Source organism: Pandoraea eparura (assembly GCF_902459725.1).
GTDB classification, from domain to species: domain Bacteria; phylum Pseudomonadota; class Gammaproteobacteria; order Burkholderiales; family Burkholderiaceae; genus Pandoraea; species Pandoraea eparura.
In genome coordinates this window covers 629041-685946 of sequence record NZ_CABPSH010000001.1, presented here as the reverse complement: position 1 = coordinate 685946, position 56906 = coordinate 629041, and the positions used below count along the sequence as shown (strand labels likewise).

Here is a 56906-nt window from a genome sequence, read left to right as displayed (position 1 = left end):
GCGCAGATCCATCCGCTGGGCGCGTTGACGGTTGGACTCGCCGGCCGTGAACTCACCGAAATGGCGCAGTTGACGCAAGCGGGCTGCATCGGACTGTCGCAGGCCAATGCCTCAATGGCCGATAACCGCACGTTGTTGCGCGCGCTGCAATACGCGGGCACGTTCGGGCTGACGGTTTGGTTGCGCGCGCAGGATGCGGCGCTGGCGGCCGGCGGCGTAGCGGCCAGCGGTGCCGTCGCGTCGCGCCTCGGACTGGCGGGCATTCCCGTGGCCGCCGAGACCATCGCGCTGCACACCATTCTCGAACTCGTGCGTGTGACGGGCACGCGTGTGCATCTGTGCCGCCTGTCATCGGCCGCGGGGCTGGCGCTCGTGCGCGCGGCCAAGGCCGAAGGGTTGCCGGTGACGTGTGACGTTGCGGCGCATCACCTGCACCTGAGCGATATGGACATCGGTTATTTCGATGCCCAGTACCGGCTCGATCCGCCGCTGCGCGGGCAACGCGACCGCGAGGCGATTCGCGAGGCCGCCCGCGACGGCACGATCGATGCGATCTGCTCGGACCATACGCCGCTGGCGGCGGACGCGCGTCTCGTCCCGTTTGCCGAAGCCGAGCCGGGCGCCAGCGGCGTGGAGTTGCTTTTGTCGCTGGTGCTGAAGTGGGCTGACGAGTCGCGCGTGCCGCTGGTCGATGCGCTGGCGCGTGTGACGCACGGCCCGGGGCAGCGGCTGGCGACCGTGGCTCCAGGGGCCGGCCGGCTTGCGCCGGGACAACCGGCAGACATTTGCGTGGTCGCGCCGTCGGCGCACTGGACGGTGGCCGGGCAGCATTTGCGCAGTGCTGGCCACAACACCCCGTTTCTGGGATACGAACTGCCGGGTCGTGTGCGTCTCACGCTGGTGGGTGGCCACGTGGCGCACGAAACCCCCGCCGTCTAGGATGCGATTGTCGTGCTGTTAATCAAAAAAATTCGTCTCGGCTTGCACCTCACGCGCGGTCTGCTGACCGCGCTGCTGTTTTTCCCGTTTCTGTCGGAAGCCGCGAAGCATCGCCGCATTCGTGCATGGTCGCAGACGCTGTTGAAGCTGTGCGGCATGCGTCTCGAAGTGGAGCAGCGCGCGCCGTTGCCCGACAGTGGCGTGATGCTGCTGTGCAATCACGTGTCGTGGATCGACATCTTCGCGATCAACGCCTGGCAGCCGGTGCGATTCGTCGCGAAGGCAGAGATCCGCCATTGGCCATTGGTCGGCTGGCTGTGCGTGCAGACGCGTACGATCTTCCTGCAGCGCGAGCGCCGTGCCGATGCGCGGCGCATCATGCATTACCTGTCCGATTGTCTGCGTGACGGCGACATCATCACCGTCTTTCCCGAAGGCACGACCACGGACGGGCGGAGCCTGTTGCCCTTCCACGCCAATCTGCTGCAAGCCCCGGTGGCCACGGCCAGGCCCGTACAACCGTTGTGCCTGTTTTACGCCGATGCCGAAAGCGGACGCCATACGATGGCGCCGGCCTATATCGGCGAGACGAGTCTGATCGAGTCCATCGACATGATTCTGCGCGCGCCGCCCATGACGGTGCGACTGTCGGTGGGCGAACCGCAGCATCCGCAGGACGGCCAGCACCGTCGCGACTTCGCACTCGGCGCGCAGAAGGCCGTTGGCGATGCCCTGCAAGGCTTTCTGCCCGAAGCGGTGTTGCCACAGAGTGGCTCGGTCGGCTCGCGTGACTCGGTAGTGGGTGACGAAGACGGCGATGCCGTGCGGGCCGTTCAAGCGTGACGCGCGTCGCGTCGGTACAAAAAAACGGCGCTTGCTGAACTGAGTTGCCCCCAAGGGTTGGGCATCAATCCAACCCTTGGGGGGCAGTTCATGTGGGGAGCCGTATTCGTTGATTTCGTTGGTTGCCTTGGCCGGGAGGATGACCTAGGCGACGCCCAAGTGACGTGATGGCCCGTATGACGAAACCCCCACGGGATCAATTGCCTTTGCGCTTCGCCCCTTTCTCGGCGCGTTCGCGCTTCTCGACCTTGCGCGCTTTCGCCGATGTCCCGGTCTTCTCAACCTTTCTGATTTTTCCGAGCTTGCGGGCGGCGACTTTGCCAACCCTATCGACCTTCACGGTCTTCACGGCCTTCTCCGCCTTCTCGGATTTAGCTGCTTTCGCGGCCTTGGGCGCGTCATCGGCCTCGCGGGTCTTCTTGACCTTGTTGCTTGTCTTGTCGTCCGCGAAGGCAAACGGATCGCGAATCTGGGGGCAGTCGACCTGGATCAGCTCGCGCGCCGCGGGCGAAATGGCGAGCTTCACCGCCGTCAATTGCCCGCCCCAGACACAACCCGTATCGAGCGCGAGCAGATTGTCGCGCATGACCAGTCCCAGCGCGGACCAGTGACCGAACGCCACCGTGACGCCGGCCGTGCGACGCCCGGGCGTGTCGAACCAGGGCTTCAACTCGTCCGTGGCCGCGTTGGCGCCTTCCTTGATTTTGAAGTCGATGCGTCCGTCCGCCGTGCAAAAGCGCATACGCGTCAGCGCGTTGATCGTGAGACGCTGGCGGTCTTCGTCGCTCAGGTCGTCGTGCCATCGATCCGGCTGATTGCCGAACATCCGCGAGAGGAACACCTTCCACGCCGGGCCACGCAATTGCTGCTCCACGTCGCGCGCGAGCGTGACGACTTGCGCGGCGTCCCATTGCGGCAGCACACCGGCATGCACCATCAGGTGCCCATGCGCGAAGTGTGCGAGCGGGCGATGGCGAACCCAGTCGATGAGCGCATCGCGGTCGGGGGCGTTGAGAATATCGTCGAGTGTGTCGCTGCCGTGGGCCTGGCGCACACCGGCGGCCACGGCCAGCAGATGAAGATCGTGATTGCCGAGCACGGCCGTGACGCGATCGCCCAGCGCGATGACCTGACGCAACGTATCGAGCGAGCGGGGGCCGCGATTGACGAGATCGCCGGCCAGCCAGAGATCCGCGTCCTGCGGCAGGCGCGCGAGCAGTTGTTCAAACGACGTCTGGCAACCTTGCAGGTCGCCGATGGCATAGATGTCACGCATTGCGTAGGAGGCGCTGTCTCGTCTGGTTGTCCCGATCCGGGGGAGGGCGTGTGAGGCGGCTGCGCGCTGCGATGCGTCGTCCCCCTCGAGGGCGGTCACTTCTTGAAGATCAGCCAGCGAGGTGCCTTGAAGCGAACGATGCGCAGGTACAGCCAGACATACGTCACCATAAAGGCGACGCAGCACACCGCGAGCACCAGACTGTGTCGCCAGAATACCGTGGCCGGGATCACTGCCAGCAAGCATAGCAGCCAGAGGTACGGTGACGTCAAGGAGTTGCGTTGCGTCAGCGCACTCGCCGTGCGGGCGCCGACGGCCCAACGCATCAGCCGTTTGTATACGAGCATGTGCAGATGCACGCCATCGGGAATGCCGGGCGACATGCCGCGCACGAAGCGCTTGCGATAGATCGAGAAACAGACCTCGAAGGCGGGGTAAATGACCATCAGTGCCGGGTACCACGGCGACACCTGCGGGTTGCGCATGACCAGCAACACGGCGATTTCGGCCAGCATGAAGCCGATGAAGTACGCGCCGCCATCGCCGAGGAAAATCAGTCCGCCGGGAAAGTTGAAGATGAAGAACCCGAGGATTGCGCCCACCATGATCATCGAGGTGGTGAGCACGACGGGGTCTTGCACCTGGAACCCGACGTAGCCGAGCGAGGCGAACATGATCATGGCGACCATGGCCGCGAGCCCATTGAACCCGTCGATGATGTTGACGGCATTGGCCATGCCGGCCACGCACAGCACGGTGAGCGGCACCGACACGGCGGCGAGCATCAGCGCGCGGTCTGCCGCGCCGATGTCGATGCGCGTGATGTGGATGTCGAGCAGGAGCCACGCCAGCAGTGCCGCGAACATCGTGCAGAGGAGGCGCACGGTCGGGGTCACCTTCTTGGTCAGATCTTCGATGAAACCGGAGAGGAACGCGGGCAGGCCGCAGGCAACGAGCAGGAGAATGTTGCGCGAGACGACGGGATACGAGAAGCCGAGCGCCGTGGCGGCCACGATCAGGCCGGCCAGGATGCCGACACCGCCGATGCGCGGCACCGGACGCACGTGAAACTTCTGCACCCCGGCGACATCGCTATCGCCGGAGAAGCGGGCGTGAACGTGCGCATAGCGAACGATCAGGAGCGTCGCGACGAACGACACGACCAGGGCGATGGCAAGACTCAGCATGATGCGGGGAGGGATCCGAGAATCCGAAAATACTCTGCAATGACGACGTGTTCGTCGAATTCGCGCGCTACTTTAGCACGCCCGGCATTGCCCATCCGGGTGAGTTGGCTCGCCGGCATTCGCGCCATGTCCCGCAGGCAGGCGGTCAGCGCGACGGCGTCGCGTGCGGGCACGAGCCGGCCCGTCACACCGTCGTCGATCACGTCCCGGCAACCCGGCACGTCGCTCGCGACGAGCGGGCGGCCCATCGCACTGGCTTCGAGCAACGTGCGCGATAGGCCCTCCCGGTACGATGGCAGAACCACGCAATGCGCATTCGCAACGATCGGCCGGACGTCGTCGGTGGTGCCGAGATACTCGACGACACCTTCGCGCTGCCACGCGTCGACCTCGCTGCGCGTGATGGCCGTGGGGTTCTCGACGTCGGTCGCACCGAGCATCTGAAATGTCACGTGCGGCATCTCGTTGCGCAGGGCGCGTGCGGCCTCGACGTACTCCAGCACGCCCTTGTCGCGCAGCAGACGGGCGATGAGGAGAAAGCGCATCGGCGCGGGCGCAGCGTCGGCGGGCGCATTCGATGGCGGCCACGGCGCCTTGGCGAAGTGCGCGAGGTCGACCCCCTCGCCCGGCAGCAAACGTGTCTTGCCGATGGCCACAAGTCCACCTTCGACAAACGCGCGATGGTCTTCGGCGTTGAGAAACCAATTCTCCAGCGTATGGCGAAACGCGACACGGTAGAGTTGTCGCGCCAAACGAGTGGTCAGCGATTCGCGAATGAAGACGTATCCCAGGCCCGTGGTCATCGACACCGACGGAACGCAGGCAAGGTGTGCGGCGATGGATCCGTAGATGTTTGGTTTGATCGTGTAATGGAAGATCACCGCCGGGCGGACTTGCCGGTAAAGACGATAGAGCCGCCACATCAGCCCGAGATCCTGAAGTGGATTTTGTCCCTTGGCGGCCATCGGGATGCGATGGACGACGCAGCCCATTTCCGCGAGCTGCGTGGCGAAGGCATCGTCGGGCGCTGCCACGTGCACCGGATGGCCAGCCGCCAGCAGGGCAGCGATGGGCCCACGCCGAAAGTTATAGATTGACCAGAATGTGTTGGAGCAGAGCAGGACAGGGGACGTCATTGACAGTGTCGTGGCGTATTCAGAACCGGGGTCGTCGCGTTTCGCGCAGACGGGCATAGACCTCGATCCAGCGCGTCACAACCGCATCGAGGGAGTAATGGGCGACGATGCGCTCGCGGTTGGCCGCGCCGGTGGCATGGCGCGCGCTCGCGTCGGCGCGCAGATGATGGATCAGGGCGGTGCCGAGCGCCTGTGCGTCGCCTACCGGCACCAACGTATTACCCGGGACCGTGCCGAGCAGTTCACGCACGCCGCCGCAGTCGGTCGACACCACGGGCAAGCCGCTGGCCATTGCCTCACCAATCACGAGCGGCAATCCTTCCCAGGCGGACGACATCGCATACACGTCCGCCGCGCCCATCCATTGCGCGATATCGTTGCTGCGCCCTAGCAGCGTGATGGCATGGGCCAGCCCGCGTGCTTCCACGAGCGCCTGCACCGAGGCTCGCAACGGCCCGTCTCCAGCAATATACAGGCGCGCTTCTGGCACCGCGCCGAGCACGTGAGAGAACGCGTCGATCAGCGTCGGGTAGTCCTTCGCTTCGACCATCCGGCCCGCCGCAAAGACGATGGGCGTCGCCGTCGACGGCAGCGCGCGAACCGCAGCGCGCCACTGCAATCGTTGCCGTGCATCGGGATGGTAGCGATCCGTGTCGATACCGTTGGGCATGCTCACGATGCGTCCCGCCGGCGCCGCGCGTTGCGCAACGAACGCGGCAACAGCGTCGTCGCTGACGTTCGTCGTCAAATCCGTCCAGCGGTCCGTGACCCGATAAGCCAGCATCCGCAGACGTCCGCCTTCATTGCGACTGTGCGCGCTCGTCACCAGCACCGGCACTGGCGCGAACCACCGGGCCACGCGTGCAAGCAGGTTCGCATGAACCATGTGGGCGTGCACGACCTCCGGCTGCCACGCGCGCAGGTGCGCGACGAGCCGCCGCAACGCCCATGCGAGCGACCAGGGTGTCTTGCCCGCCTTCAGCTCGATGAGTGTGAGTCGTGGCGATGTCGGCAAGGCGACGGCACAGGTGCCCGTGAGCGAGATGAGCGCAACGTCATGGCCGCGCGCGAGGAATCCGCGCGCGAGATCAGCGACCTGCGTCTCCGCACCGCCCAATTGCAAACCGGTGACGAACAGGGCGATCCTCATCGCGCACGCTCCAGTGTCGACGCGCGCTCGGCCCACAGCGCTTCCCAACGCGCCGCGATGGCATCTGCCCCGAAGTCTTTCGCATGAGCGTAGCCTGCCAGACCGAGTCTGCGTCGTAGCGATGCATTGCCGATCAACCGGCGCAGTGCGCCAGCCAAGCCGTCGATATCGCCGTCGTCGACGACCAGACTGTCGACCTCGTCATGCAATAGCGCGCGCGGTCCGGCATCGGCAGCGTAGGCCACGACGGGCACCGCATACGCCTTCGCTTCGAGCAACACGAGTCCGAAACTCTCACGTCGCGACGGCAGGCAGTAGATCGCCGCCCGTGCATAGTGCTGCGCAACATCGGCCACGGCCGGCAGCACCTGTACGCTGTTCGCAACCCCGGCCTGGTCGGCTTGCGTGAGCAGCGCGTCGCGCAACGGGCCGTCGCCCACGATGCGCACCTGCCAGCCCGGCGCGTCGCAGGCGATACGTGCCCAGGCATCGATCAGGCGGTCGAAACCCTTTTCCGGGACCAGACGTCCGACGGCGAGAATGCCCTGCTCGCTGCGGGGCTCGGGAGGCACGTCCGGGATCGGGAGGCCCAGCGGATTGGGCAGCGTGACGAACCGCGCATGGGCGTGAGGATGATGCGTTCGCCATGCGTCGCGGTCGGCGTCGGTGAGCACGACGACGGCGTCGTAGCGGCGTGCCGCGAGCGCCCGTGCCCATCGGCGCGCGCGTCGGCCGAGGTCGCTGGCGTAGGTGCTGTGCTCCCAGGCGATGCGTCGCAACGGCAAACCGAGCGTGGCCGGCACGGTATAGAGCGCGAGCATCGGGTCGACGTCGATCATCACATCGATGGCGTGCTCGCGAACATACCGCCGCACCTGCCGAACGATGGCAATGTAGTGATGCTTGAACGCCACGCGCTCGGCGAACATCGCGTGATGCGCGACAGCGGGCGCCAACGGGAAGACGGGGGTGTGGCCCCACAACGACAGCACGTGCACGCGATGCCCGCGCGCCGCGAGCGCATTCGCCAGCGTCGCTGTGGCGCGTTCGGCGCCGGCAAAGGCCGCCAGCGTGCCCGTGAACAGGCAAACGGTGCGGGCGGCGTGGCCGTTCGGGGAATGAGGCAGCGTCATCGCGTCAGTCCCGTCGAAGCAACCAGACGCCGAGCACCAGCGCGGCGGCATACCCGGCGCCATAGCCGAGTGCCCCGGCGAGCGCGCCGAGATGCGGCGCGAGGCCGCGTACCACTACGAAGGCCACCACCACTGCACACAGCCACTTCGCGATGACCCAGCGTCCGGCGCCGCGACGAATCAGCGTGAGGTTCAGGGCGGCGTCGGCGAACACGAGAATTCCCATGAGCGCCGAGACGCGCAGAATCTGCGCCGACTCCGCGAATCCCGCCCCATAGATCAGGTGTACGATCCACGGGGCCAGCAGCGCGATCGGAACCGCCAGGCAAGCGCCGGCGGCGACCATCAACCACACGGCACGCACGGTGTTGCGTCTCGCCGTGGCGTTGTCGAACGTCTGGAAGATCAGTTGCGGCGCCAGCGAATTCGCGATGATCGGCGCCACGAGCACGAAGTTCTCCGTGATCTGCATGGCGGCGGCATACGCGCCCAGTTCCGCCAGCGGGATGAGCGGCTTGAGCACGAGCTGGTCGATGCGCTTGAACAGGATCATGAGCATCAGACCCCCCCAGAATGTCATACCGCTCGAGAGCAGGTCGACCAGCAGCGCACGCTGCCAGATCACCGGCGTCTTCGGCGAATGCTTCAGGTAATAGCGAACCAGCAGCGCGGCGGCCACGACGGCCTCGACCGCATAGACGAGCGCGAACGCCGCAACGCCCGCATGCATCACGAACAGCAGGGCGACGAGCGCGAGCTTGACCCCCAGCCCACAGAGGTTGGCCGCGACGCTCGGCCGGTTGAACGTGCGCGCCTGCAACCAGGCAATGACGATGCCCGCAGGCTCGCGGAACCAGAGCGCCACGCCGAGCCAGAGCGCGACGGCGACCAGTTCGGACTCGGCAAAGCCGATGACGTAGATGGCCAGCGCCGTATAGGCGACGGCCGCCGCGGCCAGGCGCAGCACGAAGGCATGGGCGATGACCGTGCGTTGCTCGGCCTCGGGCTTGCCGACCAGACGCGGCACCACGACCTCGCTGCCGCACAGCAGCGTGAGCGACGCGGCGAGGAACACGAGCGATTGCGCGTATTGAAACAGGCCGAACTGCGCTGCGCCGAGACTGCGTGCCAGAAGACCGGAGACGGCGATGCCGCCGGCGATCTGCGCGCCGCGCTCGGTCAGCATCCAGAGGATGTTGCGAATGATGGTGCGATAGGGCATGTGGCGCTCGCGCGGCTCACTCGTTCTCAAGTCAAGATAAGCAAAACCGGCCTCGCGAGGCCGGTGCTGGGGGACTTTACACGCTTGTCGCGAAGCACGGCCACCGACGGTAGGCGATCTCTGACAAGGGTTGGGGGAAATGCCGCAGTGCGGCGAAGTCCCGTATAATTTTAACGTAATGCAGCCGTTCCCGGCCGGGCTTCCTGCCGGGAATTCACGTTGGCTGCGCGGCCGGTGCTGGCTTCCCGGTCGGCGCCCTTCGCCACTTCCGCTACGCATGGGGTTCGCTCAGGCAATACGCCCGGCCCCTGGCGTCGGGTAACGTCTTCCTCCCTCGTTTCCGAGAGATCTATTCCCATGACGCAAACCACGCAAGTTTCGCCTGCGATTTTCAAGGCCTATGACATTCGCGGCATCGTCGGCAAGACCCTGGATGCCAACGTCGCGCACCTGATCGGACGCGCGTTCGGCACGGCAGTGCGTCGCGAAGGCGGCAATGCCGTCGTGGTCGGCCGCGACGGCCGCCTGTCCGGCCCCGAACTGGTCGGCGCGCTCTCCGACGGCCTGCGCGCCGCTGGTGTCGATGTGGTCGATATCGGCGTCGTCGTCACGCCGATGGTGTATTTCGCGACGAACGTCACGCTGCATGGCCGTGTTGTCGACTCCGGCATCATGGTCACGGGCAGCCACAACCCGCCCGACTACAACGGTTTCAAGATGGTGCTGCGCGGCCGGGCGATCTACGGTGACGCGATTCAAGGCCTCGCGACGCTGATCGAAAAACAGGACTTCGAAACGGGGCAGGGCACGTACACGGCCGACGAGATCGGCGAGTCGTACCGCGCACGCATCGCGGGTGACGTGCATCTGGCACGTCCGATGAAGATCGCGGTGGACTGCGGCAACGGTGTGGCGGGCGCGTACGCCCCGGCGCTGTTCCAGATGCTCGGCTGCGATGTCATCGAGCTGTTCTGCGAAGTCGACGGCACGTTCCCGAACCATCACCCGGATCCCGCGCATCCGGAGAACCTCCAGGATCTGATCCGGACGCTGCAGACGACCGATGCCGAGATCGGCCTCGCGTTCGACGGCGACGGCGACCGTCTCGGTGTCGTTACCAAGGACGGTCAGATCATCTATCCGGATCGCCAGTTGATGCTCTTCGCCGCCGAGGTGCTGAGCCGCCATCCGGGCGAGAAGATCATCTACGACGTGAAGTGCACCCGCAACCTCGCGGATTGGGTGCAAAAGCACGGCGGCGAGCCGCTGATGTGGAAGACGGGGCACTCGCTGGTCAAGGCCAAGCTCAAGGAAACGGGGGCACCGCTCGCGGGCGAGATGAGCGGCCACGTGTTCTTCAAGGACCGCTGGTACGGTTTCGACGACGGCCTGTACACGGGCGCACGCCTGCTGGAGATCCTCTCGAAGACGGCTGATCCGAGCGCGGTGCTCAATGCGCTGCCCAACTCGATTTCGACGCCCGAGCTGCAGATCCCGCTGGCCGAAGGCGAGAACTTTGCGTTGATCGACAAGCTGCGTGAGACCGCCAGGTTCGACGGGGCGCGGGACATCGTCAAGATCGACGGCGTGCGCGTCGAATATGCGGATGGCTTCGGTCTGGCCCGTTCGTCGAACACCACGCCGGTCGTTGTGCTGCGCTTCGAGGCCGATAGCGATACGGCTATCGCGCGCATTCAGGACGACTTCCGCCGCGCCATCCTCGCCGTGAAACCCGACGCCAAGCTGCCGTTCTGAGGTGACGCCTGGGCGCCCCAGCGCCGGGCCGCCGGCGCGGGACGCCCACAGGGATGTCTAATGGGCGTCGAAAGGACGTCGCAAGCTTCGCCGTACAGGGCGACGTAGGCGGTGCCGTAATAGACACCGTAAGGGGACCGCTTCGAGAACGGCGCAATCAAGGCTGTTCGACGGGCCGGGTCGGGGTAAAATCGCGGTTTTGCTCACGAGGCCCGGCCGAACCGCCGGGGCGTGCGGTTGCAGGTTCTGATCGTCAAAGTCTCGTCGCTCGGCGACGTCGTCCATAACATGCCCGTGGTGCAGGACATCCTGCGCCACACGCCCGACGCCCAGATCGACTGGGTGGTGGAAGAGGGCTTCGTTGACCTCGTCAAACTCGTTCGCGGGGTGCGCCGGGTCATCCCCTTCGCATTGCGCCGCTGGCGCAAGCAGCCGCTCGCCGCACGCACCTGGCAGGAAATCGGCGCGTTCCGCCGTGCCTTGCGCGAAACCCCTTACGACTATGTGATCGACACGCAGGGTCTGATCAAGACCGGCTGGATTGCGCGCACGGCGCGCGGCACCGTGTGGGGGTTGGGCAACCGGACCGAAGGGGCCAGCTACGAGTGGCCGGTGCGTTATCTCTACCGACATACCGTGCGCATCGAGCCCCATACGCATGTGGTCACGCGCTCGCGGATACTGGTGGCCGAAGCAATGGGCTTCAAGGTATCGGACGAGATCGACTTCGGCATCGCCACCGAGCGCGCGGATCACAGCCAGTGCCCGAGCCAGCCGTATGCAGTGTTCGTGCACGCCACGTCGCGCGACGACAAGACCTGGCCGGAAGCCAACTGGATTGCGCTGGGCCGCGATCTGGCGTCGCAAGGGTTGCGGATCGTATTGCCGTGGGGCAGTGCGGCCGAGCGTGAGGTGTCGTTGCGACTCGCCACCGCGTTGGGCGACGACGCCTGGGTGCCGCCGAAGATGAATCTGTCGCAGGTCGTCGGCCTCATCGATCGCGGGGCGATCACCGTGGGCGTGGATACCGGTCTGGTGCACATTGCCGCAGCGCTGAACCGCCCGACGATCGAGTTATACAATTTCAGCACCGCGTGGCGCACCGGCGGATTCTGGTCGCCGCGCATCGTCAATCTTGGCGACGCCGCACACAAACCAACGCTGGCGCAGGTCCGCGACGCCGTGCACCAGCTCGCACCGTCGTTGCTGCCTGTGCCGAGCGGCGCCGCCGCGCCACGGGAGGACCGAAGCGCATGAGCCAATTGAACGAAAACGGCCAGATCGTCACCGTGGCGTCCGGCGACTGGCAGGGCGGGCAACTGTCGGTGCCGCGCGAGACGCTGGTGGCCGATGTCGAGGCCGGCAAGGTACTGTATTTCCCGCATCTGGCCTTCGCGATCGACGCCGCAGAGCAGCGCCTGCTCGATCCGGCCATTGCCGATCCGAAGCGCAAGAACATCAGCCTCGATCCCAAGTCCGACGTGCTGGTTGGCGTGGCCGCCGACGACAGCACGCAGCGCGCCGTCCATGCGCTGGTCAAGCGTTACTACACGCAGGCGTGCAGCCTGATCGACGGCTTGCTGCCGGAGTATCGCGGCAAGCTGCGCGCGGCGCCTACGAGCCTGCGTCTGCATCAGGTTGAAACGCGCCAGACGTCGTGGCGCAAGGACGACAGCCGGCTGCACGTCGATGCTTTTCCGTCGCGCCCGAATTACGGCGAGCGCATCCTGCGTGTGTTCACCAACGTCAACCCGGCGGGCCAGCCGCGCGTCTGGCGCGTGGGCGAGCCGTTCGAAACCGTGGCCAAACGCTTTCTGCCGAAAGTGCCACCCCAATGGCCGGGCACCGCGTGGCTGCAGAACGCCGTGGGCATCACCAAGCGCGTGCGTAGCGGTTACGACCACATCATGCTGCATCTGCACGATGGCATGAAGGCCGACATGGACTATCAGCGCGCCGCCGATCAGCAGACCATGCCGTTCCCGCCGGGCAGCGTGTGGGTCTGCTTCTCGGATCAGACGTCGCACGCGGTGATGTCGGGCCAGTTCATGATGGAGCAGACCTTCTTCCTCCCCGCCGAAGCGATGGTGCACCCCGAGTGCTCGCCGCTGGCGGTCCTGCAACGCCTCACGCATCGCGCGCTCATCTGAATGTTGCTGCGTCTCGTCTATCGCGCGCTCTGGTGGATCGTCGCGCCGCTGGCTGTGGTGCGCCTGTGGTGGCGCGGCCGGTTCGAGCCCGGCTATCGCCGCCATATCGGTGAGCGTTTCGGGTTTTACGATGCACCGCCCTACACGGGCCGCCCGTTGATCTGGGTGCACGCGGTCTCCGTCGGGGAGACGCGCGCCGCGCAGCCGCTCATCGAAGCGCTGCTCGAGCGTTATCCGTCGCACGGCATCCTGCTCACGCACATGACCCCGACCGGGCGCGCGACGGGGCAGAGCCTGTTCGGCGATCGCGTGCTGCGCTGCTATCTGCCATATGACATGGTCGGGCCGATCCGGCGCTTTCTCAAGCAATGGCGACCGAGCGTCGGCGTGGTAATGGAGACCGAAGTCTGGCCGAACCTCATCTTCACGTGCCGTGAGCGCGGTGTGCCGCTGGTGCTGACCAATGCGCGCATGTCGGCGCGCTCGTTCCGGCGTGCCGCGCGCTTCGGCGATGCGGCCAAACCTGTCTTCGGCGGATTCAGCCGCGTGTTCGCGCAGAGCGATGCCGACGCCGAGCGTCTGCGCATGCTGGGAGCGAACGACGTCGACGTGATGGGCAATCTCAAGTTCGACATGACGCCACCGCCCGCACAGCTCGCGCTGGGCGCACGTTGGCGTGAACGTTTCGGCGAGCGCAAGGTGTGGCTCGCCGCGAGTACGCGCGATGGCGAGGAGTCGCTGGTGCTTCAGGCGCGCGCCATGCTGGCGGCGGCGTCGGACGTAGGGCGGCGCTCGTTGCTGGTGCTCGTGCCGCGTCACCCACAGCGTTTCGACGAAGTGGCTGACATGCTCGACAAGGTGCGGATCCGCTACGTGCGTCGCAGCGCATGGCCTGACGACGACACGCCGCTGCCCGCGGACGTCGATGTGGTCCTTGGTGATTCGATGGGCGAGATGGCGGCGTATTTTGCCGCGGCGGACGTGGCGTTCATTGGCGGCAGCCTGTTGCCGCTGGGGGGGCAGAACCTGATCGAAGCCTGTGCGGCGGGCACGCCTGTCGTCTTCGGGCCGCACATGTTCAACTTCACGCAGGCCAGTGAGAACGCCCTGACGGCCGGTGCCGCACGACGGGTGAGCGATGCGGGCGAACTCGCCACGGCGTTGGCCGAGCTGCTGCTCGACGACGACCGGCGGCTCGCCATGCGCACGGCAGCCATGCTGTTCGCGAAACAGCACCAGGGCGCGACCGCACGGACGGTCACGGCACTGGGCCGATGGCTCGACGCGGGCCTTGCTGCCCCGCAGGAGTGATTTTCCGCGAGGGCGCAGCCGTGGCTCAGTCGATCGGACTCAGTCGGTCGGACTCAGTAGGTCGGCATCGACGGGTCGACCTGGCGGGCCCAGGCATCGATCCCGCCGTCCAGATTGAACAGTTGGGTAAAGCCCTGTTGCTCCAGGAACATCGCGGCGCGTGCGCTGCGCATGCCGTGATGGCAGATGCACACGATCGGCGCTTCGGCGTCGAGTTCCGTCAGACGGGCGGGCACGTCGCCGAGCGGGACGTTCCGGCTCTGGGCGATGCGGCAGGTCTGTACTTCCCAATCCTCACGCACGTCGAGCAGCGTGGGTTGGCCGCGGTCCCCGTCCGCGAGCCACTGGGCCAATTGCGCCGGTGTAATGTTTTGCATGATGTTCGTGTGTCGTTTGGCTAGCGACCGGGCTCAGAACTTGAAGCTCGACGGCTTCGTCGCGACCAGATAGGCCACTTGCGTCTCGAACAGGTTTTCGCGGCGATATTCGGTCTCGGACACGCGCGTGATGAGCACGGCTTCCATGACTGGGCTGCCCCCGATGAACGCTGCCAGACGACCGCCAACCTTGAGTTGGTCGAGGAACGCCTGCGGCAGGTCGACCAGTGCACCCGAGATGGCGATCACGTCATAGGGTGCGGCGGCGCTCCAGCCGTGCGCACCGTCGGCGTTGACGACTTCCACGTTGGTCACGCCGTTGGCGCGCAGCGTTTGCTGGGCAGCCTGGGCGAGGTTGGCGTCGAATTCGATGCTCGTCACATGGTGCGCATTGTAGGCAAGCAGCGCGGCCATGTAGCCCGACCCCGTGCCGATCTCGAGCACGTTCTCGTGCTTCTTCGGTGCGAGGGCTTGCAGGATGCGCGCTTCCACGCGCGGAAACATCATGTGCTGGCTCTTGTCGGCGATCGCCGCGCCCGGCAGCGGCAGCTCGACGTCGGTGAACGCGAGTGCGCGCTGGGCCGTCGGCACGAATTCCTCGCGCTTGACGAGCTTGAGCAGATTGAGCACTTCTTGGTCGAGCACATCCCAAGGACGGATCTGCTGCTCGATCATGTTAAAGCGGGCCTGTTCGTAATTCATTTCGATTACCGTGGGTAGTAGGCAAACACAACCCGGCATTTTACCAGTTCCGGGCGATAGTCATGAAGACGCGTGAACTTTTGCCACAGTGGCGACGCCGGGACGGCTTGCCACGCGATGCAGATAGGCACCGCACATCGTCGCCATCTGATCGGCGATCTGGCTGGCGAGCGTCGTATAGCAGGTGCCTGCGGGCGCGCGATTCTCCAGAATTGCCTTGATGGGGCCGGTCATCGAGTTCAGGAACACGAACGCGACCGTCTCGGGATCGTTGAAATGCACGTTCTGCGCCGTTTTCAGCATGGCGACGACGGCCGCATGCATGCGCGTGGACGCGTCCGCAAACACCTCCCGCCCGTCGAGATCTTCCGAGAGCCGGTACAGTGCCTGGGCTTCTTCGATGTCCGTCATCTTGGCGCCGACGTAGGCCTTGGCGAGCGTCTGCGCCATCGTCTCGAGCGGCTGGGCGTGCGAGGCCAGGCAGGTCGCCTCCACCGTCTCGACGATCCGGTCGATGTGCCGCCCGAGCACTGCATAGAGCAGCACCTGCTTGTTCTGGAAGTACTGATACAAGGTACCGACCGACACGCCCGCCCGTTCGGCTACGCGCGTCGTCGTCAGTTGACGTCCGCCGTCGAGCAGCAAAACCTGAAGCGCCGCTTCGAAAATGGCGTCGATGGTGACGCGCGAACGTGCCTGCTGTGGCGTCTTACGGGGCGTTCCGGGGGCTTGGCTGGCCGGTTTCATATGCGAATGGAAAATCTGAAGGATTCTTCATAAACTGCATGCTAACAAATTTGCGTGCGGTCGGGCGCAGCACAACAGGTCAATCGACGGGAGCAGGGATGAAACGGGACGCCATCGAGAATACGGTGCGCGCGGATGCCGAACGCCATTTAGGGCGAGTGGCGTTGGTGACGGGCGCGACCCGGGGCATTGGGCAGGAAGTTGCACGTGGGCTTGCCGAGGCGGGCATGACGGTGCTGGTGGGCGCGCGCGAGCCGGCGAAGGGCGACGAAGTGGTCGAGCCGTTGCGCAAGGCGGGTTTTCAGGCGCAGACGCTGGTGATCGACCTGCTGCGGCCCGAGACGTTGCACGCGGCGGCCTACCGGATTGGTCGTGACTACGGTCGACTCGACGTGCTGGTGAACAACGCGGGGGTGACCGATCCGCGCGACGACACACCGGAGAAAGCGTCCATCGAAGCCGTTGAGCGCGTGTTCGCGACCAACTTCTTCGGTACCTTGCGCGTAACGCAAGCGATGCTGCCGTGGCTTGCGCGCTCGGCGGGGGCGCATATCGTCAACGTGTCGAGCGGCCTGGGCTCGCTGGCACACAACAACGATCCGGCATGGGAGCATGCGGCGTTCCGGCAGATCGGGTTCAACGCGTCGAAAGCCGCGTTGAACATGCTGACGGTGCAGCTCTCGCAAACCTTGCGCGAGACGTCGATCACGGTGAATTCGGTCGATCCGGGCGCGCCCGCCGACCTGACGGTCGATGCCAACGGCAGGCGCGCACGGCAAGGTGTGGCCGAAGGCGCGCGCAACGTGCTGATGCTGGCGCTCGGCGAGCGCGGGCCGGTGACGGGGGGCTTTTTCGACGGCGCGGGCCGTTTGCCGTGGTGAGCGTCATGCAGTGTCGTCCCCGCTGCGCGGCCTGCTGCATTGCGCCTTCCATCTCGACGCCCATTCCCGGCATGCCGAACGGCAAGCCCGCGAATACGCGCTGCGTGCAGTTGGATGACGAAGACCGTTGCCAGATCTTCGGCAGCCCGCTGCGTCCGGCGGTCTGCGGATCGTTGCAGCCCTCGGCCGAGATGTGTGGGATAGATCGTGCGCAGGCCATCGCCTGGCTGACTCAACTCGAAGTCATGACCGCGCCTGCGACGGCGTAGCTCGGCATAGTGCGGTGTAGTGCGGCGTGGTGCCGTGTCGCATGCGGATGCTATAGTCGCGCGTGTCGGGCGCGGGGCGCCCAGTTGTGGACGTTGTCATGCCGGGTAGTGCTCATCCAGATCAGCGAATTCGTCAGCAGTGCGACGCGCTTGTGCCGCAAGGCACCTCGCGCTTCCCGGGCCGCATTACGGATGGCCTCACGCGCCGCCGTTGGCTGGCGCTGAGCGGCGCGATGGCGCTTGCCGCGGGGCTGGCCGCCTGCGCGGGGTTGCCGTTCGGCAACGACTACACCTTCTCCGAAAGCCAGTTGCAGCGCGCGCTCGACCGCAAGTTTCCGTTCGAGCGCCGTGTGCTGGCCGTGCTCGATATCAACCTTTCGCATCCACGTCTGACCTTGTTGCCGGCGCGCAATCGTCTGGCGGTGTCGATTGACGCGACGGTGACACATCCGTTTGGTGGCGCGCCGCTTACCGGCACGCTCGCCATCGACAGTGCGCTCGCGTACGACCCGGCGACGATGTCCGTCGTGTTGCGCGATCCGGAGGTGGAGACGTTCACGATCGACGGTTTGCCTGAGCGCTGGTCGCGTCAACTGATCGCCGCCGGGGCATTGATCGCGACGCAACTGCTGCAGGGCGCGCCGCTCTATACGTTCAAGCCCGAGCAACTGAGCATCGGCGGCGTGGCGCGACAGCCGGGCGCGATCACCGTGCGCTCGCATGGCGTGAACGTCAAATTCGATGCTCGCTGACGCGGTCGTCCGCCGCCGAGCGCCGCATTGCGCTCGCGTCCCTTATCCCTCTATTCGCTAATCACGACTTCTCAGGAACTCATTGCATGGACTTGTTGCTGGCGTTCAAAGCCGTCATTCTCGGTGTGGTCGAAGGGTTGACCGAATTCCTGCCGATCTCGTCGACCGGTCACCTGATTCTGGCGGGCAGCCTGCTCGACTTCAACGACGACAAGGGTAAGGTCTTCGAGATCGTGATCCAGTTCGGCGCCATTCTTGCTGTGTGCTGGGAGTACCGCGAGAAAATCACACAGGTCGTGGCGGGCCTGGGCAGCGATGCCAAGGCGCGGCGCTTTACGGTGAATGTCATCCTCGCGTGCGTGCCCGCCGTCGTGCTCGGCCTGTGGCTGGGCAAATACATCAAGGCGGCGCTGTTCAATCCCGTGGTGGTGGCCACGGCGTTCATCGTCGGGGGTGTGCTTATCCTGCTCGTCGAGCGGCACAACCGTCGGAACACGGAAGCGGGCAAGCGGCCGCGGGTGAATTCGATGGACGACCTCTCGGTTACCGACGCCTTGAAGGTGGGGCTCGCGCAATGCTTTGCCCTCGTACCGGGCACGTCGCGCTCTGGGGCGACGATCATCGGCGGCATGATGTTTGGGTTGGAGCGCAAGGTGGCGACCGAGTTCTCGTTCTTCCTCGCCATCCCGATTCTGTTCGGCGCGACCGTCTACGAACTCTACAAGGCGCGAGCGACGCTGTCGGTCGACGATTTCAGCCTGTTCGGCATCGGTTTCGTTGCCGCCTTCATCAGCGCGTTCATTTGCGTGCGCTGGCTGCTGCGCTACATCGCGTCGCACGACTTCACGGCGTTCGCGTGGTATCGCATCGTGTTCGGCCTCGTGGTGCTGGCCACGAGCTACAGCGGCTGGGTCGTCTGGTCCAACTGAGCAAAGAAGGGGCACCGCGTGGTGCCCCTTGATGTCTCTCGCGAGGTCTCTCAGGCGCGTTTGCGGAACACGAGATCCCACACGCCGTGCCCGAGGCGCAGGCCGCGATTCTCGAACTTCGTTACCGGACGATAGTCGGGACGCGGCGCATAGCCATCCGCCGTGTTCTCGAGCGTGGGTTCGCCGCCGAGCACCTCGAGCATCTGCTCGGCATACTCCTGCCAATCCGTTGCACAGTGCAGATAGCCGCCCGGCTTCAGGCGCGAGGCGAGTAGCGCCACAAACGGCGGCTGCAGCAGGCGGCGCTTGTGATGGCGCTTCTTGTGCCACGGATCGGGGAAGAAGACATGTACGCCGTCGAGCGAGCCTTCGGGCAGCATGTGCTGAACGACTTCCACGGCATCGTGCGCAATGATGCGCACATTCGACAACGGCGTCTCGCCGATGCGCTTGAGCAGCGCGCCCACGCCCGGCTCATGCACTTCGACGCCGAGGAAATCGTCCGCTGGACGCAGCTTTGCGATGTACGCCGTGCCGTCACCCATGCCGAAGCCGATCTCGAGAATGCGAGGGGCATCGGCGCGCGCGAAGGCGGCGGGCCAATCGAGCGGTTCGGGCGCGTAGGGCAGCAAGAACTGTGGGCCGAGAACATCGAAGGCGCGCTTTTGCGCTTCCGAGCTGCGCCCGGCGCGCCGCACGAAACTGCGAATGCGGCGCGGGTGGGCCACATCGTTCGGGTCGACGTGTGTGTCGTCGTCGCCCGTGGCGTTGGATTGCGACGCGCCCAAGTCGGCGTCGTCGTGGGCCGGTTGCGCGTCGTCAGCCGGCGGTTGTCCGTGGTTCGTCATGGAAACAAAAAGCCGTCTGGGCGACGGCTTGTCGAGGAATGCTGCGGCGGGCGGCACATCCGGCATTGCGGCCTGAGTCGGCGCCCAACACGATGATTTTTCGAAAGTTTTTCCCGTGCCGTGGCGTCGGGAACGGGCTCAATTATCCCTCGGAACGCCCTCGACTGGCAAGTTGACGCCCCGCGCACGCCCGGCAAGCGGTCTGCCTGAGCGCCGGCGCGAAGCCCGCACGTTGGCCCTTGCCGCGCCGCTGCTCGCCGGGGATTCGCGCTGGATCGACGTTAGCGCGTCTTCGTGCGCGGCGGCTTGGCGGCCACGCGAGCCGCCGGCTTGTGGCCGAGCGCGCCGGTGGTCTCCATGTCTTCGAGCCACGAGAGGGCGTCCGCGTGGCGCAGGAAGTGCCGCAGATAGTCGGGCGAGATGTCGTGCATGAGCGAGAGCGCGCGGTGCACCAGATGGCTGGAGTTGAGCGGTCCGGCATTCTCGGGCACCTGGGCGAGCGACTGACGCAGATTGCCGTCGGTGCTCAGCTTCGACCACGTCTCGCGGAAGTATTCGAGGACATCGAGGTCTTCGAAGGCGTCGTCGGTGGCGATGACCGTCGGTGTAAGCGCTACGGGCGCGGGCGGCGTGACGGGGCGTGTCGGCGGTGCCGTGGCCCCGCTCACCGGCTGAACGGCGTCGGTGGCGCTTGCGTTGGCGCCAGCGCGGAGCGTCTGGCCAGGCGGCGTTGCGGCTTTGGCGGCGCGAGACGTGGTCGGCGGCGCGGGCCGTTCACGGGTTCCCACGCGTTGCGCAATGCTCGCCGTCAATTCCGCAAGCGGCGAGACGAGACGTTGTGTCGTCGGGGCGGCATTATCGGCGGATGCGGCGGATGCGGCGGATGCGGCGGGTTCAGCGGATGTGGCGGATGCGGTGGATGTAGCGGATGTAGCGGGTGTGGTGGATGTGGCGGAAGCAGCGGGTGCCGCAGATGCAGCGGATGTGGCGGTTGATGAGGCGGATTCGGCAGACACGGCAGATTCGGCCCCGGTCGCGCCAAGCGACTGTGCAAACGCGTTGACGAGTACCGTCAGACGTTCATCGAGCACGCGCCGCACGTCGCCACGAAAGGCACGGCTGCGCAGCGCCAACGCTTCGATGCGATGAAAGCGCCCCGGGTCGCGTTTGTCGGCCCCTTGCGCGCGCCACACGGCGAGCTGCTCGGACAACATGTCCGATACCTCGTGCGCCTGCGCGGCGGCGGCCTCGGTGTGCGTCTCGTCACGCATGGGGCTTGCCCGCGTTGCTGGCACTGCTGCGCGGCATCGGCGCGATTTCCACGCGGCGGTTCTTCGCGCGACCGGCTTCGTCGCGGTTCGACGTGACGGGCTGCTCCGAGCCGAACGCCGCAGAGAAGATCGATGACGGCGGCACGCCTGCGGCGATCAATTCGCGCGTGACGGTGAGCGCGCGCTGGGCCGACAACTCCCAATTGTCGGCAAATCGCCGGTTTGTCTCGCGCACCTGCTGATCGTCGGTGAAGCCGCTGACCATAAGAATCTCATCGCTCGCCCGCAGATAGGCGGCCAGCGGTGTGGCCAGGCTGCGCAGCACTTCGCGGCCCTGCGGCTGCAACTGGTCCGAGTTCAGCGCGAAGAGCACGTTCCCGCTGATGCCGATGCGACCGTTCACGAGCGTGACGCGTCCGCCCGCAAGGGGGCCGGCCAGCGCCTTCTCGAGGGTCTCGCGGCGTTGCGTTTCGGCCCGGCGCTCCTTCACCTCGCGATCGAGTTTGGCGGACAGTTCGATCTGCACGCCGATCACGCCGAGCATGATGAGCACGAACGCGCCGAGCATCACCGACATCAGGTCGCCGAAGACGGCCCATGTCGGCGCGGCGCCGCCGACCTCGCCGCTGTCGCCGATCTCCGCGTCGAAATCGTCTCTCATGCTGCCGCGCTACCCGGTTGTGAACGCGTCTGCGCCAGTTCCTGAAGGTTTTCGAGGATCTGCTTCTGCGACATCACGCTCAGTTCCACGACCTCGCGCGCTTGCGCAACGTAGTAGCCGAGTTGTTCGTCGCTGCGCGCCATCGACTTGTCGAGGGCGGCTTCGATGCGTTGCAGATGGTCGAGCAGTTGCGAGTTCGATTCGCCGAACGATTGCACCGCGGCCCCGAAGGCATCGCCGAGACTTGCGATTTCCACCGCGCTGCCCGTGACCTGCGCCGACGCGGCCGCGAGCTTCTCCGTTTGCGCGGCGATGGCGTCGCCCAGATTCGAGCCGGCACGTTCGAGCAGTTGTGCGGACGTCGTCACCAGGTCGTCGACGGCGGCGCGTTGCTCGTTGCCGGCGTGCTTGACGGTGTCGAGCAGCGTGCCCAGCGTGTCGAGCAGGCGCGAGCGCTCTTCGAGCATGGCGTTGTCGCGCACCATGCTGTCCGAGAGCTTCTGGCGAAGCTCGCCGATGATCTCGGCGGCGGCCTTCGGCGCCTCGGACGCGGTTTGCACCAGACGCGAAATTTCGGCAAGCGTGTCGCTGGCGTGGGCGCGCGTCTGTTCGGACATCTCCAGCGCGGTGCGCGCGAGTGTGTCGCAGATGGCCTGTTGCTGGCTGGCGTTGTTCGCACCGACCTGCTGCCATTCCGAGCGCAGCGTGGCGAGCGTGCCTTCGAGCGTTTGCGTCCACGCGGACAGGCGTTGCGTTTCGCGCTCGGCCGTGGCGTCGTGATGGGCCGCGTTGGCTTCGTGAAGCGCTTGCAGCAATGACGCGCTGTGGTCCGTGAAGACGCTGGTCGTCGCGGCCACGAGTTGCTGATTGCCATTGGCCAGCCGCTCGCTCGTGCGTGTGTGTTCCGCGATGGCGTCGCGCCACGTTTGCGCGACGTTGGCCGATGTCGAATCCATCTGCGCGGAGACGCTTTGCAGCAACTGCGCCGCGCGTGCCTCGAAGGTGTCCGCAAAGCGGGTAAGCGCGCTCGCCAGATCGCGGGCGAGTGCGTCGTTGGCGGACTGCTGCGCGGTGAGGGCCTGCTTCCACTCGCCGGACACGACGCTGGCCGTTTCAGCCACGCTGTGCATCGCGCCTTCCGTGCGCAAGCTGACGCCGTCGATCAAATGCGCCGAGCGTTGCTCGAAGGTCTCGGTGAAGCGTGCGAGCGCGGCGCCGAGTTCGGTGTTCAGGGCGGCATTGGCCTGCTGTTGCAGCGCGATCGATTGATCCCACGCCTGGGCGACGCGCTCGTGCGCACCGCTGACATTTCCGCTGGCGGCGTCGAGCTTGGCGGCTACGTCGCCGAGCAAGGCCGTGGAGCGCGCTTCGAACGTCTGGGCGAAGCGTTCCAGCGCGACACCGAGGTCTTGCGTCAGGGCGTTGTGCGAGCGCTGCTGTTGGGCCAGGGCTTGCTCCCATGCCTGCGCGACGGTGGTCTGTGCCGTGGCGATGCTGCCGGTCGCATTGTCGAGACGGGTGGCGACGTCGTCGACCAGTCGGGACGAACGCGTCTCGAACGTTTGCGTGAATTCGCCCAGTGCGGCGCGCAGATCGGTGGCAAGCGATGCGTTGGTGCGCAACTGGGCGTCGAGCGAATCCTTCCAGACGTTTGCCACGCGCGCGGTCGTGGCCTCGAAGCGATCGGACAGGCCGTCCATCCGATCCTGCATCGCGGTGGAAACGGTCTGATGCCACGACGCCGACTCACGCGCGAGGCTGGCCATCGTCGCCTCGACCTCGGGGCGGATGGCGGCACCGGCGGCATTGGCCGTCGTCGCCACGCTGTCCTTCAGATACTGCTGCATGGCGCTCGTGAGTTGCGCGTACGAGGCGTCGGTCTTGGCGTGCAGGGCGTCCTGATTCGCGACGAGCCGCTCGCCGAGCGTCTGACTCTGGCGCTCCATGGCGGCCATCATGTCCTGCAGACGGTCGACGAGGGCGGGCATGACCGCCGCTTGCTGCTGGAGCAACTGCAGCGTGGTTTCGCGCTGATGCTGCTGCGAGAAGCCGCGCAGCGTCGTGACGATGCGCGCGTCGAGCGATTGCACGACCTGGGCGCGTTGCTTGCGGGCGAGCGCGGCGAGCAGACCGAGCATCGCGGACGTGGCGACCCCGGCCACCGACGTGCCGAACGCAAAGCCAAGGCCTCGGACGGGCGACGCGAGCGAGGCGCGGATGGCTTCAAGGTCGGTGGCGCCTTCGAGCGCGAGCCCGGTGCCGCGCAACGTGGCGGCCATGCCGAGAAAGGTGCCGAGCATGCCGAGCAGCACGAGCAAGCCGACGAGGTACGGCGTGAGGGCGGGGCCGGGCAGGCCGACGCGTTCACCTTCGACGCGCAGACGCACAGCGGTGCGCAGGCCGGCCGGGAGTGTGTCGAGCCACGTCGGCAGCGATGCGGGGACCGCGTTCAGGCCGGAGACGGCGGTGGCGAGGGCATCCGTCGCTTGATGGAAGCGTTTGAGTTCGAGGGCGCCGAAGAGATAGACGGCGGCGATGAGCAGGGCGACGGCCAGCGCGAGCGGGTTGGTGCCGGCATAGCCGATGGCGATCCAGCCGACGACGGCCAGCCCTGCGACAAAGGCAACGAGATCAACGAGGTAACGGGTCATGTTGTCCGGGTTCACTAACGTTTTCGCCGGGGGTAACCGACGCGAGGGCGGCGATCAGCCCTTCGATCGGTTCGAGGCGTATATCCAGTTCCGCGAGCAGAATGCTCTGCATGTCCCGGTGAAAGATGTCGAGCCACGTGCCGGCGGGCGCGAGCGGCGGTGCGCCGGGCACACGCGGGGCGGCCATCGCGGCTTGTTCCGTATCGCGCAGCCGCACGAAGTGCCCTTCGAGCAGATTCGGCACGCCAGCGAGAAGTGTGCGCTCACGCGCGGCCATCACGCGTTCCATGACGGCGTCGACGCTGGCGAGGCGGGCGGCGTGCGGTGCGAGCCGCGCCAACTGGCCGCGCAGGCGGGTGCGCAGGGCGCTGATTGCCGTATCCATCGTCTGCTGCGACGTTGCGTAGCGTTGGCGATAGGCGGGAAACTCCGCGAAGGACGCTGCCCGTTGACGCTCGGCGGCGCTCAGGGCGCGGATCTGTCCGCCGGGCGCGGCGGACAGGCCGCAATCGCGGGCGATGGCGGCGGCGAGGTCGGCGCGCACGCGTGCCAGTTCGCTCGCCGGATCGTGCGCAGCAGTACGCGCGCCGGGCGTTGCGGCCGGCGGAGCGGATTTGAGGGCCGACGACAGGGCGATGGCGTCGGTCCAGCCCAGCCACTGACTCATGCGGTCCGAGAGCGACGGCGCGGCCTCAGGCGGGGCGAACGTGCTCAGACGGGCCAGCGAGCGTATGAGTGTCGGGGCGCTGATAACGGGACGCCGGGGCACTTGCACCATTTCACTGGGGGGTCGAAAACCCAGCAGTTTACACTGCGCGCGCGCCTCGCTCGTCCTTTGACGGTCCTTCGCCTGTCCTTTGCCCGCCCGTTGACGGTCTTTCCCCTGCCCGGCGCCTCAGAAGCCCCAGTAGCACACCACGTTCTGGCCGGCGCTGGCGTCGCTTACGGACGGGCTGAAGCCGTGCGCCCGACTGCGGGCGACGACGATTTTCGCCCGATGCACGTTGCTGCATCCGCCGACGTAGTCGAGCGTGCCGATCCAAAGCTTGCGTCCTGACGCGCCGGGGCGAAGTTGTGCCCACTTCTGGAGTTCGCGCTCGACGTCGGCGTCGTGCGTCGGCGCGTAGACCTCCTCGTGCGCAATGCCGTCGAGCAACGACGCGAAGGCGACACCGCCGGTGATGCCTTGTCGCGTTGCCGAGCCGGTGGCGTTCTGCATGACGAGGATCTTGTCGGGAAACGCTTCGCGAAGTTCTCGCACGAGATCGAGCGCGCCTTGCTGGCAAGCAGGGTCGCACGGGCCGTTGCGGGTACGCGTGCCATGCTCGATCAGTTCGAGATTGTCGAGATAGAAGCCGTCGACGCCCTGCGCAATCAACCGCGGCGCGACGTAAGCGACGATGAGCTTGCGGTACGCCGGGTCGGACGGGTTCATCCAGGTCTCATCGCGGTAGCCGTCGTAGCGGCCCAGATGCGCGCGGTGGTTGCTGCCGCAGGGGACGAAGCCGGCCGGGGCGTGGTGCCAATACGATCGAAAGCGCTCGCAGGCGCCGAGATTGAGATAGCTGATGACGCGGTTCTTGCCGCCGGCCTTGAGCGAGGCGATTTGTGCGGGCGTGACGTTGCCTTGATCGGGATCGGCGTCGATATCGATGAGCCGGAAGGTGTTCGCCATGCGTACGAGGTCGAGGCGGGCGATGTTGCCGTAGTAGCTGACCCACGGGGCGCCGATGCCGATATTGCGTCCGGTCGGTGCGCTGGCGGCTGCGCGGGGCGGTGGGGCTATTTGCGCGGACGCCACTGAGGCCGTGAGGGCAAGAAGGGCGAGAAGGGCGGAGAGGGCGCACAGAATGCACAGAACGCAGCGAAGCCATAACATCGCGGCTCGCCCACGATGTGGGACGCCGTGTAGACCGACCTGCCGGGCGTGAGTCGCCATGGAGGCGATGGACGCAAAAAAGCCGTCTGCAAGACGGCTGATCGATGAGTGCCGCGAACGCTGCTGAAGCATGCCGTGGAGCGGGCGACGGAAACAAAACACTGCACCCAACCCATTGATTTAAAAAAGATTTGTTCTGTTTTCCCAACGGGAACAGAAGTTATTATGTACCGCCCCGTCCTTCTTCGGCAAGTAAAGCTGTCTGCTCACATCTTATGACGGCCACCCACTGCCACCGAGGTTTGGCCATCGTGCGGCTCCAGAGAATGCTCGACCGTGTCCGATAAGCCGAGCCATGGTTCGTTGGTTCAGGAAAATCCCTCACTGAACAGTAGGAACATGCTGCAAGCAGATCCGTGCGAACGAACGATAGACGGCGCGTCGATCAGGTCAGCAGATAGCGGAGTCGCACCACGGTCGCGCCGGGCCTCAACTGCCATCCGTCCGGCAAGTCCATCGGTTCGACAATCCTGTGCAAGACGAGTAAGCGCGCCGCGACGTCCTGGGCGACGGCGAGGGCAGCGGCTTCCCAATGCTGGGCGCATTCGATCAGCAGAGCATTCTTTGAACTGTCCGGGTCGCTGAAGCCGGCATAGTCGCGCGTGCGCCGACCCCTTGGGTGTCTCTCGTCGCTGATGATCCAGTCGGGCACAGCGAGCTTGCGTGCGAGCGCAATCCCCTTGTCCAGCGGACCACACACTGACAGCGGCGCGGCACGTTCATGCATGGAGTGCAGGTCGAGCAGGAAGTCCAGCATCATCGCATCCGACCAGATCATGCCGATGGGATTGGCGATGTTCTTGCCGAAGGTGTCGGGCGCCGAGCCGTACACGGGTTCGAACAGCGAGGGGAATGTGCGCTCGGGGTTCAGCTTCGCCGACTGCGCCAGGCCAAGCCGAGGTCGGACAGGATGTCGATGTGCTGCTTGTCCGAGGCGGTGTTCGGATAGCGCGACGCCATCTCGGCCTGTAAATGGAGAAAAACCGTTTTTTTGGCGCGCGTTCAGCATGTTGTGCGGTGCTGGCAGTACGGCAGCAGCCGGCAAAGGACGCTGGGCAAGGTTTGGTGCAGTTTCGGAGGAGGGGCGAAAACCCTTTACTCTTCGTGGTGCAAAAATAGCTTTTCGATCGGATAGTGGTTCTTGACGAAGGGCGACTGGATCACGATGTAGCTGAAGTACTTCTCGATGTTGATGCTCTGCCGGAGCACGTCCTCGGCGATGCTGTGGTAATGCGCCACGCTGCGGGTGACGAACTTGAGCAGGTAGTCGAAGCCGCCGCTGACCAGGTGGCATTCGACAACCTCGTCGACGTTGCGAATGGCGGCTTCGAACTTGGCGAAATCTTCGCGGTGGTGGTCCGACAGCGTTACCTGGGTAAACACCACCTGCACGTCCCCCAACTTGGCGAGCTGCACGTGGGCGCCGTAGCCCGTGATGTAGCCAGCCTTCTCCAGGCGCTTGACCCGGATCAGACAGGGGCTGGGCGACAGCCCGACCGCATCGGCCAGGTCGACGTTCGTGATTCGGCCGTTGAGCTGCAGGTGGCTGAGGATGTGAATGTCGATCCGGTCCAGTTTTGGCGTATCAGGCATCATCTTTTTCCATCGCTCTTTTGAGGTCGCTTGAAGCTCGCAGCCATGTTAGCAGGTGGGCCTAGCGTCGTATATCGAGATGTCGCTGCTCGGTCTTGGCAGGCCGTCAAGAGTCGGCGCTAGCACAGGTGGCGAGGCCTGCGGACTCGGCGTGCGCGGTGCTTGCGCCCACGCCTGCCGGCGCGATCCGGCGCGACGGCGCTTCCTCGTTTGCCATCTCGCCCATCAATCCGGCGTTCTTGCCATATCGGTCAGCGGCCTGTCGGCGCCGCAAGTGAGGAATGCACGGAGTAACGATGTGACAAATCCGGTCATGGTGAGTATGGCTCGGCGTTAGATTCTGCGGGTGTGACGCAAAACCATCGGAAATTGCGCTTGTGAGAACGATTTGGCATTTTCTGCTGCATACCCCGTGCGACACTGAATTGCAGCCCGATGGCTGCCCAAAGGTCGGCCCAATCCGGCATCGACATTCCCGCACGAAGAGAAGGGCCAATGAACATGACCATCAAATCACGTCTGATTGCGGTGATCGCATTTCTGTCTGTGTTGGCGGCCGGCATAGGCATCCTGGGCTTGCACGGCATGAACAGGTCCAACGACGGATTGAAGGCAGTTTATGAGGGCCGCACGCTGGCGCTGGAAGAGCTCTCGAAGATCGATGCGCTTTTGCTACACAACCGGCTCGCCCTTTCGCTGGCGATAGTCGATCCGATGGTGGATGTAAAGGCCGAGTCCGCGCGCATCGAGAAGAACGTTGCCGAGATCGACACCACCTGGCACGCCTACCTGGCGGCGACTCTCATGTCGGACGAAAGGCATCGGGCGGAGAAGCTGGCGAGCGACTGGTCACGGATGGATGCGCAGAGCATGCTTCCCGCCGCATCCGCCCTACGCAGCGGCAACGTGGAAGCGGCAAAGGCGGCGCAGGACAAGCTGCAGGCGTCGGCGCCTGCCATCGTGCAGCAGCTCGACGCCTTGCGAAAGCTTCAAGTCAACGGCGCCCGCGAGGAATACGAACGTGCGGCTGCACGCTATGCAATGCTGCGCAATTCTGCGGTGACGGTGATCGTGCTCGGGACGCTGGCCGCGGCATTGTTTGGCTATTTCCTGATACGCAATATCTACCGCGACCTCGGCGGTGAACCGCGTTACGCGGCGCAGATCGTGCGCGGCATTGCGGCCGGCGACCTGACTGCGAAGATCGCGCTCATGAAAGGAGACAGCGAGAGCCTGTTGGCAGCGATGCACACGATGCAAGGCAATCTCACCCAGACCATTGGACAGATCAATCAAGCGACGCACGCAATCGACGAAGCGTCCGAACAGGTCGCATCAGGCAGCACCGATCTGCGTGAGCAGACCGAGCAACAGGTTTTCTCACTGAAAGAAACCGCTTCCTCGATGAGCGAGATGGCGTTGACCGTCAAGCAGAATGCGGAGAATGCCCACGAAGCGAACCGCGTTGTCGTTTCCGCATCCGAAACGGCGCAGAGAGGCGGCGCGGTAGTGGCCGAGGTGGTCGACAAGATGGAGTCGATCAATTCTGCGGCAAAGCGGATCGTCGACATCATCAGCGTGATCGACGGCATCGCTTTCCAGACGAATATCCTGGCCTTGAATGCTGCTGTGGAAGCGGCACGTGCCGGTGAGCACGGGCGGGGCTTCGCCGTTGTCGCCGGCGAGGTGCGCAACCTCGCACAGCGTTCCGCGAGCGCCGCCAGGGAAATTAATGAATTGATCGACGATTCCGTCGGCAAGATCGATGCCGGTGTTCAGTTGGTGCGGCAGGCAGGGGGAACGATGAACGATATCGTGGAAAGCGTCGGGCGCGTGACCCACATCTTCAGCGATTTCGCGACCGCAAGCCAGAAGCAGACCTCCGGTATCGATCAGATCAGTCAGGCGATCGGCCGGATCAAGGCCGTCACGCAAAGGAACGCCGTGCTCGTGGAGGATGCAGGGAGTGCAGCCGAGTCGTTGCGCGACCAAGCGGTCAGATTGTCGCAACTGGTCACAGTGTTTCGACTGGACGAGGTTCCCGCCATTGGGAGCGGCCGCTCGTTGCCGGAGGGTGGCAGCGAAACCAATGCCATATCGCTACTGCGCTTCGCTGCCCAACGCTGAACGGCAGGCCACCGGAGAATGGGACTGCTCTTGTCGATATTGTTATCTGCAAAAAAATCTTTTGAGGAATCATGGCCGACTTCGCCCCCCTGAAGCAGGAAACCCACATGTTCGAACCGCCTGCGAGCTTTGTGAAGAATGCAAACATCTCGGGCATGGACAATTACCGCGCCATGTGCGCGGCCTCCGAACGTGACTACGAAGGATTCTGGGCCCAGCACGCGCGCGACCATCTGTTCTGGCACAAACCCTTCACCAAGGTCCTTAACCAAAACGACGCCCCGTTCTACCGCTGGTTCGAAGACGGGCAGCTCAACGTCTCTTATAACTGTCTAGACCGCAACCTGCAGAACGGCAATGCCGCCAAGACCGCAATCGTCTTCGAGGCCGACGGCGGTCAAACGACCCGGGTCAGCTACAAGGAGCTGCACGAGCGCGTTTGCCAGTTCGCCAACGGACTCAAGTCGCTCGGCATCCGGAAGGGCGACCGGGTCGTCATCTACATGCCGATGTCGGTCGAAGGCATCGCCGCCATGCAGGCCTGTGCCCGCATCGGCGCCACCCACTCGGTGGTGTTCGGTGGCTTTTCGGCCAAGTCGCTGCAGGAACGCATCATCGACGCCGGCGCTATCGCCGTCATCACCGCCGACGAGCAGGTCCGCGGCGGCAAGCACCTGCCGCTCAAATCCATCGTCGACGAAGCGCTCGCCTTGGGAGGCTGCGAGCACATCAAGCACGTCGTGGTCTACCGGCGCACCGGCGCCAACATCCAGTTGGCCGAAGGGCGTGACAAGTGGCTGCACGACGTGCTGGCCAGCCAATCCACGGCATGCGAGCCGGAATGGGTCGACGCCGAGCATCCGCTGTTCATCCTCTACACCTCGGGCTCGACCGGCAAGCCCAAGGGCGTCCAGCATTCGTCCGGCGGCTACCTCCTGTGGGCGGCGCTGACGATGAAGTGGACCTTCGACATCAAGCCCGACGACGTGTTCTGGTGCACCGCCGACATCGGCTGGATCACCGGCCACACCTATATCGCCTATGGCCCGCTAGCGGTAGGCGCGACCCAGATCGTGTTCGAAGGCGTGCCGACCTACCCGAACGCCGGCCGCTTCTGGGACATGATCCAGAAGCACAAGGCCACCATCTTCTATACCGCGCCGACGGCGATCCGCTCGCTGATCAAGGCTGCCGACGCCGATCCGGACGTGCATCCGAAGAAATACGACCTGTCGTCGCTGCGTCTGCTCGGCTCGGTCGGTGAACCGATCAATCCGGAAGCGTGGATGTGGTACTACAAGAACGTCGGCAACGAGAACTGCCCGGTCACCGACACCTTCTGGCAGACCGAGAGCGGCGGCCACATGATCAGCCCGCTGCCGGGCGCCACGCCGATGGTGCCGGGTTCCTGCACCTTGCCGCTGCCCGGCATCATGACCGCCGTCGTAGACGAGACCGGCCAAGACTTGCCGAACGGGCAGGGCGGCATCCTGGTGGTCAAGCGCCCGTGGCCATCGATGATCCGCACCATCTGGGGGGACCCGGAGCGTTTCCGCAAGAGCTACTTCCCGGACGAGCTCGGCGGCAAGACCTACCTCGCCGGCGACGGCGCGGTGCGCAATGAAAAGACCGGCTACTTTACTATCACCGGCCGCATCGACGACGTGCTCAATGTCTCCGGCCACCGGATGGGCACGATGGAAATCGAATCGGCACTGGTCGCCAACCCGATCGTCGCCGAAGCGGCAGTGGTCGGCAAGCCGGACGAAACCACCGGCGAATCGATCTGCGCCTTCGTGGTGTTGAAGCGGGCGCGCCCCACCGGTGACGAAGCGAAGCAGATCGCCAAGGAGTTGCGCGACTGGGTCGGCAAGGAAATCGGCCCGATTGCCAAGCCCAAGGAAATCCGCTTCGGCGACAACCTGCCGAAGACCCGTTCCGGCAAGATCATGCGCCGTTTACTGCGCGTGCTGGCCAAGGGAGACGACATCACGCAGGACGTTTCCACGCTGGAGAACCCGGCGATCCTGGCGCAGTTGAAGCAGGCGCAATAAGCGGTGCCATGACTGACTACATGAGGGAAAAAATGAATCTGAAGCCGGAAGAAACCGGAAAGGCGTTGGCAAAATAGAGAGTTGTGAACCCGCCCGCTTTTTCGGGCCAGACTAACTTGGGATAGCTCCGATTTATAAAGCTCGTGCAGTCTTCTTGCTGAATGCTTCGGAGCTTTCTTAGCCCAGACTGGAAAGCGGACGGGCCCGATTGTAATGCTGCCGCCAGCCCTCGATCACGTCGATTGATATTGGCGCGTTATTGGCCAGTGCCATCAAAATCAGACGGGACGAGAAAATTTGCACCGTATTGACCGGTGGGAACTGGGGTTCATGCGACTTTTCTGAAATTTACAAGCCTGTTGAATAAGCTTCCCCAGAATGGATTTAAAAGTCCCCGCCCTACCAATAGAAAAATTGAACTCGCTTGTGAAATTGCGTCAATAATCAGCAGAGTGCCTGATTAATGATGGCAAACTGCTTGACGGTTTCCTGCTGCCATGGCCCGCCGTTGCGTGCCATGGCCACGCCGGCACCGACCTCCACCAGCCCCGCTTCGGTGAGCCAAGTACCCAAGCCGCTCGCGCCCGTGACATCCACACGGACGAGGGAACCGGCATAGGCGCCCGACCAGTGTGCGATCAGTCCCTTCGCACCTTCGCAGTCGGGAGCCACCACCGGCCCGATGGCGTGGCCGCGGCCAAAGCGGCGCATCATGGAGAAGCCCACAAGTTCCCCATTACGTTCAAGCACGGCAGCCTCCGCTACGGAGGCCAACTGTTTCACCAGATTGTCGCGCGACATGCCGGTGGCCCGATTCGCCAGTTCGACGATTTTTTCGATGTCGCCCGGTTCGGCCAGGCGGATGCTTTCCCCGGCGGCGCGTGCTACAGGAGCGATCGGCGTCATCGTGCCCTGGTGCTGATGGATGGTGCCCGTCGCCACAAAGCCAAGGCGTTCATAGAGCGGCTGCCCGGCGGCTGTCGCGATGAGCAGCGTGCAGCGGTTGCCGAGCACCTCCAGCACCAGGTTCATCAGCGCGCGGCCGATGCCTTTGCCCTGATGTTCCGGCGCAACGATGATCATTCCAAGCGATGCATGCGAATCTCCCTGTTTCCAGCACAGAGCGGTGCCGATCATTGCGCCGTCTTCTTCTGCAACGAAGCCGGTGCCGAGTCGAAGGACAAATTGCCAGTCTTCAGGGCGATGCAGCCAGCCCACAGCCTGCGATAGCGCATGTGCTGCGGACAGGTCGTTTTCAGTCATCCGGCGATAAGTGACTGCGGTATCGGTTGTCTGAATTGTCATGGTGTTTTCCTTGTGCGTCGTCTGTTCGACGAGGTGGTGATGAAGCACTCCCCCGACGGGAACTGGTGGCTGAGCGGGAGGCGGACTCTCTTCCTGCCCGCAGCGAACTATCAATGGATCTAACCGAGCGAATGACTGAGCAGCGCGAAGCGCGTGACCGCCGGCTCGGGCCGCGGCGGTTCGCCTCGTACCATCGAGGTCACCGTCTCGTCGACCTGAACCAGGCCCATCTCGATGAGCCAGGGGCTGAGGCCGCTGCTGCCCGGTACGTCGACGCGCACGAACGAACCTGCATGCGTGCCCGCCCAGTGGGCGATCAAGGCCTTGGCGCGCTCGGCATCGGGAGCGACGACCGGGCCGATGACATAGCCCAGACCGAACTTGCGCAGAGCGGCGAAGGCGATCAGCTCGCCGTAGCGGTCGATGGCGACGGCGTCGCCGACTGTCAGCAAGTGCTTGATCACGGTGGCGCCCGGCACGCCGGTCGAGCGGTTGGCCATATTCGCCAAGGCAGCCTCGTCGCGCGGGCTGGTCGGGCGGATGCGCTCGCCAGGGCCGAGCGGCACGAACGGCGTGCGGAAGACGCTGCCTTGGTGTCGGTGGGCCCAGCCGCTCTGTACAAAGCCGAAACGTTCAAACAATGGCACGCCGTTCGCGGTGGTATTCAGCATGACGGTGCGGTTGCCGATTTCCTCGAGGATGCGGGAAACCAGTTCCTTGGCAATGCCTTGATGCCGATGGTCGGGCGAGACAATCGTCATACCGAGCGAGGCGTAGTTGGAGCCGTGCAGCCAGCACATGATCGTCCCGATAATGCCGGACTCGCCTTCAGCGACGATGCCCTCGCCGAGTTCATGAACGAACTTCCAGTCCTCCAGCCGGTGCGGCCACAACGTCGACAGTGACAGCTTGTGTGCGGCCGGCAGGTCATCGGCCATCATCCTGCGGTAGCGGATGCCGCTGTTCGCCTTTCGATCATTCATGCTTTGCTCCTCATCTGCCTTGCCAACTGCGGCAACAAAAGCTGCGTTGCTTTTGCACAGCGTAGCGGATCACATTTCGATAGTCCGAAGACTCGGTCGATTGCTGGCATCTTGCCATATGAAAGAGCGTCTGACGACGGGGCAAATGCAATTCGAAATGATCGTCTGTCCGTTGCGCCAGAACGCAAGCTTGTGCCGTTCGGAGTGGGCAAGACCGCGCAAAATGCTTCGAGGGCACTCGTAAAATTCATTCAGCGTCATGTGGGCCGGGTTGCCATTCCTAGCGCCGGTCTCATCCGTATTCATGAAAAGGATAGGCGATGGAATGTTTCGACCCGGATCAGGTGGCAGTGCGCAGTGCGCATTTTATCGGCGGACGCTATGTCGAGGGCAGTGCCGACACGATGGACGTGAAGCGGCCATCGGACGGTCTGAGCTATGCCGGCCTGCCGGTGGCAGATGCCGACCTAGTCGACCAGGCGGTGCAGGATTCCTGGCACGCCTTCAGAAGCAGCAACTGGGCGCGTTGCGCGCCGCGTGAGCGTGCGCGCATCCTGCGGCGCTGGGCGGACCTCATCGATGCCGATGTGAAGACCCTGGCGCCGCTCGAAGCGACCGGTTCGACTCGGCCGGTCAAGGACGTGGCCACCTGGGACGTGCCGTTTACAGCGGACGGCATTCGTTTCTTCGCGGAGTGGGCCGACAAGATCGGCGGCGACGTTTTGCCGACCCGCAACGACAATCTCGGCATGACCATCGCGGAACCCTACGGTGTCATCGGCGCCATCGCGCCCTGGAACCTGCCGCTCGTGATGGGATCGTGGAAGGTGGCGCCGGCGCTCGCTGCAGGAAATGCGGTCGTGCTCAAGCCTTCCGAGATGACGCCGTTCAGCATCCTGCGCCTGGCCGAACTGGCGATCGAGGCCGGCATGCCGGAAGGGATCTTCAACATCGTGCAGGGCGACGGCCGCACCACCGGCGATGCCCTGTGCCGCCATCCACGGATTTCGAAAGTCACCTTCACTGGCTCGACCAGGACCGGCGCCGCCATCATGGCCACGTGCGCGGAACACGGCACCAAGTCGGTGACCCTCGAGTTGGGCGGCAAGAGTCCGCAAGTCGTCTTCGCCGACCTGCCTGACCTGGAAAAAACCGCGCGTACCGTTGCGCGCGCCATCACGCTCAATGCCGGTCAGGTCTGCGTGGCCGGGTCGCGCCTGATCGTGCAGCGCGCCGTCGCCGACCGCTTTGTCGAGCGCCTTTGCGCGATCTTTGCGGAACTCAAGGCCGGCAATACCTGGGATCCTGGCACCACCATGAGCCCGATCATTTCGAAACGGGAAATGGAGCGAATCGACGGCATCGTGCAGCGCTCGGTGACGGAAGGCGCACGCGTTGTTGCAGGCGGATGTCGCATTGCAACCGGCAACGAAGGCGCGTTCTACCAGCCGACCCTTCTGAGCAATGTCGACAGCCGCATGGACGCGGTCAAAGCGGAAATCTTCGGACCTGTGATCACGGTGCAGGTCTTCGATGACGAGGAGGAGGCGCTGGTGCTGGCCGACCATCCAGAGTACGGCCTGGCGGCCGGCGTCCATACCGCCGATATCGGCCGTGCATTGCGCATGGCACGCGGCATCGAAGCGGGCACGGTATGGATCAATCGTTATGGCCGCAGCTCGGATTATGTGATCCCGACCGGCGGCTACAAGCGCTCCGGTATTGGCAAGGACCTCGGCCGTCAGGCGTATGAGGCGAACTTGCGCTTCAAGAGCGTGCTGGTCGATTTCGCGAAGAACGGCTGAGATGGCCGCAGCGGCATTTTCTGTCGCGGCGTGCATTTCCGCCCTTGAAAAGGGCAGAAATTCCGCGTCTGCAGCCACGCCGGCGCGGCCAATTTCGGGGGGGCAGCAAATTATGCTGAGTGATGCTTCAAATACCACCATTTCTGTGTTTGGACCCACTCAAAACAAGACATTCATACGAGAAGGCGGTGCTGTAATACTCATCAGGAGACAACGTTTTCGCGAGTGCAGAACGCAACGCAAAGCAAGCGTGAACGCGCTTCTCGACCAGGGCCGCCGACCGGACGCAGCGACTCCGCAGGCACGAATTTGTCACACACAGGAATCTGAACCATGACTACCAACTTGAGGCCGAAATACATTTCCTTCGATTGCTACGGAACGCTGATCAACTTCCAGATGAAAGAGAAGATGGAAGAACTTTTCGCCGACCGTGTCTCTCCCGAGAATATGAAGCAGTTCACCACCGACTTCGCGCGCTATCGCCTGGATGAAGTGATGGGCGACTTCAGGCCGTACGACGAAATCCTGTGCAATTCCGTCGAGCGCACCTGTCGCCGTTGGGGTTTCGAATGCCGCGACAACGAAGGCCTCGAGTTCTACGAAGCGGTGAAGACCTGGAATCCCCACCCGGACGTGCCGAATGCGCTGGCTAGGCTGGCCAAGGAATACCGGCTGGTGATCCTCTCCAACTCCATGAATGACCTGATTCCCCACAGCGTCGAGAAGCTGGGGGCTCCATTCCACCGCGTCTACACCGCCGAGCAGGCGCAAGCCTACAAGCCGCGCTTGCAAGCTTTCGAATACATGATCGATCAGTTGGGCTGTAACCCGGAGGACATCCTGCATGTGTCGTCGAGCTATCGCTACGACCATCTGTCGGCGGATGACATCGGCATCAAGAACCGCGCGTTCATCGCGCGTGGACACGAGCCGAGCTGGCCGGTCTGGGGTTCCCACGAAATGAAGGATCTTGGCGGTCTGCCGGCTCTGGTCGGTCTGTAAGCACAACGTCCATGAATCCGGAAAGCCATCAAGACAGGGCGCGGCGATGAAACTGGAATCCTATTGGCTCGATACCGCACCTGCCTTCACCGGCGGTGCGCCGGGACCGGTGTCAGGACGTGCCGATATCGTTGTGGTCGGGGCGGGCTTTACCGGGTTGTCGGCGGCGCTTGCGCTGGCCAGGCGCGGCGCCTCCGTGGTCGTGCTCGAAGCGGGCCGCGTCGTGGGCGAGGCATCCGGACGCAATGGCGGTCACTGCAGCAGCGGCCTGGCGCATGATTTCGGTTCGTTGGCTGGACGTCTCGGCCTGGAGAAGGCGCGCGCCTTCTACCAGGCTTACGACGCGGCGTTCCATACGGTCGAGGCGCTGGTCAAGCAGGAGCGCATCGACTGTGACTTCAAGCGTGTCGGCAAGATCAAGCTGGCCGCCAAGCCCGAACATTACGCCAAGCTGGAGCGCTCCTGCGAACTCCTGCGCCGCGAAGTCGACCCGCATGCCGAGATGGTGTCGGCAGCCCGCATCCGGGACGAAATCGGTTCCGACAAATTCTTTGGCGGGCTTCTACAGAAAGCCAGCGCACAACTGCACGTGGGCAAGTTCGGCGTCGGGCTGGCAGAGGCCGCTGCCCGAAGCGGAGCGCGTGTTGTTGAAGGCGCGCCGGTGACCGGACTGGAGCGCCTTTCCGATGGCGGCTTTCGCGTGACCAGCGGTCGCGGCACCCTCGATGCCAAGCAAGTCCTGCTGGCCACTGGAAATGCCCGTACGGGTCCATTCTTCTATTTCCGCCGCCGCATGATCTCGGTGGGCAGCTTCATCATCGCTACCGAACCGCTGGACACGGCCTTGCTCGATCGCCTGCTGCCGCAGCGCCGCAACTATGTCACCTCGAAGAACGTCGGCAATTACTTCCGTCTATCGCCCGACAACCGTTTGATCTTTGGCGGGCGCGCACGCTTTGCGATGTCCAATCCGCGTTCCGATCAGAAGAGCGGTCGCATCCTGCGCGCTGCAATGGAAGAATTTTTCCCTGAGTTGTGCGAGGTGGGCATCGATTACTGCTGGGGTGGACTGGTCGACATGACTGCGGACCGCTTGCCGCGCGCGGGCGAGCATCGCGGCATGTACTACTCGACCGGATACAGCGGACATGGTGTGCAGATGTCCGTGCATATGGGGCAGGTCATGGCCGATGTCATGGCCGGGAGCCCGGAACGGAATCCATGGCGGGAACTGGAATGGCCGGCAGTGCCCGGCCATTTTGGGAAGCCCTGGTTTTTGCCGATCGTAGGTGCCTACTATCGGTTGCAGGACTGGTTGCATTGATCGGAAGAGACACGATCAATGCAAACCGGCAGTGGTGAAAACACTGGCGTAACATTCATTCGAGACTCTTGAGGAGGCAAACATGGGCAACAAGAAATTCGACATCGACCCGCAGCATTCCGAGACCAGCAACCGCATCGTCGATGACCTCGGCCGCGGCGTTACACGCCGTGAATTGATGCGCATACTCCTGGCCAGCGGCATGCTGGCCTCCACCGCCGGCGGCCTGCTGACACATGCCGGCAATGCGTTCGCCCAGACCCCGAAGAAGGGCGGCAAGATCCGTGTGGCCGTGTCCACAGGCTCCACGGCGGACACGCTGGACCCAGCCAAGGGCGGCAACATCATCGACTACGTGCGGCACTTCATGTTCTACAACGGCCTGACCACCTTGGACACCAAGTTGGCGCCGCAGATGTCGCTGGCCGAATCGTTCGACACAAAGGACGCGACGCTATGGACCGTCAAGTTGCGCAAGGATGTGCGCTTCCATGACGGCAAGCCGCTGACCTCTGCCGACGTCGTGTATTCCCTGATGCGCCACAAGAATCCCGCCACCGCCTCCAAAGTCAAGACAGTGGCCGACCAGTTCGAGGAGATCAAGGCCACCGGCCCGAACGAACTTCAGATCAAGCTGACGGCAGCCAATGCCGACTTGCCCGCCTTGCTGGGCACATCCAATTTCCTGATCATCAAGGATGGCGCGACCGATTTCACCACCGCGAACGGTACCGGTCCGTACAAGTGCAAGGAATTCCGCCCCGGCGTGCGCTCGATCGGCGTGCGCAACGACAACTACTGGAAGCCGGGCAAACCCTACCTCGACGAGATCGAATGCTTTTCGATTCCCGACGAGGCCGCGCGCGTCAACGCGCTATTGTCGGGCGACGTGCAGTTGATCAATCCTGTCAACCCGCGTTCGGCGCCGAACTTCACGGCCGATTCCCGCTGCACGCTGTTCGAGTCGAAGACCGGTAATTACACCGATCTCATCATGCGCGACAATCTCGGCCCGGTGAAGAACCCGAACTTCGTGATGGCGATGAAGTACATGCTGGACCGCGAAGCCATCCTCAAGGCTTCCATGCGCGGTTACGGCACCATTGCCAACGACCAGCCGGTCCAGGCGAATAACCGTTACTACCTGGCCGGCCTGCCGCAACGCCCGTTCGACCTGGACAAAGCCAAGTTTCATCTGCAGAAATCCGGCATGGCCGGCATGACCCTGCCTCTGATTGCGTCGACGGCTGCCACCGGTTCGGTCGAGATGGCGCAGATCCTGCAATTGTCGGCGCAGAAGATCGGCCTGAACCTGGACATCAAGCGAATGCCGGCCGACGGTTACTGGTCGAACCATTGGGCCAAGCATCCGCTGTCGTACGGCAACATCAATCCGCGCCCGACCGTCGACTTGATGTTCACGCTGTTCTTCAAGTCTGATTCGCCGACCAATGAATCGGGCTGGAAGAACGAGAAGTTCGACCAGTTGCTGGTGGCAGCACGAGGTGAAACCAACGAAGGCAAGCGTAAGCAGATGTATGGCGACATGCAGACGCTGGTGCATGAACAAGGCGGCGTCGGCATCCCGATCTTCAACGAATCGCTCGATGGCTTTAGCAACAAGATCAAGGGCTACGCGGCGCACCCACTGGGTGGTTTGATGGGTTACATGTTTGCCGATCAAATCTGGCTCGACGCCTGATGGTGGATGGCCGATGCCGGTGCGGTATCGGCCGCTTCAATGCTGAAGGAAGCAATCATGAACGGAACCACAGTACGACTCGTCCTGAACCGGCTCGGTGTGGCCGTGTTGACCTTGCTGGCCGTGTCGCTGGTGATCTTCACGATCACGAACCTGTTGCCCGGAGACGCGGCGCAGCAGTTGCTCGGTCAGGACTCCACGCCGGAGTTGCTGGCCGCCTTGCGGATCAAGTTCGGGCTGGACCAACCTCCCTACCTGCGCTACCTGCATTGGCTGTTCGGACTGTTGACAGGCAGTCTCGGCAATGCGATGGCCAACGGCTTGCCGGTGGCCGAATTGATCGGCAGGCGCCTGCCGAACTCGCTGATGCTGGCGGCGGCGACGACCGCCGTGTCGGTGCCGCTCGCGCTGACCATCGGCATCTTGTCGGCGATGTACCGCGGCTCGCTGTTCGACCGCATTGTCAACGTAGCGACGGTGTGGACGGTTTCGGTGCCGGAATTCCTGATCGCCACTGTGGCGGTGCTGATTTTCGCGGTCAAGCTGCGTTGGCTCTCGGCGCTGTCGCGTACCGACGACATCGCCACGTTAGGGCAGTTCCTGAAAGCGTATGCGATGCCAGTGATGACGCTGTGCTGCGCCGTCTCGGCACAGATGGCACGCATGACACGCGCTGCGGTGATCGATCAGCTCAATTTGTCCTACATCGAGATGGCGCGCCTGAAAGGTGTTCGGCCGATCCGCATGGTGCTGACCCATGCGCTGCCGAACGCGATCGGCCCGATCGTCAACGCGGTTGCGCTTTCCCTGGCTTACCTGATCGGTGGCGTGATCATCGTCGAATCGATCTTCAACTATCCGGGAATCGCCAGCCTGATGGTCGACTCCGTTGCCATGCGCGACATACCGGTGGTGCAAGCCTGCGCGATACTGTGCTGCGCCGGCTATCTGGTGTTGCTGACCCTGGCCGATGTGTGCGCCATTCTTGCCAATCCTAGGTTGCGTAAATGAAAAACCCTGTGAATACCTCCGTCATTTCTCCGGCCGCGAGGCGCAGGCCAAGCCGGCGCCTACCGATAGCGGGCATGATCGGCATCGCGATCGTTGTGTTCTGGCTGGTAATGGCCCTGATCGGTCCCTACATTGCGGCGTATGGTGTCGGCGGCGTCATCGGCGATGATGTCTTCGCTCCGATGAGCATGCACCACCCGCTCGGCACCGACTACCTCGGGCGCGACATGCTCAGCCGTATCCTGCACGGTGCTCCCTACACCATCGGCGTGGCGTTGGCCGCGGTGTCGCTGGCCAGTTTAGGCGGCACTGCACTGGCCTTGTGCACCGCGGCGACCGGTGGGTGGTTCGACGCCGTCGTCAGCCGCGTCGTCGACACCATGCTCAGCATCCCGCATCAGCTACTCGCGCTGATCATTGTGGCCTCATTCGGTTCCTCGGTCCCGCTGCTGATCCTGACCGCCGGCATCGGTTACATGCCCGGTGCTTACCGCATTGGGCGTGCGCTGGCGGTGAATGTGCAGGCGATGGACTACGTGCAGGCGGCCAGGGTGCGCGGCGAGCGCCTGTTCTACATTACCTGCTTCGAGATGCTGCCGAACATGTTTCGGCCTGTGCTTGCCGATTTTGGCCTGCGCTTCCTGTTCATCGTACTGTTGCTGAGTGGCTTGAGTTTCCTTGGGCTAGGGATACAGCCGCCGCAGGCCGATTGGGGTCTGCTGGTGCGCGAAAACATTATCGGCCTCTCCGAAGGCGCACCGGCGGTGATAGTGCCAGCGATCGCCATCGCGACGTTGACCATCGCGGTCAACATGGTCATCGACAGTATGGTCGGCCGCAAGCGCCGTGGAAACGAGGTTTGAGATGAGCGACATCGTCAAGGTATCCGACCTGCGGGTTACCGCCCGCAATGACATGGGCGAGGATGTGCCCATCGTCCATGGCGTCGATTTTTCGATTCAAAAAGGTGAGGTGCTCGCTCTGATCGGCGAGTCCGGTTCTGGCAAGACAACCATCGCACTGGCGCTGATGGGCTATGCCCGCGCCGGCTGCCACCTGGCCGGCGGCACGGTCACCGTCGCCGGACACCAGGTGCTGTCTATGAACGAAAGCCAACTGGCCAACCTGCGCGGCCGCACGGTGTCCTACATTGCGCAAAGCGCCGCCGCCTCCTTCAACCCGGCCAAGCGACTGATGGACCAGGTGGTGGAGAGCGCGATGATCCACAAGGTGATGTCGCGTGAAGTCGCCGAAGCCAAGGCGGTCGAACTGTTCCGTGCGCTGGCCCTGCCGGAGCCGGAAAAGATCGGCATGCGCTACCCACACCAGGTATCGGGCGGGCAGTTGCAGCGCCTGATGGCGGCGATGGCCATGATCACCGACCCGGAACTGGTGATCATGGATGAGCCGACCACGGCGTTGGACGTGACGACCCAGATCGAGGTGTTGCGTGCCTTCAAGAAGGTCGTGAAGGAACGTGGCAGCACGGCGGTCTACGTGTCGCACGATCTGGCGGTGGTGGCGCAAATGGCCGACCGCATCGTGGTGCTGCGGGATGGCGAAATTCGTGAAACCGGTTCGACCACGCAGATCCTGTCCGCACCTGCCCATCCGTACACGAAGAGCCTGTTGGCTGCGATCGCGCCGAAGCAGCGTAATGCCGCCGCCAGCTTCGAGGCCAAACCGTCGCACGAACATCCGCTACTGGAAGTGTGCGGCCTCTACGCTTCCTACGGCATCGCCCGGCGCGGCGCGCAGGTCAAGTGCGTGCTGGACGACATCAACCTGGTCATCCCGCGCGGCGCCACCATCGGCGTGATTGGCGAATCGGGTTCCGGCAAGACCACGCTGGCACGGGCGATCGCCGGCATGGTGGCGCCGTCGGAAGGTGAGATCCTGCTGGACGGCAAGCGGCTGGCGCCTACGCTCGAAGGCCGCACGCGCGAGCAGTTCCGCCGCATCCAGTTTGTGTTCCAGAACGCCGATACTGCGCTCAATCCTTTGCACAGCATTGAGCGCATCCTTGCGCGTCCCCTTGAGTTCTACCACGGTATGAAGGGCGAGGCGCGCCGCAAGCGGGTATTGCAGTTGCTCGACCTGGTGCGCTTGCCGGCCACGGTCGCAGCGCGGTTGCCGGGGGAACTGTCCGGCGGCCAAAAGCAGCGCATCAACCTGGCGCGTGCGCTGGCCGCGCAGCCCGACCTGATCCTGTGCGACGAGGTCACGTCCGCGCTCGATACGGTGGTCGGCGCGGCCATCCTCGAGCTGATGGCCGAGTTGCGCAAGGAGCTGAACGTGTCCTACATGTTCATCAGTCACGATATCAGCACCGTGCGTGCGATCTGCGACGACATTGTGGTGATGTATGCCGGCCACAAGGTGGAAGCGCGCAAGCGAGAGGCATTGGCGCTGCCGCCTTTCCATCCGTATTCGCACTTGTTGATCTCATCCGTGCCGGCGCTGCGCCGCGGCTGGCTGGAAGAGGTGGGCGGGCACAATCCGGCGGCGTTGCCGGCGTTGGCACCGGCCGGACAGATGCGCGGCATCTGCTCGTTCCTGGACCGGTGCCCGCTGCGGGTGGACGGCGTCTGCAACAGCTTGCCGCCGCCGCGCCAGATGCTCGACAACGGCGGCAGCATCCTCTGTCATCGTTCCGAGTCGGAGTTGCGCAGCATTCAGACTCCATTGCGTGTGGTTGAAGGGGCGGTCGCATGAGTCAAAGATTTGTCCGGCTGGGCGAGACCAATCGTCCGCGCGTGCCGATCGTCATCGACGGGCATCCGGCTGAAGCCCTCAAGGGCGACACCTTGATGGTGGCCGTGCTCAACAATGTCCGCCAGTTGCGCGAATCGGAATTCGGCGACGGCAAGCGCGCCGGCTTCTGCCTGATGGGCGCCTGCCAGGATTGCTGGGTGTGGACCGCCGACGGCGAACGCCTGCGTGCCTGCACCACCGTGGTGGAAGAAGGAATGCATATCGTAACGAAACAACCGGAGGCGATATGGCCCAACCTCGCGTAATCATCATCGGCGCCGGTCCCTCGGGCGTGCGTTGCGCTGAAGCCCTGGTCGCAGCCGGCTTGCGCCCGACCGTGGTCGATGAAAACCGGCGCGACGGCGGCCAGATCTACCGCCGCCAGCCGGACAACTTCACGCGCCCTTATGCCAAGCTGTATGGCACCGAGGCAGAGCGCGCCCAGTCGCTGCACGAGAGCTTCGACGCGCTGCGCGGCAAGATCGATTACCTGCCCGAGACGCTGGCCTGGAATATCGCCGACGGCAGGGTGCATGTGACGAGCAAGCAGCGCACGAAGGCCTTGCCCTACGACGCACTGGTGATATGCGCCGGCGCCACAGACCGCCTGATGCCGGTCAAGGGCTGGCACTACGCCGGCACCTACAGCCTGGGCGCTTCGCAGATCGCGTTGAAGGCGCAAGCCTGCGCGATCGGCCGCCAGATTGTATTCCTCGGCACCGGGCCGCTGCTGTACCTGGTGGCCTCGCAATACATCAAGGCCGGAGCGAATGTCGTGGCGGTGCTCGACACCTCGCCCTTCATGCGCCGCGTGGCCGCGCTGCCGAAACTGCTGGCGCGCCCGGCCGTGCTGCGCAACGGCTTTGCGCTGGTGGCGAACCTGAAACGCGCGGGTGTGCAGGTATTGACTGGCATCACCCCACTCGAAATCAAGGGCTCGCCAGAAACCGGCGTGCAAGGCGTGGTCATCCGCGACAACCGCGGCAACGAGCGCTCCTTTGAGTGCGACGCGGTGGGGATGGGTTACCACCTGCGTCCCGAGACCCAGCTTGCCGACCTCGCACGCTGCGCCTTTCGTTTCGACCACGAAACGCGCCAGTGGCTGCCCGAGGTGGGAGAAGACGGACGCACTTCGGTGCCGGGTGTTTATCTGGCTGGTGACGGCATGAAGGTGCTCGGTGCGGATGGGGCCGAGATCGGCGGCCGCCTGGCCGCGATGGCGGTGTTGAAGGATTTCAAGCTCAAGGTATCGGAAGACGAATTGCAAAAACTGCGGGCGGAACAGGCGAAGATGGATCGCTTCCGCCGGGGCCTGGTGCAAGCCTTTCCGTGGCCGGCGCAACAGGCGGCGCAATTGCCGGACGACGCCATCGTCTGCCGCTGCGAAGCCATCACGGCCGGCGAACTGCGCCGCGTGGTAGGTGAAACGGGCGCGCAGGAAGCGAACCGCGCCAAGGCCTTCAGCCGCGTCGGCATGGGCCGCTGCCAGGGCAGGTATTGTGGACATGCGGGTGCGGAAGTCATCGCGCATGCCGCCGGCGTGCCGGTGGAACAGGTAGGGCGCCTGCGCGGACAGGCACCGGTGAAGCCGCTGTCGATTGCGGTGCGAGAGGAAGTGGAATGAATGCGCAGAGAGCAGATGTGATCATCGTCGGCGGCGGCATCATGGGTGCCGCCACGGCCTTCTTCCTGCGCAAGCGCGGTGTGTCCGTCATCCTGCTCGAACGCGGATTGATCGGGCAGCAGGCTAGCGGCGTCAACTTCGGCAATGTGCGCCGGATGGGACGCCCCCTGGAGCAATTGCCGCTGTCAAACCGTTCGCGCGAGCTTTGGCTGAAGTTCAAGGAATTGTTCGGTGAGGATGTCGAGCTCTTGCTGAACGGCCAGATGCGCGTCGGCTTCACGCCGGAGCACGAGGAACGCATGGCAAAGTATGCGCAGGAGGCGAAGGACTTCGGGCTGGGGATGCAGATGATGAGCGGGAAAGCGTTGCGCGAACGCTTTCCGTACCTGGGGCCGGAAATCATTGCAGGTTGCTATGCCCCTTACGAGGGCCATGCGAATCCGCGTCTGGCGGCACCGATCATCGGCCGTGCAGCAGTGCGCGAAGGCGCGCAGGTGTTCGAGAACACCGAGATCGTGAGCGTCGAAAAGGAAGGCGGGGAATTCCGAGTGAGCGCCGCCGATGGCCGGATCTTCCGTGCGCCGGTGGCGCTCATCACCGCCGGCGCATGGGGGAACCGCATCAGCACCAGCTTCGGAGAATCGGTGCCGATGATCGCCAAGGCACCGCAGATGTGCGTCACCGAACCTGTGCCTTACGCCATCGGGCCGACCACTGGTGCACTGTCGGACGATCCCGATCAACTCGTCTACTTCCGCCAGGTGGCGCGCGGCAATATCGTCATCGGCGGCGGGGGCCGTGAACTGGCGGACATAGAGAATCGGCGCGCCTACGTGAACCCGTACAGAACGCTGACAAAGCTGAGAAATGTGCCGCGCCTGGTGCCGGCATTCAAGCACCTGCACATCATTCGCGTCTGGAGCGGGATCGAGGGTTACATGGAAGACAGCCGACCAATCATGGGGCCGAGCGCGCGCGTGCCAGGCCTGTATTACGCGTTCGGCTTTTCCGGCGAAGGCTTCCAGTTGGGGCCGGGCGTGGGCGACGTGATGGCGGAACTGATCCATACCGGCGCCACCACCACGCCCATCGAGCATTACCACATCGGGCGTTTTGCCAAGCCGGTGGCGAACGCCGCATAGCTTCATCTACATCATCATCGTCGAAAAAACACCATGTCGAACTTACATCAAGCAGCTGCCGTGCTGGCCAACCCGCCGTCCTTCGTCGATCTTCGCAAGTTCGCGCAGGACACGAGCCAGGGCATTCCGGTGGCCGCTCCGGCCGGGCAGGACCGTTTCCTTTCCAGCCGCCGCGTCCTCGACTGGGAGCCGAGTCCCGTCACCGCGGGCGTGATTACGCTCGAAGCCGGCGGCGGCTCGGTGCAGTCCCTGCCAGCGGATGAATTCATCATCGTCAACGAAGGCTGCCTGACGCTCACGCAGCAGGGCTCCAGCCTCACGCTCGGGCCGAACCAGAGCGCGGTGCTCAAGCACGGCGCCGCATTCACCTGGTCGGCGCAAGGGCCGGTGTCGCTGATCTTCACCCGCTACAACAAGAGCCAGGTGGGCGACGGCGCCATCGTGCCGATCAAGGAAAGCCCGGAAATGGGACCGTCAGCAGGCGGACCATCCGCCGAGCTGCTGCTCACCCCGGCCCCGACGTGCCGCAATTACACCGACTACAAGACTGCGGACGGTGAATTCACCTGTGGCACATGGGACTCGACGCCCTATACTCGCCGCGCGATGTTCTTCCGCCACATGGAACTGATGCACCTGCTGGAAGGCAGCGTGAGCTTTGTCGATGAAATGGGTCGCAGCCGTACGTTCTCGAAAGGCGACATTTTCCTCATCGAGCAGAAGGCGTCTTGCAGTTGGGACAGCCGCGTGCAAGTGGCGAAGGTGTACGTGATCTACCGCCCGGCGTAATGCTTCAGAGCGCCGGTGCTTTTGAATTTGTCTCATCTTCCTCAGGACGCTTGGCTCGCAGGCCGCAATGTCTACGACTATTTTAGATACCGCGCCCAAGCGCGCCTCGCTCGCCGCGGAACTGAAATGCCAGGCATTGGCAGGTCCGCCGTTGCCGATGCGGGAAATCGCCCGGCTCAGCGCCGAATGAACCGACGGAACCTCCATGACGTTTCTCTATAAAGCCGATCCGATACGCGGCGCAGAATGGGCGGAACTGTTCGCCCGCAAGATGCCGGAGCTGCCGTTTCGCATCTGGCCCGACGTTGGGGATCCACGCGATGTGCGTTACCTGGCCGCATGGCAGCCGCCGGAAGACCTGGCGACGCGGTTTCCTAACCTGGAAGTGCTGTTCTCGACCGGCGCCGGCACCGACCAATTCGACTTTTCCATGATCCCAGCGACGCTGCCGGTCGTGCGCATGGTCGAGTCCGGCATCATCGGTGGCATGGTCGAGTATGTGACGCTTGCCGTGCTTTCCCTGCATCGCGAGTGGCGCACTTATCTCGACCAGCAGCGCGAACAAAACTGGAAGGTGCATCGCGTGCAGACGGCATCGTCGCGGCGTGTCGGCGTATTGGGTCTGGGCGTGCTGGCGCGCGCCGTTCTGGAGAGCCTGAACGGCTTCGGCTTTTCCTGCGCCGGCTGGAGCCGGTCGCCACAACAGATCGAGGATGTCGAATGCCATGCCGGCGCGGACGGACTGCAGCAATTCCTGGCGCGCACCGACATCCTGATCTGCCTGTTGCCCTTGACCGAAGGCACACGCGGCATCCTATCCAACACGCTGTTCGACAAGCTGCCGCGCGGCGCCGCCGTGATCAATGTCGGGCGTGGCGGACACCTGGTGCAGGAAGACTTGCTGCAGGCGTTGGACGAAGGGCAGCTATCCAGCGCGATCCTGGATGTCTGCGAGCCGGAACCGCTGCCGCAAGACCATCCGTTCTGGACACATCCCAAGGTGATGCTGACACCGCACATCGCCAGCATGACGCAGCCGGAATCCGCGGTCGAAGCGATGATCGATAACCTGTGCCGGCACCAGGTGGGATTGCCGATGATCGGATTGGTCGATAGGGCACGCGGCTACTGACGAGTGCGCTGAATCAAAAAATGGAGAGGTAATGCAAATGAAAACTCTGTTGCTGAAAAAAGAAGAAGTCAGCAGATTAATCCGCATGAAGGAAGTCATCGGTACAGTGGAAGAGGCGTACAAAGCCTTTAACAGCGACCAGGTGGTGCAACCCGACTATATCGGGATAGATCTGCATCCGCCGCGTGGGGACATTGACTTCAAGCTGGGCTATTACAAAGGCAATGAAATCATCTCAATGAAAGCATCTTCCGGCGGCTTCCCCAATAACCCGACGACATACGGCGTGCCGAGCGGCATGGGGACCATTCTGCTGTTTGATGCCAGGACCTGTGCGTTGATTTGCGTGATGGATGGAAGCCTGATCACAGGGCTCCGGACCGGGGCGTGTGGCGCTGTTTCGGTCAAGGCACTCGCAAGAAAAAATGCGAAAAGGATCACATCGATTGGTACCGGGAATCAGGCCAGGATGCAGATCCGTGCAATCAACGAGATCATGAAGATTGAAGCGATCCATGCATGGGACCACACCTCTGAGTCACTCTCCAGGTACAAAGCGGATATCGAACGCGAGTTTGGCATTCCTGTGGTGATGGCCAACTCTAAGAAAGAGGCGGTTGAGCAGGCGGATATTCTGATTACGACGACCCGCGGAAAAGGTGAGTTGGTGGAAGCCGAGTGGATAAAGCCCGGCACACACATTGTTGCAATCGGCACGGATGCAAAAGGAAAGCAGGAACTGGATCCGGAGATCTTCAGGAATGCAAAAGTAGTCGTTGACTCGATCACTCAGTGCAGCGAAAAAGGCGAAACCCAGCATCCTTTGAGCAAGAACATCATGTCCAAGGACGGCATCCATGCAGAGATTGGCGAGGTGTTACTGGGCGAGAAACCAGGAAGAGAAAGCGATGAGGAAATCACGATCTTCGACTCCACGGGTATGGCCATTCAAGACAACACTACTGCGACAAAAATCTATCGGAATGCCATCGAAAACAAGATTGGAACATTCTTCGAGTTTTTTGAATAAGGACTTTTCAAGTGCGCAACTACCCTACCATTCAGGACATTCACGAAGCCCAGGAACGGCTGAAGCCCCACATCAGGCGCACGCCGTTATTGCGCGCTGAAAAAATCGAGAAGTCCGTCGGTTGCCAGCTCTATCTCAAACCTGAAACTCTGCAGATTACCGGTGCCTTCAAGATTCGAGGCGCTCTGAACAAGGCACTGTCACTCCCGAGAGAAGAGATCGCCAACGGCCTGATCGCGACTTCTTCGGGCAATCATGCCCAGGGGATCGCCTATGCCGCCAGGATGCTGGGCGTCAAGGCGATCCTGGTCGTTCCCGTGACTACGCCCAAGTTGAAGATCGAGAATACAAAAGCCCTGGGCGCCGAAGTCGTTCTTTTCGACGGTGACACGGCCGCCCGATGGAAAAGAGTGTGCGAGATCGCCGAAGAGAACAAGTACGCGGCGGTTCACGGCTTCGAAGACCCGCTTGTCATGGCCGGCCAGGGAACGATCGGGTGCGAGATACTGGAGGACCTGGAGGATGTGGACACCGTCATCGTTCCCCTGGGCGGCGGCGGCCTAATTTCGGGAATCGCCACCGCCATCAAGGAAACGAAGCCGTCGGTGCGGGTCATCGGCGCAGAGCCTGCGTTGACCCCGAAGTATTATCAAAGCCGGATCAATAAGGAACGCACATCGCTTCCATTGAAAAATACCATTGCGGATGGGTTGCGAATCAGCGTTCCGGGCCAAAACCCGTATCCCATTATTGAAAAGTATGTGGATGAGATTGTTCTCGTTGAAGACGAACATATCATCGCGGGCATGCGTGCGCTTGCCAAAGACGCGAAATTGATCGCCGAACCGGCCGCCTCAATTGGCATCGGTGCTTTGTTGGCCGGTTCCATCAAAGTCAAGCCGGATGAAAAAGTGTGCGCGGTTTTGTCTGGCGGGAACTGGAATCTATCCGACCTTGCCGAGATATACAAGCTGGCCGATTAGACCTCCTTGCCCTTCAGTCCAGCGTTTGTACCCGCAGGCACAAACACCTGCGGGCGCTTCATACCAAGCGGCTGTGATGAACCAGGGAAGGGGGCCTTGTCGAGAAGGGATGCAGTGCCAGCCAAACGTAGCCACATTGCTTGTGCCGCTCGATCGCTTCCCCGGGCCGCGCCACCTTCCCTGATTCATGTCATCACCACTCTACGGAGTGGTGTCTTGTCTCGCATGATCTTCCTTTCCTAAGCCGATCCGCTCCACATTCCAGAATGGGCGCGACTGCTCGCACGCAACATTTCCGGCATACCTATGCGCATCTGGACCGATATCGGAGATCCACGCGAGCTGACTGTCTGGACGGTGCGAATGTCGTGGATTCTGAAACATAGACGGGATTTTCATGAACGCACCAATGGACATCCCCAAGGCGCTACGCCAATTCGGCCCGAAAGCGACCTTGCCAAGGTTGCCCATCCTGCAGCTCTTCCATGAGCGTGGACCCAAGCCGATTTCCGATCCGTAGGGCTTCAGTTCCCATCCCACAGCGCTCCAACAACGGCAGCCGCAGAAAATCTCACCCTTGTCCCAAATCGAAAAGGAATCTGCTCGGGCGTTGTGGCAATAAAGCATCTCCGTAGCCACGATCTTCATAAACTTGTATGCGTCAACCTGACATCAAGCTTTTGTCAACCTGTCGTCAACTCGTGGGAGATCAATCAAATGGCGTACAAACCGAAATTCATCAGCTTCGATTGCTACGGAACGCTCATCAACTTCGAAATGGGGCCGACCGCAAAGAAAATTTTCGACGGCCGTGTTCCGGCCGATCGGATGCCGGGTTTTCTGGACAGCTTCCGCTATTACCGCCTCGACGAAGTATTGGGTGAGTGGAAGCCGTTCTTTGACGTCGTTGAAAATTCCATTCGACGCGCGTGCAAGTTGCATGGTGTTGAATATCGTTCAACCGATGCCGTCGCGTTGTACGCCGCCGTCCCGACCTGGCAGCCCCATCCGAACGTTGTCGAGACGCTGCAGGCAATTGCTCCGCACATCCCGCTGGTGATCCTGTCGAACTCGATGGTGGATCTGATACCGCATAGCGTCGCCCACCTCAAGGCACCTTTCCACGCGGTGTACACCGCCGAGGAAGCAGGCGCCTACAAGCCGCGGGCACAGATGTTCGAATACATGTTCGATCAACTCGGCTGCGGACCGGACCAGATGATGCACGTCTCGTCGAGCTTCCGTTACGATCTGATGACGGCGTCGGACCTGGGATTCATGGCCAAAGCATTCATCGATCGCGGTCATGAGCCCGCATGCGACGGTTACGGTGTCAACAGATTGACCGATGTGCGCCAACTTCCTGGTTTGCTTGGGCTCGAATGCCCGCCCCAGACCACCGTGGCGGAACGAGTCGCATAATGCCGGATCATCGTCCAACCGCGGCGGCGGCGTTGAGTATGAGTACGCCGGCGCCCAGTCTTGCCCCGGACGAGGTGGAGGGACTGGTCAGCCGTCTCTACGGTATCCATGGTCGTGTTAAGCCGCTGGCGGGTGAGCGCGACCAGAATTGCTGCATCGAAGCCGCGGACGGCACGCGTTACGTGGTCAAGATCAGCAATCCATCGGAGCCGGTTTCGGTCGTCGATTTCCAGATCGCTGCGCTCGATCACATCGCCCGCTTGTCGCCCGACCTGCCGGTGCCGCGTGTGGTACGGACGCTCGGCGGACGGTCGCGCGACACCGTGGCATTGGCTGCCGGCGTTCAGACTACCGTGCGGATGCTGTCTTATCTCGACGGTATCCAGATCAAGGAGACTCCCCGGACCGCCGGGCAGCGTCGGGCAATGGGAGCACTGCTCGCCAAAGTCAATCTCGCGTTGCGCGATTTCTCGCATCCTTCGGCGATGCACGATCTGCTCTGGAATGTCTCCGCGGCACACCGCCTGACGGCCAAGTTCGATGCCGTTGATGACGCCCGGCGTCGCACACTCGCCGAGTCGTTCATGGCGCGCTTCATCGATCATGTCCTGCCGCGCCTGGCCTCGGTGAGGGCGCAGGTGATCCACAACGACTACCACCTCTACAACGTGCTGGTAGCGCCCGACGATCATGAACGCATCTTGGGGATCATCGATTTCGGCGACATGCTGCATGCGCCGCTGGTCGGGGAGGTCGCTACCGCGGCGGCCTTTCACATGACCGGCAACGCCGATCCGTTCGAGGGGCCGGCGCAGTTCGTCGGAGCCTATCACGCGACGCTGCCGCTGACCGACGTCGAGCAGGAGATCGTTGCCGATCTCATGGCGACACGCCACCTCATCACCGCACTAATCTCGGAATGGCGCGCCAAGCGCTACCCCGAAAACCGCGCCTACATCATGCGCCACAACCCCGCCGCCTGGGAGGCGCTGTCCCAGATGGCCGATCTTTCCCGCGACGAGATGCGCGACCGATTACTGACTGAAGTCCGTGAAGTACAACAAGGATAAGGAAATGGAAATGCCAATGGAAAATCCAATGACAGGCACCACCGATCTCAACATGGTCAACGCCTACATTCCCGGACGCGCCAATGTGGGAGCAGCCACCGCGGCGATGATCGCGCGGCGCGACGCCTTGCTCGGCCCGGCCTACCGGCTGATGTACGAGCATCCGCTGCACATCGTGCGCGGCGAGGGGGTGTGGCTGATCGATCCGGAAGGCCGTCGTTACCTCGATATCTACAACAACGTCGCGTCTCTCGGGCATTGCCACCCCGCGGTGACCGAGGCGATATGCAAACAAGCGCGGATTCTCGCGACCAACACCCGCTATCTGCACGACACGATTCTTGAGCTGGCCGAACGTCTGCTCGCGACCGTGCCCGAGACCGAGCTTGCGCATCTCATGTTGACCTGTACCGGCAGCGAGGCAAACGACCTTGCCTATCGCGTGGCCAAGGTCCGCACCGGCGGCACGGGCGTGATCGTGACCGACACCGCCTATCACGGCTTCACCGACGCCGTGTCGCAATTTTCGCCATCGTTGGGCGCGACAGTCGATCTCGGTGCGCACGTTCGCGTGGTCCCGGCGCCGCGCCTCTATCATGCCGAGGGTGCCGACCTGTCCGAACGTTTCACGCGCGATGTCGAGGCGGCGATCGCCGATCTGAAGCGTCACGGCATCAAGCCGGCAGCACTGATTGTCGATTCGGTTTTCACCAGCGACGGCATCCTGCCCGAGCCCGCAGGCTTTCTGAAAGGCGCGGTCGAGGCGATCAAGCGGGCCGGCGGCCTTTTCATCGCCGACGAGGTCCAGCCCGGCTTTGGCCGGACCGGCGAGCATATGTGGGGTTTTCAGCGTCACGGCGTCATCCCCGATATCGTCACCCTGGGCAAGCCGATGGGCAATGGGCAGCCTGTCGCGGGATTGCTGGCCACCGCCGACGCGCTGGCGGAGTTCGGCAAGAACTCGCGATACTTCAACACGTTCGCCGGCAATACCGTATCGTGCGCGGCAGCGCTGGCGGTGTTGGATACGATCGAGAAAGAAGGTCTGGTGCAGCATGCCGCCCGGGTCGGCAAGATCTTGCGCGACGGTATTGCCGATCTTGCCAGCCGGCACGAAGCGATTGGCGACGTGCGCGGCGTGGGCATGTTCGTCGGCGTCGAACTCGTCTCGGACCGCGCAGCCCGAACGCCTGACCGTGAGCTCACCACCCGGGTAGTCAATCGCATGCGCGACAAGGGCGTCTTGCTGAGCGCCTGCGCGATGGGGCACAATGTGCTCAAGATTCGACCGCCGCTGGTGCTGTCAGCGGAGCAAGCCGGCATGGTGATCGAAACACTCGACGAAGCGCTAATAACCGCAGCGCAATCGACAAAACCGGGCTAAGGCACCGGGCGGGAATTGGGCGCACAATTTTGCCGGACATAGCCAGCACGCTGCTGCGTTGTGCACCGCTTGCAGTGCTGGCACTGCCGCGCATCGCACGCCTTGCATCGCATCCGGCTACGTCCGCCAAATTGCACATCTTATTCCTGTGTGGCGCCTAACCGGAACTGCCACCAATGATGGTATCGACTCATGCGATCTTCACCATCCCTGGACCCGTTCGATATCAAGATTCTCGCGCATCTTCAGCGCGAGGGACGCTGTTCGAATGTCGAACTGGCCGCGGCCGTTGGCCTCAGTGAGAGTCCATGTCTCCAGCGTACGAAACGGCTTCAGGAAGTCGGCATTATCCGGGGCTACGGTGCGGATGTTGCACTGGAGAAGCTGGGCAGCCACGTCATCGTGTTTTCCGAGGTGACGCTCGGCAGCCACCGGGTGCGCGACTTCCGTCAATTCGAGGCAGGGACTGGCAAGTACCGCGAGATCGTCGAATGCTACAACGTCAGTGGCGGTTACGATTACCTTCTGAAAATCGTGGCGCCGAGCGTTGCCTATTTTCAGGCGCTCATGGAGCGGTTGCTGGATGAGGATATCGGGATCGAGAAATTTGCCAGTCGGATCGTATTGAGCCAGCCGCTTGCCCAGCGCGAATATCCGCTGAACGTTCTCATCACCGGAAAGCCAAGCTGGGAGTGACGAGCCGATGCAAGCCCGTGCAGGGCGCCGGAGTGCAACCCGATTACGTCACCGACCCCGATTCCCAGCCGGTAAAGACCGGCGCCGATGGTACTACCACGATCAAGGTACGCAACCAGGGCCTCAATGTCGTTACTGCAACGCTCGACACGCCGCCTTCAATTCCTGCGCAGACGAACCGCGACGAATACCTGGCAATGCTGTCGTTTGTACTGCCGCACTTGCCGGAATGATCCCCCGGCTGGGCCGAGGTTCAAGCCAGTTATCCCGGTTGCCAGATCCGTCGATCGCAAAACGCCCCTCCGTCATGGAAGGGCGTTTTGTTTTGCCTACCGTATTGCTAGCGCATTGTCGAAAAAAAACGCCTGATCCTCGAAGGGATGCAGGCGCAAAGAGGATGGGGAGGGAGGCGACTCCCCGCAAGTGAAGCGCTTGCGGGCTTACGCGAAGCCGCCCTGGCAGTGGTATTTGGTTTGCATGTAGTCATCGAGACCATAGCGCGATCCTTCGCGGCCGTAGCCCGATTCCTTGACCCCGCCGAAGGGCGCCGCTTCGGAGGCCAACGCGCCTTCGTTGATGCCGACGATGCCGGCCTGGAGCCGCCCGGCCACACGCGACACGCGGGCAATGTCGCGCGAATAGAAGTAGGCGGCCAGGCCGTAAGGCGTATTGTTGGCCAGGCGGACGACTTCGTTTTCATCGGAAAAGCGAAACAGCGGAACAACCGGGCCGAAGGTCTCTTCCGAAGCCAGCGCCATGTCGTGGTTCGCTTCGATGATCACCGTCGGCGCGAAATAATTGGGGCCGTCGGCTACGTCGTTCTTCACGCGCTTGCCGCCGGTTAGCAGCTTGCCGCCGCGGGCCAGCGCGTCCTGCACGTGGCTCTCGATTTTGTCCACCGCGCGGGCGTTGATCATCGGGCCGATCAGGGAGTCATCCCGAGTGGCCGGGCCGACGCGCAACGCTTCGACCCGGGCGACCAGCTTCTCGGCGAATTGCGCGTAGACGGCATCGTGCACATACACGCGGTTCGGGCTGACGCAGGTTTGTCCGCCGTTGCGGAACTTCGCTGCCATCAGGCCGTTGACTGCGGCATCCAGTTCGGCATCCTCGAACACGATGAAAGGGGCATTGCCGCCGAGTTCGAGCGACAGCCGCTTCAACGTGTCGGCCGACTCGCGCGCGAGGTGTTTTCCCACCGCTGTCGAACCGGTGAAGGTGATCTTGCGCACCCTGGTATCGGTCAGCCAGGCGCCGACGACTTCCTTCACTTTCTCGCGAGACGAGGTCACGATGTTGAGCACGCCGGGAGGAATGCCGGCCTCTTCCGCCAGCCGCACCAGCGCCAGTGCCGTCAGCGGCGTGTCTTCTGCCGGCTTGGCGACCACCGTGCAACCGGCGGCGAGCGCCGGAGCGATCTTTCGGGCGATCATCGCCAGCGGAAAGTTCCACGGAGTGATCGCAGCGACAACGCCGACCGGCTCCTTCGTCACCATCAGCTTCTTTCCGCCCACTTGTTCCGGAATGATGTCTCCGTAGCTCCGTACCGCCTCTTCGGAAAACCATTCCACATACGACGCGCCATAGGCGACCTCGCCGCGCGCTTCGGCGAGCGGCTTGCCCTGCTCGCGCGAGATGATCTTGGCGAGGTCTTCGCTATTTTCCACGATCAGTGCATGCCAGCGCTTGAGGAAGCGAGCCCGTTCGCGTGCAGGAAGCGCGCGCCAGCCGTCGAAGGCGGTCTGCGCAGCGGTGGCCGCCATCTGCGCATCCACCGCACTGCTGTCGGACACGCTGGCAAATGTGGCGCCCGTCGCCGGGTCGGCAACCTCATGCTTGAAT

Annotated in this window: 51 protein-coding genes and 2 pseudogenes (2 of these 53 only partly in view); 32 read left to right on the top strand and 21 right to left on the bottom strand. The window is 63.5% G+C overall.

Features of this window, described 5'->3' with window-relative positions:
• Together PEP31012_RS03060 and PEP31012_RS03055 are read left to right on the top strand one after the other, a co-directional pair.
• On the top strand, window positions 1-939 hold the 3' portion of the coding sequence (locus tag PEP31012_RS03060; protein ID WP_150587841.1) for a dihydroorotase. The gene continues 330 nt to the left of window position 1, outside the view; the window shows 939 of its 1269 coding nt (coding positions 331-1269); its start codon lies off the left edge, out of view; it ends in the stop codon at window positions 937-939.
• Window positions 940-951: 12 nt separating this feature from the next.
• On the top strand, window positions 952-1782 hold the full coding sequence (locus PEP31012_RS03055; RefSeq protein WP_150587840.1) for a lysophospholipid acyltransferase family protein: 831 nt from the start codon (window positions 952-954) through the stop codon (window positions 1780-1782).
• Window positions 1783-1978: 196 nt separating this feature from the next.
• Here PEP31012_RS03055 and PEP31012_RS03050 read toward each other — a convergent pair whose 3' ends face one another.
• From PEP31012_RS03050 to PEP31012_RS03025, 6 genes are all read right to left on the bottom strand, one after another.
• Window positions 1979-3058 (bottom strand): symmetrical bis(5'-nucleosyl)-tetraphosphatase, encoded by a 1080-nt coding sequence (locus PEP31012_RS03050; protein WP_150587839.1) that lies wholly within the window; start codon window positions 3056-3058, stop codon window positions 1979-1981.
• A gap of 95 nt (window positions 3059-3153) precedes the next feature.
• Window positions 3154-4245, bottom strand: a complete 1092-nt coding sequence (locus PEP31012_RS03045) for an MraY family glycosyltransferase (RefSeq protein ID WP_150587838.1) — start codon at window positions 4243-4245, stop codon at window positions 3154-3156.
• Window positions 4239-5381 carry a glycosyltransferase family 4 protein gene (locus tag PEP31012_RS03040; protein ID WP_150587837.1) on the bottom strand — a complete coding sequence of 381 codons (1143 nt, stop codon included), beginning with the start codon at window positions 5379-5381 and terminating at the stop codon, window positions 4239-4241. The genes PEP31012_RS03045 and PEP31012_RS03040 overlap by 7 nt, the downstream gene beginning before the upstream one ends.
• Window positions 5382-5400: 19 nt before the next feature.
• Entirely contained in the window at window positions 5401-6531 is a 1131-nt protein-coding gene (locus PEP31012_RS03035; RefSeq protein WP_150587836.1) for a glycosyltransferase, read from the bottom strand.
• Window positions 6528-7664 (bottom strand): glycosyltransferase family 4 protein, encoded by a 1137-nt coding sequence (locus PEP31012_RS03030; protein WP_174978085.1) that lies wholly within the window; start codon window positions 7662-7664, stop codon window positions 6528-6530. Before PEP31012_RS03030 ends, PEP31012_RS03035 begins: the two co-directional genes overlap by 4 nt.
• Before the next feature lie 4 nt (window positions 7665-7668).
• Window positions 7669-8886 (bottom strand): oligosaccharide flippase family protein, encoded by a 1218-nt coding sequence (locus tag PEP31012_RS03025; protein ID WP_174978084.1) that lies wholly within the window; start codon window positions 8884-8886, stop codon window positions 7669-7671.
• 357 nt (window positions 8887-9243) lie between these two features.
• On the opposite strand from PEP31012_RS03025, the gene PEP31012_RS03020 reads away from it, so the two are divergent.
• From PEP31012_RS03020 to waaA, 4 genes are all read left to right on the top strand, one after another.
• Entirely contained in the window at window positions 9244-10641 is a 1398-nt protein-coding gene (locus PEP31012_RS03020; protein WP_150587833.1) for a phosphomannomutase/phosphoglucomutase, read from the top strand.
• A 288-nt stretch (window positions 10642-10929) separates the two neighbouring features.
• Window positions 10930-11898: a lipopolysaccharide heptosyltransferase I gene (gene waaC / locus PEP31012_RS03015; RefSeq protein WP_246171136.1), complete on the top strand. Its 969-nt coding sequence runs from the start codon at window positions 10930-10932 to the stop codon at window positions 11896-11898.
• Entirely contained in the window at window positions 11895-12791 is an 897-nt protein-coding gene (gene kdoO, locus PEP31012_RS03010; RefSeq protein ID WP_150587832.1) for a Kdo hydroxylase KdoO, read from the top strand. Before waaC ends, kdoO begins: the two co-directional genes overlap by 4 nt.
• A 3-nt stretch (window positions 12792-12794) precedes the next feature.
• Entirely contained in the window at window positions 12795-14102 is a 1308-nt protein-coding gene (waaA, locus tag PEP31012_RS03005; RefSeq protein WP_174978105.1) for a lipid IV(A) 3-deoxy-D-manno-octulosonic acid transferase, read from the top strand.
• A 53-nt stretch (window positions 14103-14155) separates the two neighbouring features.
• Here the strand turns inward: waaA and PEP31012_RS03000 are convergent, their stop codons facing one another.
• From PEP31012_RS03000 to PEP31012_RS02990, 3 genes are read right to left on the bottom strand one after another with little or no spacing between them, the layout of a single operon-like run.
• Window positions 14156-14479 (bottom strand): rhodanese-like domain-containing protein, encoded by a 324-nt coding sequence (locus PEP31012_RS03000; protein WP_150587830.1) that lies wholly within the window; start codon window positions 14477-14479, stop codon window positions 14156-14158.
• A gap of 33 nt (window positions 14480-14512) precedes the next feature.
• On the bottom strand, window positions 14513-15181 hold the full coding sequence (locus PEP31012_RS02995; RefSeq protein WP_150587829.1) for a protein-L-isoaspartate O-methyltransferase family protein: 669 nt from the start codon (window positions 15179-15181) through the stop codon (window positions 14513-14515).
• Window positions 15182-15241: 60 nt separating this feature from the next.
• Window positions 15242-15928 carry a TetR/AcrR family transcriptional regulator gene (locus tag PEP31012_RS02990; protein WP_150587828.1) on the bottom strand — a complete coding sequence of 229 codons (687 nt, stop codon included), beginning with the start codon at window positions 15926-15928 and terminating at the stop codon, window positions 15242-15244.
• 98 nt (window positions 15929-16026) lie between these two features.
• Here PEP31012_RS02990 and PEP31012_RS02985 point away from each other — a divergent pair, with 98 nt between their 5' ends.
• From PEP31012_RS02985 to PEP31012_RS02970, 4 genes are all read left to right on the top strand, one after another.
• Window positions 16027-16809 carry an SDR family NAD(P)-dependent oxidoreductase gene (locus PEP31012_RS02985; protein ID WP_150587827.1) on the top strand — a complete coding sequence of 261 codons (783 nt, stop codon included), beginning with the start codon at window positions 16027-16029 and terminating at the stop codon, window positions 16807-16809.
• 5 nt (window positions 16810-16814) lie between these two features.
• Complete coding sequence (locus PEP31012_RS02980) at window positions 16815-17078, top strand: YkgJ family cysteine cluster protein (protein WP_150587826.1); 264 nt, start codon at window positions 16815-16817, stop codon at window positions 17076-17078.
• 98 nt (window positions 17079-17176) lie between these two features.
• Window positions 17177-17830: a DUF1439 domain-containing protein gene (locus PEP31012_RS02975; protein ID WP_150587825.1), complete on the top strand. Its 654-nt coding sequence runs from the start codon at window positions 17177-17179 to the stop codon at window positions 17828-17830.
• An 86-nt stretch (window positions 17831-17916) separates the two neighbouring features.
• Window positions 17917-18759, top strand: coding sequence for an undecaprenyl-diphosphate phosphatase (locus PEP31012_RS02970; RefSeq protein WP_150587824.1), 843 nt, complete (start codon window positions 17917-17919; stop codon window positions 18757-18759).
• A 50-nt stretch (window positions 18760-18809) separates the two neighbouring features.
• Here the strand turns inward: PEP31012_RS02970 and trmB are convergent, their stop codons facing one another.
• The 9 genes and pseudogenes from trmB to PEP31012_RS02930 all read right to left on the bottom strand — a co-directional run bounded on the left by trmB (window position 18810) and on the right by PEP31012_RS02930 (window position 27722).
• Window positions 18810-19607, bottom strand: a complete 798-nt coding sequence (trmB, locus tag PEP31012_RS02965; RefSeq protein ID WP_246171112.1) for a tRNA (guanosine(46)-N7)-methyltransferase TrmB — start codon at window positions 19605-19607, stop codon at window positions 18810-18812.
• Between the two features lie 281 nt (window positions 19608-19888).
• Window positions 19889-20878 carry a DUF2894 domain-containing protein gene (locus PEP31012_RS02960; RefSeq protein ID WP_150587822.1) on the bottom strand — a complete coding sequence of 330 codons (990 nt, stop codon included), beginning with the start codon at window positions 20876-20878 and terminating at the stop codon, window positions 19889-19891.
• The gene (locus PEP31012_RS02955; protein WP_150587821.1) at window positions 20871-21539 is read right to left on the bottom strand and encodes an OmpA family protein; all 669 of its coding nucleotides are present in this window, start codon (window positions 21537-21539) and stop codon (window positions 20871-20873) included. The genes PEP31012_RS02960 and PEP31012_RS02955 overlap by 8 nt, the downstream gene beginning before the upstream one ends.
• Window positions 21536-24190, bottom strand: coding sequence for a DUF802 domain-containing protein (locus PEP31012_RS02950; protein ID WP_150587820.1), 2655 nt, complete (start codon window positions 24188-24190; stop codon window positions 21536-21538). The genes PEP31012_RS02955 and PEP31012_RS02950 overlap by 4 nt, the downstream gene beginning before the upstream one ends.
• Window positions 24171-24968 (bottom strand): DUF3348 domain-containing protein, encoded by a 798-nt coding sequence (locus PEP31012_RS02945; RefSeq protein WP_150587819.1) that lies wholly within the window; start codon window positions 24966-24968, stop codon window positions 24171-24173. The genes PEP31012_RS02950 and PEP31012_RS02945 overlap by 20 nt, the downstream gene beginning before the upstream one ends.
• 117 nt (window positions 24969-25085) lie before the next feature.
• Window positions 25086-26069 carry a glycoside hydrolase family 191 protein gene (locus PEP31012_RS02940; protein WP_150587818.1) on the bottom strand — a complete coding sequence of 328 codons (984 nt, stop codon included), beginning with the start codon at window positions 26067-26069 and terminating at the stop codon, window positions 25086-25088.
• 490 nt (window positions 26070-26559) lie between these two features.
• A pseudogene (locus PEP31012_RS23865) lies at window positions 26560-26883 on the bottom strand (M14 family metallopeptidase); the annotation flags it as partial.
• Window positions 26872-27095, bottom strand: a pseudogene (locus PEP31012_RS02935) (isocitrate/isopropylmalate family dehydrogenase); the annotation flags it as partial. The pseudogenes PEP31012_RS02935 and PEP31012_RS23865, both read right to left, overlap by 12 nt.
• A gap of 129 nt (window positions 27096-27224) precedes the next feature.
• A complete protein-coding gene (locus PEP31012_RS02930) occupies window positions 27225-27722 on the bottom strand; it encodes an Lrp/AsnC family transcriptional regulator (RefSeq protein ID WP_150588065.1) in 498 nt (165 codons plus the stop codon).
• 495 nt (window positions 27723-28217) lie between these two features.
• Between PEP31012_RS02930 and PEP31012_RS02925 the strand changes: the two genes are divergently transcribed.
• Both PEP31012_RS02925 and acs read left to right on the top strand, forming a co-directional pair.
• On the top strand, window positions 28218-29849 hold the full coding sequence (locus tag PEP31012_RS02925; RefSeq protein ID WP_174978083.1) for a methyl-accepting chemotaxis protein: 1632 nt from the start codon (window positions 28218-28220) through the stop codon (window positions 29847-29849).
• 71 nt (window positions 29850-29920) lie between these two features.
• On the top strand, window positions 29921-31903 hold the full coding sequence (acs, locus tag PEP31012_RS02920; RefSeq protein ID WP_150587816.1) for an acetate--CoA ligase: 1983 nt from the start codon (window positions 29921-29923) through the stop codon (window positions 31901-31903).
• 444 nt (window positions 31904-32347) lie between these two features.
• Here acs and PEP31012_RS02915 read toward each other — a convergent pair whose 3' ends face one another.
• A complete protein-coding gene (locus tag PEP31012_RS02915) occupies window positions 32348-33208 on the bottom strand; it encodes a GNAT family N-acetyltransferase (RefSeq protein WP_150587815.1) in 861 nt (286 codons plus the stop codon).
• 119 nt (window positions 33209-33327) lie between these two features.
• Window positions 33328-34191, bottom strand: coding sequence for a GNAT family N-acetyltransferase (locus PEP31012_RS02910; protein ID WP_246171111.1), 864 nt, complete (start codon window positions 34189-34191; stop codon window positions 33328-33330).
• Window positions 34192-34511: 320 nt separating this feature from the next.
• Between PEP31012_RS02910 and PEP31012_RS02905 the strand changes: the two genes are divergently transcribed.
• The 20 genes from PEP31012_RS02905 (at window position 34512) to PEP31012_RS02805 (ending at window position 55297) form a co-directional block, all read left to right on the top strand.
• Window positions 34512-35996 (top strand): aldehyde dehydrogenase family protein, encoded by a 1485-nt coding sequence (locus tag PEP31012_RS02905; RefSeq protein ID WP_150587814.1) that lies wholly within the window; start codon window positions 34512-34514, stop codon window positions 35994-35996.
• Between the two features lie 333 nt (window positions 35997-36329).
• Window positions 36330-37001 carry a haloacid dehalogenase type II gene (locus PEP31012_RS02900; RefSeq protein ID WP_150587813.1) on the top strand — a complete coding sequence of 224 codons (672 nt, stop codon included), beginning with the start codon at window positions 36330-36332 and terminating at the stop codon, window positions 36999-37001.
• Between the two features lie 46 nt (window positions 37002-37047).
• Window positions 37048-38325, top strand: a complete 1278-nt coding sequence (locus tag PEP31012_RS02895) for an NAD(P)/FAD-dependent oxidoreductase (protein WP_150587812.1) — start codon at window positions 37048-37050, stop codon at window positions 38323-38325.
• A gap of 82 nt (window positions 38326-38407) precedes the next feature.
• Window positions 38408-40027 (top strand): ABC transporter substrate-binding protein, encoded by a 1620-nt coding sequence (locus PEP31012_RS02890; protein WP_150587811.1) that lies wholly within the window; start codon window positions 38408-38410, stop codon window positions 40025-40027.
• 57 nt (window positions 40028-40084) lie between these two features.
• Window positions 40085-41038 carry an ABC transporter permease gene (locus PEP31012_RS02885; RefSeq protein WP_150587810.1) on the top strand — a complete coding sequence of 318 codons (954 nt, stop codon included), beginning with the start codon at window positions 40085-40087 and terminating at the stop codon, window positions 41036-41038.
• A gap of 74 nt (window positions 41039-41112) precedes the next feature.
• Entirely contained in the window at window positions 41113-41901 is a 789-nt protein-coding gene (locus PEP31012_RS02880; protein WP_425494909.1) for an ABC transporter permease, read from the top strand.
• Between the two features lies 1 nt (window position 41902).
• Window positions 41903-43753 carry an ABC transporter ATP-binding protein gene (locus PEP31012_RS02875; protein WP_150587808.1) on the top strand — a complete coding sequence of 617 codons (1851 nt, stop codon included), beginning with the start codon at window positions 41903-41905 and terminating at the stop codon, window positions 43751-43753.
• The gene (locus PEP31012_RS02870; RefSeq protein ID WP_150587807.1) at window positions 43750-44058 is read left to right on the top strand and encodes a (2Fe-2S)-binding protein; all 309 of its coding nucleotides are present in this window, start codon (window positions 43750-43752) and stop codon (window positions 44056-44058) included. Before PEP31012_RS02875 ends, PEP31012_RS02870 begins: the two co-directional genes overlap by 4 nt.
• A complete protein-coding gene (locus PEP31012_RS02865) occupies window positions 44040-45416 on the top strand; it encodes an FAD/NAD(P)-dependent oxidoreductase (protein ID WP_150587806.1) in 1377 nt (458 codons plus the stop codon). Before PEP31012_RS02870 ends, PEP31012_RS02865 begins: the two co-directional genes overlap by 19 nt.
• On the top strand, window positions 45413-46558 hold the full coding sequence (locus PEP31012_RS02860) for an NAD(P)/FAD-dependent oxidoreductase (protein WP_150587805.1): 1146 nt from the start codon (window positions 45413-45415) through the stop codon (window positions 46556-46558). The genes PEP31012_RS02865 and PEP31012_RS02860 overlap by 4 nt, the downstream gene beginning before the upstream one ends.
• A gap of 33 nt (window positions 46559-46591) precedes the next feature.
• Complete coding sequence (locus tag PEP31012_RS02855; protein WP_150587804.1) at window positions 46592-47347, top strand: cupin domain-containing protein; 756 nt, start codon at window positions 46592-46594, stop codon at window positions 47345-47347.
• A gap of 67 nt (window positions 47348-47414) precedes the next feature.
• Window positions 47415-47537 (top strand): hypothetical protein, encoded by a 123-nt coding sequence (locus PEP31012_RS24115; RefSeq protein WP_281355403.1) that lies wholly within the window; start codon window positions 47415-47417, stop codon window positions 47535-47537.
• 15 nt (window positions 47538-47552) lie between these two features.
• Window positions 47553-48479, top strand: coding sequence for a 2-hydroxyacid dehydrogenase (locus tag PEP31012_RS02845; protein ID WP_150587803.1), 927 nt, complete (start codon window positions 47553-47555; stop codon window positions 48477-48479).
• Window positions 48480-48516: 37 nt separating this feature from the next.
• Entirely contained in the window at window positions 48517-49509 is a 993-nt protein-coding gene (locus PEP31012_RS02840) for an ornithine cyclodeaminase family protein (protein ID WP_150587802.1), read from the top strand.
• Between the two features lie 11 nt (window positions 49510-49520).
• Entirely contained in the window at window positions 49521-50492 is a 972-nt protein-coding gene (locus PEP31012_RS02835) for a threonine/serine dehydratase family protein (protein ID WP_150587801.1), read from the top strand.
• 717 nt (window positions 50493-51209) lie between these two features.
• On the top strand, window positions 51210-51914 hold the full coding sequence (locus PEP31012_RS02825) for a haloacid dehalogenase type II (RefSeq protein ID WP_150587800.1): 705 nt from the start codon (window positions 51210-51212) through the stop codon (window positions 51912-51914).
• The gene (locus PEP31012_RS02820; protein ID WP_150587799.1) at window positions 51914-52984 is read left to right on the top strand and encodes a phosphotransferase; all 1071 of its coding nucleotides are present in this window, start codon (window positions 51914-51916) and stop codon (window positions 52982-52984) included. Before PEP31012_RS02825 ends, PEP31012_RS02820 begins: the two co-directional genes overlap by 1 nt.
• 28 nt (window positions 52985-53012) lie before the next feature.
• Entirely contained in the window at window positions 53013-54368 is a 1356-nt protein-coding gene (locus PEP31012_RS02815) for an aspartate aminotransferase family protein (protein ID WP_150587798.1), read from the top strand.
• 192 nt (window positions 54369-54560) lie between these two features.
• On the top strand, window positions 54561-55064 hold the full coding sequence (locus PEP31012_RS02810) for an Lrp/AsnC family transcriptional regulator (protein ID WP_150587797.1): 504 nt from the start codon (window positions 54561-54563) through the stop codon (window positions 55062-55064).
• Window positions 55065-55096: 32 nt separating this feature from the next.
• Complete coding sequence (locus tag PEP31012_RS02805) at window positions 55097-55297, top strand: hypothetical protein (protein ID WP_174978082.1); 201 nt, start codon at window positions 55097-55099, stop codon at window positions 55295-55297.
• A gap of 207 nt (window positions 55298-55504) precedes the next feature.
• On the opposite strand, the gene PEP31012_RS02800 is transcribed toward PEP31012_RS02805, so the two are convergent.
• Window positions 55505-56906, bottom strand: the 3' portion of a protein-coding gene (locus PEP31012_RS02800) for an NAD-dependent succinate-semialdehyde dehydrogenase (protein ID WP_150587796.1). It continues 80 nt past the right edge of the window; only the last 1402 of its 1482 coding nucleotides appear in the window; the start codon falls outside the window, past its right edge — the gene reads right to left on this strand; it ends in the stop codon at window positions 55505-55507.

Excerpts from the sequence above, each read along its gene's own strand:
- PEP31012_RS03045 (WP_150587838.1), bottom strand. The coding sequence starts at position 4,245 with ATGCTGAGTCTTGCCATCGCCCTGGTCGTGTCGTTCGTCGCGACGCTC.
- PEP31012_RS03000 (WP_150587830.1), bottom strand. The coding sequence starts at position 14,479 with ATGCAAAACATTACACCGGCGCAATTGGCCCAGTGGCTCGCGGACGGG.
- PEP31012_RS02980 (WP_150587826.1), top strand. The coding sequence starts at position 16,815 with ATGCAGTGTCGTCCCCGCTGCGCGGCCTGCTGCATTGCGCCTTCCATC.
- PEP31012_RS03025 (WP_174978084.1), bottom strand. The coding sequence starts at position 8,886 with ATGCCCTATCGCACCATCATTCGCAACATCCTCTGGATGCTGACCGAG.
- PEP31012_RS02880 (WP_425494909.1), top strand. The coding sequence starts at position 41,113 with ATGATCGGCATCGCGATCGTTGTGTTCTGGCTGGTAATGGCCCTGATC.
- PEP31012_RS02855 (WP_150587804.1), top strand. The coding sequence starts at position 46,592 with ATGTCGAACTTACATCAAGCAGCTGCCGTGCTGGCCAACCCGCCGTCC.
- PEP31012_RS02960 (WP_150587822.1), bottom strand. The coding sequence starts at position 20,878 with ATGCGTGACGAGACGCACACCGAGGCCGCCGCCGCGCAGGCGCACGAG.
- PEP31012_RS02870 (WP_150587807.1), top strand. The coding sequence starts at position 43,750 with ATGAGTCAAAGATTTGTCCGGCTGGGCGAGACCAATCGTCCGCGCGTG.
- PEP31012_RS02910 (WP_246171111.1), bottom strand. The coding sequence starts at position 34,191 with ATGAATGATCGAAAGGCGAACAGCGGCATCCGCTACCGCAGGATGATG.
- PEP31012_RS02810 (WP_150587797.1), top strand. The coding sequence starts at position 54,561 with ATGCGATCTTCACCATCCCTGGACCCGTTCGATATCAAGATTCTCGCG.
- PEP31012_RS02895 (WP_150587812.1), top strand. The coding sequence starts at position 37,048 with ATGAAACTGGAATCCTATTGGCTCGATACCGCACCTGCCTTCACCGGC.
- PEP31012_RS02865 (WP_150587806.1), top strand. The coding sequence starts at position 44,040 with ATGGCCCAACCTCGCGTAATCATCATCGGCGCCGGTCCCTCGGGCGTG.
- PEP31012_RS02970 (WP_150587824.1), top strand. The coding sequence starts at position 17,917 with ATGGACTTGTTGCTGGCGTTCAAAGCCGTCATTCTCGGTGTGGTCGAA.
- PEP31012_RS02915 (WP_150587815.1), bottom strand. The coding sequence starts at position 33,208 with ATGACAATTCAGACAACCGATACCGCAGTCACTTATCGCCGGATGACT.
- PEP31012_RS02825 (WP_150587800.1), top strand. The coding sequence starts at position 51,210 with ATGGCGTACAAACCGAAATTCATCAGCTTCGATTGCTACGGAACGCTC.
- PEP31012_RS02840 (WP_150587802.1), top strand. The coding sequence starts at position 48,517 with ATGAAAACTCTGTTGCTGAAAAAAGAAGAAGTCAGCAGATTAATCCGC.
- waaC (WP_246171136.1), top strand. The coding sequence starts at position 10,930 with ATGCCCGTGGTGCAGGACATCCTGCGCCACACGCCCGACGCCCAGATC.
- PEP31012_RS02845 (WP_150587803.1), top strand. The coding sequence starts at position 47,553 with ATGACGTTTCTCTATAAAGCCGATCCGATACGCGGCGCAGAATGGGCG.
- PEP31012_RS02925 (WP_174978083.1), top strand. The coding sequence starts at position 28,218 with ATGAACATGACCATCAAATCACGTCTGATTGCGGTGATCGCATTTCTG.
- PEP31012_RS02955 (WP_150587821.1), bottom strand. The coding sequence starts at position 21,539 with ATGAGAGACGATTTCGACGCGGAGATCGGCGACAGCGGCGAGGTCGGC.
- PEP31012_RS02875 (WP_150587808.1), top strand. The coding sequence starts at position 41,903 with ATGAGCGACATCGTCAAGGTATCCGACCTGCGGGTTACCGCCCGCAAT.
- PEP31012_RS02820 (WP_150587799.1), top strand. The coding sequence starts at position 51,914 with ATGCCGGATCATCGTCCAACCGCGGCGGCGGCGTTGAGTATGAGTACG.
- PEP31012_RS02900 (WP_150587813.1), top strand. The coding sequence starts at position 36,330 with ATGACTACCAACTTGAGGCCGAAATACATTTCCTTCGATTGCTACGGA.
- PEP31012_RS03030 (WP_174978085.1), bottom strand. The coding sequence starts at position 7,664 with ATGACGCTGCCTCATTCCCCGAACGGCCACGCCGCCCGCACCGTTTGC.
- PEP31012_RS03040 (WP_150587837.1), bottom strand. The coding sequence starts at position 5,381 with ATGACGTCCCCTGTCCTGCTCTGCTCCAACACATTCTGGTCAATCTAT.
- PEP31012_RS03035 (WP_150587836.1), bottom strand. The coding sequence starts at position 6,531 with ATGAGGATCGCCCTGTTCGTCACCGGTTTGCAATTGGGCGGTGCGGAG.
- PEP31012_RS02930 (WP_150588065.1), bottom strand. The coding sequence starts at position 27,722 with ATGCCTGATACGCCAAAACTGGACCGGATCGACATTCACATCCTCAGC.
- PEP31012_RS02985 (WP_150587827.1), top strand. The coding sequence starts at position 16,027 with ATGAAACGGGACGCCATCGAGAATACGGTGCGCGCGGATGCCGAACGC.
- PEP31012_RS02990 (WP_150587828.1), bottom strand. The coding sequence starts at position 15,928 with ATGAAACCGGCCAGCCAAGCCCCCGGAACGCCCCGTAAGACGCCACAG.
- PEP31012_RS02890 (WP_150587811.1), top strand. The coding sequence starts at position 38,408 with ATGGGCAACAAGAAATTCGACATCGACCCGCAGCATTCCGAGACCAGC.
- PEP31012_RS02815 (WP_150587798.1), top strand. The coding sequence starts at position 53,013 with ATGACAGGCACCACCGATCTCAACATGGTCAACGCCTACATTCCCGGA.
- acs (WP_150587816.1), top strand. The coding sequence starts at position 29,921 with ATGGCCGACTTCGCCCCCCTGAAGCAGGAAACCCACATGTTCGAACCG.
- PEP31012_RS02975 (WP_150587825.1), top strand. The coding sequence starts at position 17,177 with ATGCCGGGTAGTGCTCATCCAGATCAGCGAATTCGTCAGCAGTGCGAC.
- kdoO (WP_150587832.1), top strand. The coding sequence starts at position 11,895 with ATGAGCCAATTGAACGAAAACGGCCAGATCGTCACCGTGGCGTCCGGC.
- PEP31012_RS03050 (WP_150587839.1), bottom strand. The coding sequence starts at position 3,058 with ATGCGTGACATCTATGCCATCGGCGACCTGCAAGGTTGCCAGACGTCG.
- PEP31012_RS02945 (WP_150587819.1), bottom strand. The coding sequence starts at position 24,968 with ATGGTGCAAGTGCCCCGGCGTCCCGTTATCAGCGCCCCGACACTCATA.
- PEP31012_RS02885 (WP_150587810.1), top strand. The coding sequence starts at position 40,085 with ATGAACGGAACCACAGTACGACTCGTCCTGAACCGGCTCGGTGTGGCC.
- PEP31012_RS03020 (WP_150587833.1), top strand. The coding sequence starts at position 9,244 with ATGACGCAAACCACGCAAGTTTCGCCTGCGATTTTCAAGGCCTATGAC.
- PEP31012_RS02905 (WP_150587814.1), top strand. The coding sequence starts at position 34,512 with ATGGAATGTTTCGACCCGGATCAGGTGGCAGTGCGCAGTGCGCATTTT.
- PEP31012_RS24115 (WP_281355403.1), top strand. The coding sequence starts at position 47,415 with ATGTCTACGACTATTTTAGATACCGCGCCCAAGCGCGCCTCGCTCGCC.
- PEP31012_RS02995 (WP_150587829.1), bottom strand. The coding sequence starts at position 15,181 with ATGAATTACGAACAGGCCCGCTTTAACATGATCGAGCAGCAGATCCGT.
- PEP31012_RS02950 (WP_150587820.1), bottom strand. The coding sequence starts at position 24,190 with ATGACCCGTTACCTCGTTGATCTCGTTGCCTTTGTCGCAGGGCTGGCC.
- PEP31012_RS02860 (WP_150587805.1), top strand. The coding sequence starts at position 45,413 with ATGAATGCGCAGAGAGCAGATGTGATCATCGTCGGCGGCGGCATCATG.
- trmB (WP_246171112.1), bottom strand. The coding sequence starts at position 19,607 with ATGACGAACCACGGACAACCGCCGGCTGACGACGCGCAACCGGCCCAC.
- PEP31012_RS02940 (WP_150587818.1), bottom strand. The coding sequence starts at position 26,069 with ATGTTATGGCTTCGCTGCGTTCTGTGCATTCTGTGCGCCCTCTCCGCC.